Origin of the sequence: Salinimicrobium sp. 3283s (assembly GCF_039602225.1) — a bacterium.
In the GTDB taxonomy this organism is placed as follows: Bacteria; Bacteroidota; Bacteroidia; order Flavobacteriales; family Flavobacteriaceae; genus Salinimicrobium; species Salinimicrobium profundisediminis.
This window is the reverse complement of the sequence record NZ_CP143631.1, coordinates 2248662-2306332: the sequence shown is the minus strand read 5'-3', so window position 1 is coordinate 2306332 and position 57671 is coordinate 2248662. Positions and strand designations below refer to the sequence as shown.

At 41.0% G+C, this 57671-nt stretch carries 55 protein-coding genes (2 of these 55 cut by a window edge); 23 read left to right on the top strand and 32 right to left on the bottom strand.

The features are described 5' to 3' along the window. The 19 genes from rpsH to rpsL all read right to left on the bottom strand — a co-directional run. A protein-coding gene (rpsH, locus tag VS868_RS10220) for a 30S ribosomal protein S8 (protein WP_266070247.1) crosses the window boundary here: on the bottom strand, positions 1 to 215 show its 5' portion. 184 nt of this gene lie to the left of the window's left edge; 215 of the gene's 399 nt are visible here — the first part of the coding sequence; it begins with the start codon at positions 213 to 215; the stop codon falls past the left edge of the window. A 64-nt stretch (positions 216 to 279) separates the two neighbouring features. Further along, the gene (gene rpsN / locus VS868_RS10215; RefSeq protein ID WP_266070246.1) at positions 280 to 549 is read right to left on the bottom strand and encodes a 30S ribosomal protein S14; all 270 of its coding nucleotides are present in this window, start codon (positions 547 to 549) and stop codon (positions 280 to 282) included. A 2-nt stretch (positions 550 to 551) separates the two neighbouring features. Next, positions 552 to 1103 (bottom strand): 50S ribosomal protein L5, encoded by a 552-nt coding sequence (rplE, locus tag VS868_RS10210; RefSeq protein ID WP_266070245.1) that lies wholly within the window; start codon positions 1101 to 1103, stop codon positions 552 to 554. 2 nt (positions 1104 to 1105) lie between these two features. Then, the gene (gene rplX, locus VS868_RS10205) at positions 1106 to 1417 is read right to left on the bottom strand and encodes a 50S ribosomal protein L24 (protein ID WP_266070244.1); all 312 of its coding nucleotides are present in this window, start codon (positions 1415 to 1417) and stop codon (positions 1106 to 1108) included. Positions 1418 to 1429: 12 nt separating this feature from the next. Continuing rightward, on the bottom strand, positions 1430 to 1798 hold the full coding sequence (rplN, locus tag VS868_RS10200; protein ID WP_265162654.1) for a 50S ribosomal protein L14: 369 nt from the start codon (positions 1796 to 1798) through the stop codon (positions 1430 to 1432). A gap of 2 nt (positions 1799 to 1800) precedes the next feature. Then, positions 1801 to 2058: a 30S ribosomal protein S17 gene (gene rpsQ, locus VS868_RS10195; protein WP_093113468.1), complete on the bottom strand. Its 258-nt coding sequence runs from the start codon at positions 2056 to 2058 to the stop codon at positions 1801 to 1803. A gap of 17 nt (positions 2059 to 2075) precedes the next feature. Then, a complete protein-coding gene (gene rpmC / locus VS868_RS10190; protein ID WP_097056535.1) occupies positions 2076 to 2267 on the bottom strand; it encodes a 50S ribosomal protein L29 in 192 nt (63 codons plus the stop codon). Between the two features lie 11 nt (positions 2268 to 2278). Then, positions 2279 to 2698 (bottom strand): 50S ribosomal protein L16, encoded by a 420-nt coding sequence (gene rplP, locus VS868_RS10185; RefSeq protein WP_266070243.1) that lies wholly within the window; start codon positions 2696 to 2698, stop codon positions 2279 to 2281. A 19-nt stretch (positions 2699 to 2717) separates the two neighbouring features. Continuing rightward, a complete protein-coding gene (gene rpsC, locus VS868_RS10180) occupies positions 2718 to 3440 on the bottom strand; it encodes a 30S ribosomal protein S3 (RefSeq protein ID WP_266070242.1) in 723 nt (240 codons plus the stop codon). Between the two features lie 8 nt (positions 3441 to 3448). Further along, complete coding sequence (gene rplV, locus VS868_RS10175) at positions 3449 to 3856, bottom strand: 50S ribosomal protein L22 (RefSeq protein WP_266070241.1); 408 nt, start codon at positions 3854 to 3856, stop codon at positions 3449 to 3451. A gap of 8 nt (positions 3857 to 3864) precedes the next feature. After that, positions 3865 to 4143 carry a 30S ribosomal protein S19 gene (gene rpsS / locus VS868_RS10170; protein WP_029035468.1) on the bottom strand — a complete coding sequence of 93 codons (279 nt, stop codon included), beginning with the start codon at positions 4141 to 4143 and terminating at the stop codon, positions 3865 to 3867. 6 nt (positions 4144 to 4149) lie between these two features. Then, on the bottom strand, positions 4150 to 4977 hold the full coding sequence (gene rplB, locus VS868_RS10165) for a 50S ribosomal protein L2 (protein ID WP_266070240.1): 828 nt from the start codon (positions 4975 to 4977) through the stop codon (positions 4150 to 4152). A gap of 9 nt (positions 4978 to 4986) precedes the next feature. Beyond that, positions 4987 to 5277 carry a 50S ribosomal protein L23 gene (gene rplW / locus VS868_RS10160; RefSeq protein ID WP_029037130.1) on the bottom strand — a complete coding sequence of 97 codons (291 nt, stop codon included), beginning with the start codon at positions 5275 to 5277 and terminating at the stop codon, positions 4987 to 4989. A gap of 5 nt (positions 5278 to 5282) precedes the next feature. Next, entirely contained in the window at positions 5283 to 5912 is a 630-nt protein-coding gene (gene rplD / locus VS868_RS10155; RefSeq protein ID WP_345597224.1) for a 50S ribosomal protein L4, read from the bottom strand. After that, a complete protein-coding gene (rplC, locus tag VS868_RS10150) occupies positions 5912 to 6523 on the bottom strand; it encodes a 50S ribosomal protein L3 (RefSeq protein ID WP_266070238.1) in 612 nt (203 codons plus the stop codon). Before rplC ends, rplD begins: the two co-directional genes overlap by 1 nt. A 157-nt stretch (positions 6524 to 6680) precedes the next feature. Continuing rightward, on the bottom strand, positions 6681 to 6986 hold the full coding sequence (rpsJ, locus tag VS868_RS10145; RefSeq protein ID WP_010181931.1) for a 30S ribosomal protein S10: 306 nt from the start codon (positions 6984 to 6986) through the stop codon (positions 6681 to 6683). A gap of 12 nt (positions 6987 to 6998) precedes the next feature. Further along, positions 6999 to 9110 carry an elongation factor G gene (fusA, locus tag VS868_RS10140; RefSeq protein WP_345597221.1) on the bottom strand — a complete coding sequence of 704 codons (2112 nt, stop codon included), beginning with the start codon at positions 9108 to 9110 and terminating at the stop codon, positions 6999 to 7001. 3 nt (positions 9111 to 9113) lie between these two features. Continuing rightward, positions 9114 to 9590 (bottom strand): 30S ribosomal protein S7, encoded by a 477-nt coding sequence (gene rpsG / locus VS868_RS10135; protein ID WP_266070236.1) that lies wholly within the window; start codon positions 9588 to 9590, stop codon positions 9114 to 9116. 45 nt (positions 9591 to 9635) lie between these two features. Next, positions 9636 to 10010: a 30S ribosomal protein S12 gene (gene rpsL / locus VS868_RS10130; RefSeq protein ID WP_029037125.1), complete on the bottom strand. Its 375-nt coding sequence runs from the start codon at positions 10008 to 10010 to the stop codon at positions 9636 to 9638. Positions 10011 to 10469: 459 nt separating this feature from the next. Here rpsL and VS868_RS10125 point away from each other — a divergent pair, with 459 nt between their 5' ends. From VS868_RS10125 to rlmB, 8 genes are all read left to right on the top strand, one after another. Next, complete coding sequence (locus VS868_RS10125) at positions 10470 to 13688, top strand: SusC/RagA family TonB-linked outer membrane protein (protein WP_345597216.1); 3219 nt, start codon at positions 10470 to 10472, stop codon at positions 13686 to 13688. Between the two features lie 10 nt (positions 13689 to 13698). After that, positions 13699 to 15129, top strand: a complete 1431-nt coding sequence (locus tag VS868_RS10120; protein WP_345597214.1) for a SusD/RagB family nutrient-binding outer membrane lipoprotein — start codon at positions 13699 to 13701, stop codon at positions 15127 to 15129. 30 nt (positions 15130 to 15159) lie between these two features. After that, the gene (locus VS868_RS10115; protein WP_345597212.1) at positions 15160 to 16296 is read left to right on the top strand and encodes a hypothetical protein; all 1137 of its coding nucleotides are present in this window, start codon (positions 15160 to 15162) and stop codon (positions 16294 to 16296) included. 316 nt (positions 16297 to 16612) lie between these two features. Next, positions 16613 to 17338, top strand: coding sequence for a hypothetical protein (locus tag VS868_RS10110; protein WP_345597210.1), 726 nt, complete (start codon positions 16613 to 16615; stop codon positions 17336 to 17338). A gap of 1 nt (position 17339) precedes the next feature. Further along, the gene (locus tag VS868_RS10105) at positions 17340 to 20102 is read left to right on the top strand and encodes a TonB-dependent receptor (protein ID WP_345597208.1); all 2763 of its coding nucleotides are present in this window, start codon (positions 17340 to 17342) and stop codon (positions 20100 to 20102) included. A gap of 12 nt (positions 20103 to 20114) precedes the next feature. Next, positions 20115 to 21311 carry a DUF4249 domain-containing protein gene (locus VS868_RS10100; RefSeq protein ID WP_345597206.1) on the top strand — a complete coding sequence of 399 codons (1197 nt, stop codon included), beginning with the start codon at positions 20115 to 20117 and terminating at the stop codon, positions 21309 to 21311. 7 nt (positions 21312 to 21318) lie between these two features. Beyond that, positions 21319 to 23061, top strand: coding sequence for a hypothetical protein (locus VS868_RS10095; RefSeq protein WP_345597204.1), 1743 nt, complete (start codon positions 21319 to 21321; stop codon positions 23059 to 23061). A gap of 52 nt (positions 23062 to 23113) precedes the next feature. Next, entirely contained in the window at positions 23114 to 23851 is a 738-nt protein-coding gene (gene rlmB, locus VS868_RS10090; protein ID WP_266070228.1) for a 23S rRNA (guanosine(2251)-2'-O)-methyltransferase RlmB, read from the top strand. 7 nt (positions 23852 to 23858) lie between these two features. Here the strand turns inward: rlmB and VS868_RS10085 are convergent, their stop codons facing one another. Continuing rightward, positions 23859 to 24608, bottom strand: a complete 750-nt coding sequence (locus VS868_RS10085) for a rhomboid family intramembrane serine protease (RefSeq protein WP_266070227.1) — start codon at positions 24606 to 24608, stop codon at positions 23859 to 23861. Positions 24609 to 24782: 174 nt separating this feature from the next. On the opposite strand from VS868_RS10085, the gene VS868_RS10080 reads away from it, so the two are divergent. Then, positions 24783 to 26060, top strand: coding sequence for a replication-associated recombination protein A (locus VS868_RS10080; RefSeq protein WP_345597197.1), 1278 nt, complete (start codon positions 24783 to 24785; stop codon positions 26058 to 26060). Here the strand turns inward: VS868_RS10080 and VS868_RS10075 are convergent. The 7 genes from VS868_RS10075 to VS868_RS10045 all read right to left on the bottom strand — a co-directional run bounded on the left by VS868_RS10075 (position 26054) and on the right by VS868_RS10045 (position 33027). Then, entirely contained in the window at positions 26054 to 26971 is a 918-nt protein-coding gene (locus tag VS868_RS10075) for a hypothetical protein (protein WP_266070225.1), read from the bottom strand. The two genes, VS868_RS10080 and VS868_RS10075, sit on opposite strands and share 7 nt — an antisense overlap. Next, positions 26968 to 28359 carry a DUF5723 family protein gene (locus tag VS868_RS10070; RefSeq protein WP_266070224.1) on the bottom strand — a complete coding sequence of 464 codons (1392 nt, stop codon included), beginning with the start codon at positions 28357 to 28359 and terminating at the stop codon, positions 26968 to 26970. The genes VS868_RS10075 and VS868_RS10070 overlap by 4 nt, the downstream gene beginning before the upstream one ends. Continuing rightward, complete coding sequence (locus VS868_RS10065; RefSeq protein ID WP_266070223.1) at positions 28359 to 28865, bottom strand: hypothetical protein; 507 nt, start codon at positions 28863 to 28865, stop codon at positions 28359 to 28361. The genes VS868_RS10070 and VS868_RS10065 overlap by 1 nt, the downstream gene beginning before the upstream one ends. A 77-nt stretch (positions 28866 to 28942) precedes the next feature. Continuing rightward, positions 28943 to 29632 carry a YjjG family noncanonical pyrimidine nucleotidase gene (locus VS868_RS10060; RefSeq protein WP_266070221.1) on the bottom strand — a complete coding sequence of 230 codons (690 nt, stop codon included), beginning with the start codon at positions 29630 to 29632 and terminating at the stop codon, positions 28943 to 28945. Further along, positions 29619 to 30908, bottom strand: coding sequence for a polysaccharide deacetylase family protein (locus VS868_RS10055; RefSeq protein WP_345597192.1), 1290 nt, complete (start codon positions 30906 to 30908; stop codon positions 29619 to 29621). Before VS868_RS10055 ends, VS868_RS10060 begins: the two co-directional genes overlap by 14 nt. Before the next feature lie 9 nt (positions 30909 to 30917). Continuing rightward, the gene (gene radC / locus VS868_RS10050; protein WP_345597189.1) at positions 30918 to 31619 is read right to left on the bottom strand and encodes a DNA repair protein RadC; all 702 of its coding nucleotides are present in this window, start codon (positions 31617 to 31619) and stop codon (positions 30918 to 30920) included. 52 nt (positions 31620 to 31671) lie between these two features. After that, positions 31672 to 33027: a Mur ligase family protein gene (locus VS868_RS10045; RefSeq protein WP_345597187.1), complete on the bottom strand. Its 1356-nt coding sequence runs from the start codon at positions 33025 to 33027 to the stop codon at positions 31672 to 31674. A gap of 377 nt (positions 33028 to 33404) precedes the next feature. On the opposite strand from VS868_RS10045, the gene VS868_RS10040 reads away from it, so the two are divergent. From VS868_RS10040 to VS868_RS10030, 3 genes are read left to right on the top strand one after another with little or no spacing between them, the layout of a single operon-like run. After that, complete coding sequence (locus VS868_RS10040; protein WP_345597185.1) at positions 33405 to 37889, top strand: gliding motility-associated C-terminal domain-containing protein; 4485 nt, start codon at positions 33405 to 33407, stop codon at positions 37887 to 37889. Positions 37890 to 37909: 20 nt separating this feature from the next. Beyond that, complete coding sequence (locus tag VS868_RS10035; RefSeq protein ID WP_266070216.1) at positions 37910 to 38854, top strand: type IX secretion system membrane protein PorP/SprF; 945 nt, start codon at positions 37910 to 37912, stop codon at positions 38852 to 38854. Positions 38855 to 38866: 12 nt separating this feature from the next. Continuing rightward, positions 38867 to 40555 carry an OmpA family protein gene (locus VS868_RS10030; protein ID WP_345597182.1) on the top strand — a complete coding sequence of 563 codons (1689 nt, stop codon included), beginning with the start codon at positions 38867 to 38869 and terminating at the stop codon, positions 40553 to 40555. Positions 40556 to 40739: 184 nt separating this feature from the next. Here the strand turns inward: VS868_RS10030 and VS868_RS10025 are convergent, their stop codons facing one another. The 3 genes from VS868_RS10025 to VS868_RS10015 are packed head-to-tail and all read right to left on the bottom strand — an operon-like array spanning position 40740 to position 43471. Beyond that, complete coding sequence (locus tag VS868_RS10025; RefSeq protein WP_345597180.1) at positions 40740 to 41261, bottom strand: DUF4136 domain-containing protein; 522 nt, start codon at positions 41259 to 41261, stop codon at positions 40740 to 40742. Positions 41262 to 41320: 59 nt separating this feature from the next. Beyond that, on the bottom strand, positions 41321 to 42331 hold the full coding sequence (gene obgE, locus VS868_RS10020) for a GTPase ObgE (RefSeq protein WP_266070212.1): 1011 nt from the start codon (positions 42329 to 42331) through the stop codon (positions 41321 to 41323). A gap of 30 nt (positions 42332 to 42361) precedes the next feature. Then, positions 42362 to 43471: an adenylate kinase gene (locus VS868_RS10015; protein ID WP_345597177.1), complete on the bottom strand. Its 1110-nt coding sequence runs from the start codon at positions 43469 to 43471 to the stop codon at positions 42362 to 42364. Between the two features lie 129 nt (positions 43472 to 43600). On the opposite strand from VS868_RS10015, the gene VS868_RS10010 reads away from it, so the two are divergent. From VS868_RS10010 to VS868_RS09990, 5 genes are all read left to right on the top strand, one after another. Beyond that, positions 43601 to 44758 (top strand): 5-(carboxyamino)imidazole ribonucleotide synthase, encoded by a 1158-nt coding sequence (locus VS868_RS10010; RefSeq protein ID WP_345597175.1) that lies wholly within the window; start codon positions 43601 to 43603, stop codon positions 44756 to 44758. A 51-nt stretch (positions 44759 to 44809) separates the two neighbouring features. Beyond that, positions 44810 to 45295, top strand: a complete 486-nt coding sequence (purE, locus tag VS868_RS10005; protein WP_345597173.1) for a 5-(carboxyamino)imidazole ribonucleotide mutase — start codon at positions 44810 to 44812, stop codon at positions 45293 to 45295. A 205-nt stretch (positions 45296 to 45500) separates the two neighbouring features. Beyond that, positions 45501 to 47534 carry a M3 family metallopeptidase gene (locus VS868_RS10000; RefSeq protein WP_345597171.1) on the top strand — a complete coding sequence of 678 codons (2034 nt, stop codon included), beginning with the start codon at positions 45501 to 45503 and terminating at the stop codon, positions 47532 to 47534. A 93-nt stretch (positions 47535 to 47627) separates the two neighbouring features. Beyond that, positions 47628 to 48179, top strand: a complete 552-nt coding sequence (locus tag VS868_RS09995) for a sigma-70 family RNA polymerase sigma factor (RefSeq protein WP_345597169.1) — start codon at positions 47628 to 47630, stop codon at positions 48177 to 48179. Between the two features lies 1 nt (position 48180). Further along, positions 48181 to 48441 carry a hypothetical protein gene (locus VS868_RS09990; RefSeq protein WP_266070205.1) on the top strand — a complete coding sequence of 87 codons (261 nt, stop codon included), beginning with the start codon at positions 48181 to 48183 and terminating at the stop codon, positions 48439 to 48441. On the opposite strand, the gene VS868_RS09985 is transcribed toward VS868_RS09990, so the two are convergent. After that, positions 48427 to 49239, bottom strand: a complete 813-nt coding sequence (locus tag VS868_RS09985) for a hypothetical protein (RefSeq protein WP_266070204.1) — start codon at positions 49237 to 49239, stop codon at positions 48427 to 48429. The two genes, VS868_RS09990 and VS868_RS09985, sit on opposite strands and share 15 nt — an antisense overlap. A gap of 115 nt (positions 49240 to 49354) precedes the next feature. On the opposite strand from VS868_RS09985, the gene gcvP reads away from it, so the two are divergent. The 4 genes from gcvP (at position 49355) to VS868_RS09965 (ending at position 54994) form a co-directional block, all read left to right on the top strand. Continuing rightward, a complete protein-coding gene (gene gcvP / locus VS868_RS09980) occupies positions 49355 to 52204 on the top strand; it encodes an aminomethyl-transferring glycine dehydrogenase (protein ID WP_345597166.1) in 2850 nt (949 codons plus the stop codon). A 224-nt stretch (positions 52205 to 52428) separates the two neighbouring features. Further along, the gene (locus VS868_RS09975) at positions 52429 to 53487 is read left to right on the top strand and encodes a ketoacyl-ACP synthase III (RefSeq protein WP_266070202.1); all 1059 of its coding nucleotides are present in this window, start codon (positions 52429 to 52431) and stop codon (positions 53485 to 53487) included. Then, a complete protein-coding gene (locus tag VS868_RS09970) occupies positions 53488 to 54009 on the top strand; it encodes a methyltransferase (protein ID WP_345597163.1) in 522 nt (173 codons plus the stop codon). A gap of 136 nt (positions 54010 to 54145) precedes the next feature. Further along, the gene (locus tag VS868_RS09965; protein ID WP_345597161.1) at positions 54146 to 54994 is read left to right on the top strand and encodes a glycosyltransferase family 2 protein; all 849 of its coding nucleotides are present in this window, start codon (positions 54146 to 54148) and stop codon (positions 54992 to 54994) included. On the opposite strand, the gene pafA is transcribed toward VS868_RS09965, so the two are convergent. Continuing rightward, positions 54995 to 56659, bottom strand: a complete 1665-nt coding sequence (gene pafA / locus VS868_RS09960) for an alkaline phosphatase PafA (protein WP_345597159.1) — start codon at positions 56657 to 56659, stop codon at positions 54995 to 54997. It lies immediately after the preceding gene. Positions 56660 to 56770: 111 nt separating this feature from the next. On the opposite strand from pafA, the gene VS868_RS09955 reads away from it, so the two are divergent. Then, positions 56771 to 57508: an ABC transporter permease gene (locus VS868_RS09955; protein ID WP_266070198.1), complete on the top strand. Its 738-nt coding sequence runs from the start codon at positions 56771 to 56773 to the stop codon at positions 57506 to 57508. Continuing rightward, on the top strand, positions 57508 to 57671 hold the start of the coding sequence (locus VS868_RS09950; protein ID WP_266070197.1) for an ATP-binding cassette domain-containing protein. Its footprint extends 601 nt past the window's final position; the window shows 164 of its 765 coding nt (coding positions 1-164); the start codon lies at positions 57508 to 57510; the stop codon falls past the right edge of the window. The genes VS868_RS09955 and VS868_RS09950 overlap by 1 nt, the downstream gene beginning before the upstream one ends.

Genomic DNA, 57671 nt, shown 5'->3' with positions numbered 1-57671 from the left:
GGCTCTTTAGTAACCTTATCATATTTAAGCGCAATCTTAATGCTACCCTGAGCAGTAGATTCGTCAAATTTGTAGCTAAGGATGTACCCCTGATCAAAAAGTATTTTGGTGATCTCCTTTTTAAGATTAGAAGCAGGGATCTCCACCACTCTGTGGTTTGCAGCAACTGCGTTTCTAATTCTTGTTAAATAATCTGCAATAGGATCTGTATTCATCTATTTTAATTTGCGAAAGTGGTTTTCCTCCGGTATGGAAAGAACCTTCTTTCAATTTATAATCTTACCAACTAGCCTTTTTGACTCCGGGAATTAATCCGTTGTTCGCCATTTCTCTGAAAGTTACCCTTGAAATTCCGAACTGTCTCATATACCCTCTAGGTCTTCCTGTCAACTTACAACGATTATGTAGTCGCACGGGAGATGAGTTCTTTGGAAGTTTTTGTAGTGCTTCATAATCGCCAGCCTCTTTAAGAGCCTTACGTTTTTCAGCATACTTATCTACCAATTCCTGTCTCTTCACCTCACGGGCTTTCATTGATTCTTTAGCCATAATTAATTCTTTTTAAAAGGTAATCCCAGTTCAGTTAACAATGATTTCGCTTCCTTATCAGTATTGGCACTGGTCACAAAGGTAATATCCATACCATTGATCCTGTTAACCTTATCGATATCGATCTCAGGGAAAATAATCTGCTCGGTTACCCCAAGGTTATAATTTCCTCTTCCGTCAAATCCGGTTGCGTTAATACCATTAAAATCACGAACACGTGGAAGTGCAGAAGTGATCAAACGATCTAAAAATTCATACATTCTCTCCCCACGCAAAGTAACTTTGGCACCAATAGGCATCCCTTTACGTAATTTAAATGAAGCAACGTCTTTTTTAGAAATGGTCGCAACAGCTTTTTGACCTGTAATAGCTGTTAATTCATCTACCGCATGGTCAATAAGTTTCTTATCTGCAACAGCAGCACCAACGCCACGGCTCACAACTATCTTTTGTAGTTTTGGAACCTCCATTACGTTGGAGTAGCTGAATTCTTCTGTAAGAGTGGAGATCACTCTCTCTTTATACTCTTGTTTAAGTCTTGGTACGTACGCCATAACTATATTACTTCATTAGATTTTTTGGAAAACCTTACTTTCTTATCGTTCTCCTCTCTATATCCAACCCTGGTAGTTTCACCATTTTTGTCGATCAAAGAAAGATTAGAAATATGAATAGGTGCTTCCTTCTTTTTAATTCCACCCTGAGGATTGGATGCGCTAGGCTTCTCATGCTTAGAAACCATATTCACACCTTCCACAATGGCTTTATTCTTATCCAGAAATACTTGCTGCACTTTACCTTCCTGACCTTTATGATCTCCAGCAGTTACACGAACGTTATCTCCGGTTTTTATTTTAAGCTTTTTCATCTTATTTCTGTATTAAAGCACTTCTGGTGCTAATGATACGATCTTCATGAATTGCTTATCACGAAGTTCACGTGCTACAGGTCCAAAAACACGTGTACCCCTCATTTCCCCAGCTGGGTTGAGAAGAACACATGCGTTATCGTCGAAACGGATGTAAGATCCGTCTGGTCTGCGCACTTCTTTTTTGGTACGAACAACAACTGCTGTTGAAACTGCACCCTTCTTTACATTTCCGTTAGGTGTAGCTTCTTTAACACTGACAACGACCTTGTCTCCAACAGAAGCGTATCTTCTATTTGTACCGCCCAATACACGAATAACTAAAACTTCTTTAGCTCCGGTATTGTCTGCAACTCTTAATCTAGACTCTTGTTGTACCATAATTACTTCGCTCTTTCAATTATTTCTACTAATCTCCAGCATTTCGATTTACTCAAAGGACGTGTTTCCATGATCCTTACAGTATCTCCAATGTTGCAGTCGTTTGTTTCGTCGTGCGCCACATATTTCTTCGTTTTCAAAACGAACTTTCCATACATGGGGTGCTTTACTTTTTTAGTTTCAGAAACCACAATAGATTTCATCATCTTATTACTGGTAACAACACCTATACGTTCTTTTCTTAAGTTTCTTTTTTCCATTTTCAGCAGAATAACACTTATTGTTGTTCTCTTTTAGTTAACTCTGTAGCAATACGCGCTATAGATCTTCTTACAGTTCTCAACTGTATTGGGTTCTCTAATGGCGATACTGCGTGAGCCATTTTAAGATCGGAATATGCTTTCCGTGACTTACCAAGTTCTTCCTGTAATTCTGCTACAGACAATTCTCTAACTTCTGATTGTTTCATAACGTGTCTTATTAAGCTTGATAATCTCTAGCTACGATGAACTTAGTTTTTACAGGAAGTTTTTGAGCCGCCAGGCGAAGAGCCTCTTTAGCAACATCAAAAGGCACACCTCCTACTTCAAAAAGTATTCTTCCGGGTTTTACAACTGCAGCCCAGTATTCAACGGCACCTTTACCTTTACCCATACGTACTTCAAGAGGCTTTTTTGTAATAGGCTTATCTGGAAAAATTTTAATCCAAAGTGATCCTTCCCTCTTCATATAACGAGTAGCAGCAATACGCGCAGCTTCTATTTGTCGTGCAGTCAAAAAATTAGAATCTAATGACTTTATTCCAAAAGTTCCGTTTGAAAGTCTGTGCCCTCTTTGAGACACACCCTTCATACGGCCCTTCTGCATTTTGCGATATTTTGTTCTTTTAGGCTGTAACATTTTTCTTTACTTTAAAAAATTACTTTCTACGACGCGATTTTGGTGCACCGCTTCGTCCGGTTCCGGTTTTTCCTCCTTGTTTTTTGGCCATGCCAACAAGTGGAGAAAGTTCTCTTTTACCGTATACCTCACCTTTCATGATCCATACTTTAACACCCAATCTACCATAAGTAGTATGAGCTTCAACTAAAGCATAATCAATATCGGCTCTAAATGTTGACAATGGAATTCTTCCATCCTTGTAGGATTCTGAACGAGCCATTTCTGCCCCATTCAAACGCCCTGAGATCTCAATCTTAATCCCTTCAGCATTCATCCTCATTGCAGCCGCAATAGCCATTTTAATTGCACGACGGTAAGAGATACGATTCTCAATTTGCCTTGCAACACTAGAACCCACTAAATGAGCATCAAGTTCTGGCCTTTTAATTTCAAAGATGTTGATTTGAACTTCCTTGTCGGTAATCTTCTTAAGCTCTTCCTTAAGCTTGTCTACCTCCTGACCTCCTTTACCAATAATGATACCAGGACGGGCTGTGGTGATAGTAACGGTTACAAGCTTTAGAGTACGCTCAATGATTACTCTGGATACACTCGCTTTTGAAAGACGAGCATGGATATATTTTCTAATCTTATCGTCTTCGGCTAATTTATCGCCGTAGTCATTTCCTCCGTACCAGTTGGATTCCCATCCTCTAATGATACCAAGACGATTCCCGATTGGATTTGTTTTCTGTCCCATACTCTTAACTAGCTTTGTGTATTATTGTTTGCTCCAAGAACCAAAGTAACATGGTTGGAACGTTTTCTAATTCTATGTGCGCGACCCTGTGGTGCAGGACGTAGTCTCTTCAACATACTTCCTCCGTCAACGCGAATCTCTTTTACAAACAATTCTGCATCTTCAATACTCGCATCTTCATTCTTAGCTTGCCAGTTGGCAAGTGCAGACAAAAGCAACTTTTCAAGACTCTTAGACGCGTCTTTAGAATTGAATTTCAAAATTTGAAGCGCTCTTTCTACTTTTTCACCACGAACAAGGTCTGCAACCAGACGCATTTTTCTTGGCGAAGTAGGGCAGTTATTTAGTTTAGCAAAAGCTATTTGCTTCTTAGCTTCTTTAGTTTGCTCTGCTCTTTCTCTTTTACGAACTCCCATAGCTTCAATTATCTTTTACCTTTATTCTTAGCACCAGCATGACCTCTAAAAGATCTTGTTGGTGAAAATTCACCTAATTTATGACCTACCATGTTCTCAGTGATGTACACAGGAACAAACTGACGCCCGTTGTGCACAGCAATAGTTTGCCCAACAAAATCTGGAGTGATCATTGAAGCCCTTGACCAGGTCTTAATAACCGCTTTCTTTCCAGACTCGGTATTCTGCGCAACTTTCTGTTCTAATTTATAGTGAACGTAAGGTCCTTTTTTTAATGAACGTGCCATATCTTATTATTTCTTTCTACGTTCTACAATATACTTATTACTCGCTTTCGTTTTAGAACGGGTTCTGTAACCTTTTGCAGGTAATCCCTTTCTAGAACGTGGGTGACCTCCTGAAGCACGACCTTCACCACCACCCATTGGGTGATCAACCGGGTTCATAACAACAGGTCTGGTTCTTGGTCTTCTACCTAACCATCTATGTCTACCAGCCTTACCAGAGACTAACAACTGATGATCACTGTTTGAAACAGCACCAATAGTTGCAACACAACTGGCAAGCACCCGTCTGATCTCTCCAGAAGGCAACTTGATAGTAGCATATTTTCCTTCTCTTGCCATTAACTGAGCAAAAGCACCTGCACTACGAGCCATTACAGCTCCCTGCCCTGGCCTAAGCTCAATACAAGAAATAATAGTACCCAAAGGAACGATAGACAAAGGCATAGCATTACCAATTTCGGGTGCTACATCCTGCATTCCAGATACTATGTTCTGGCCAACCTGAAGTCCATTCTGAGCAATAATATATCGTTTCTCACCATCCTGATAATTCAATAGTGCGATAAAAGCTGTTCTGTTTGGATCATACTCAATAGAAGCAACTGTTGCAGGGATACCCTGCTTGTCTCTTTTAAAGTCTATAATCCTGTAACGCTTTTTATGACCACCACCTATATAGCGCATGGTCATTTTTCCCTGACTGTTTCTACCACCAGATCTTTTGTTCGGAGCCAATAAACTTTTCTCCGGCTTATCAGTAGTGATCGCGTCAAATCCGTTCACTACTCTAAAACGCTGACCAGGGGTAATTGGTTTTAATTTTCTAACTGACATTCTTTAATCTTAAAGATTACTATATAAATCAATAGTTTCACCTTCCGCCACCTGTACTAGTGCTTTTTTATAAGCACTGGTTTTACCAGTAACAACACCCGTTTTTGTATAACGGGTTTTTCTGTCTGGGCGGACGTTAATTGTACGAACTTTAGTAACTGAAACACCATAAGCAGACTCAACTGCGTCTTTAATTTCAATCTTATTCGCCTTATTATCAACTACAAAAGCGTACTTATTGTTAAGCTCGCTATCTGCTGTAGCCTTCTCTGTAATAATAGGTTTTATTAAGATACTCATAATGCTTATTTACTTAGATTCGACTCAATTCCTTCTAGAGACCCCTCTAAAAACACTAAGTTGTTAGCGTTTAAAATTTTGTAAGTACTTAATTCTGAAGAACTTACAACCTCATAGGTCTTTAAATTGCGTGACGACAAATATACGTTTTTATTCGAGTCACCCAACACTATCAAAGATTTTTTACCTTCCAGTCCTAAAGCCTTCAACACATCGATGAAGTTTTTAGTTTTTGGAGTATCAAATGAAAAATCTTCAACTACCATAATGGAGTTATCATTTGCCTTCATAGACAGGGCAGATTTTCTAGCCAGTCTTTTTAGGGTTTTATTCAACTTAAATGAATAACTTCTTGGTCTTGGACCAAAAACTCTACCTCCACCTTTAAAAATAGGAGACTTGATACTTCCCGCACGGGCAGTACCTGTTCCTTTTTGTTTCTTAATCTTACGCGTAGAACCAGCAATCTCTGCACGTTCCTTAGCTTTGTGAGTTCCCTGGCGTTGATTGGCCAGATACTGCTTCACATCAAGATAAACAGCATGGTTGTTAGGCTCTACTGCAAAAACAGCATCAGAAAGGTTTGCCTTTCTTCCTGTTTCTTTTCCTTTTATATCTAAAACTGCTACTTCCATTACTTCTGAATGATTACGTAAGAGTTCTTATGTCCCGGTATAGCTCCACTTACTACAAGTAGGTTCTTATCGGCTATTACTTTTAGAACTCTCAGGTTTTCTACTTTTACTTTTTCGCCACCCATTCTTCCGGCCATTCTCATACCTTTGAAAACTCTCGCAGGATAAGAAGCAGCACCAATAGAACCAGGAGCTCTTAATCTGTTGTGCTGACCATGAGTAGCCTGTCCAACCCCACCAAAACCGTGACGTTTAACAACACCTTGAAAACCTTTTCCTTTAGAAACACCGGAAACGTCTACAAATTCGCCTTCAGCAAAATGCTCTACAGTGATTGCATCACCTAGTTTATACTCTCCTTCAAATCCCTTGAATTCAACGACTTTGCGCATTGCTGCGGCTCCGGCTTTTTTAGCGTGCCCTTCGGCAGCTTTATTAGCAGTCTTTTTGTCATCGAAACCAAGTTGAAGAGCTTCATACCCGTCAACCTCTTTGGTTCTGACTTGGGTAATTACGCATGGTCCTGCTTCAATAACGGTACAAGGAATGTTCTTCCCGTTCTCGTCAAAAATGCTGGTCATGCCAATCTTTTTTCCTATTAACCCAGACATAATTAATTATTAGTTATTAATTTATATTTATTTAAAAATATTCAGGATTGAAAAACACTTCCAATCCTGAATGTATTTTTCACCGTTTTTCCCTCGCTTACAGCTCGGGACATGTTGCGTACAATTGTTGAGACAAAGCATGCTTTGTCTCATACGATCACACTTTAATCTCAACCTCTACTCCACTTGGCAATTCAAGCTTCATAAGAGCATCGATCGTTTTTGAAGAAGAACTGTAAATATCCAGTAACCTCTTATATGAGCTTAACTGAAACTGCTCTCTAGACTTTTTGTTAACGTGCGGAGAACGCAATACAGTAAATATCTTCTTGTGAGTTGGCAACGGAATAGGACCAGTTACCACAGCTCCCGTACTTTTTACGGTTTTTACAATCTTCTCGGCAGATTTGTCTACCAGGTTGTGATCGTAAGATTTTAGTTTTATTCTGATTTTTTGACTCATTTTCCTGATAAATTAATCGTTAGCGGTTCCCTTTTCTGCCTTCATGATCGATTCTGAAATATTAGAAGGAGTCTCGGCATAGTGAGAAAATTCCATAGTAGAAGTTGCACGTCCTGAAGATAAGGTACGCAAGGTAGTAACATATCCAAACATTTCAGATAATGGTACTTCAGCTTTAATAACTTTTGCACCAGACCGGTCAGACATATTATTTACCTGTCCACGACGTCTGTTTAAATCCCCTACTATATCACCCATATTCTCTTCTGGGGTAACCACTTCAACTTTCATGATTGGCTCAAGGATTACAGCTCCTGCTTTTTTAGCAGCAACTTTATATCCCATTTTTGCAGCCAATTCAAAAGAAAGCTGATCTGAATCTACAGGGTGGAAAGATCCATCCTTAAGAACTACTTTTAAAGTATCCATTGTGAAACCTGCCATAGGCCCGGTTTTCATAGCTTCCTTGAATCCTTTTTCAACTGATGGAATGAATTCTTTTGGAATACGCCCACCTTTGATCTCGTCAACAAACTGAAGCCCAGGACCTTTAAAGTCTTCATCTGCAGGCCCTAATGTGAATACAATATCACCAAATTTACCACGACCACCAGATTGTTTTTTGTAAACCTCTCTATGATCTGCATCTTTAGTAACAGTTTCTTTATACTCAACACGTGGCTGACCTTCATTCACCTCAACCTTAAATTCTCTTTTCAAACGATCTACAAGAATTTCAAGGTGAAGCTCACCCATTCCTGAAATAATAGTTTGTCCAGAAACTTCATCAGTCTTAACCTGGAAAGTTGGATCTTCTTCAGCTAATTTCGCCAAAGCCATACCCATTTTATCAACATCTGCCTTGGTTTTAGGCTCAACAGAAATACCAATTACAGGATCAGGGAAAGACATTGATTCAAGCACGATAGGGTGCTTCTCATCAGTCAAAGTATCTCCTGTTTTAATATCTTTAAATCCAACAGCCGCACCAATATCACCAGCTTCAATTCTGTCAATTGGCTGTTGTTTATTAGCATGCATCTGATAGATACGTGAAATACGTTCTTTTTTTCCGGAACGGTTATTCTGAACATATGAACCAGCATCTAATGCTCCCGAATAAACTCTAAAGAAAGCTAAACGACCAACAAAGGGATCTGTAGCAATTTTAAAAGCTAAAGCTGAAAAAGGAGAATCAACATGAGGCTTACGGCTCTCTTCTTTCTCTGTATCAGGATTAACTCCAACAATAGCTTCCACATCTACTGGAGACGGAAGGTAACGCATCACTGCATCCAACATAGCCTGAACTCCTTTATTCTTAAAAGAAGAACCACACATCATTGGAATGATAGACATATCTATGGTTGCAGCCCTTAGAGCAGCAATGATCTCATCTTCAGTAATTGAATCTTCATCTTCGAAGAATTTCTCCATAAGAGCCTCATCATACTCGGCAACTGCCTCTACAAGCTGAGCTCTATACTTATTCACATCATCCATTAATTCCGCAGGGATATCAATGGTCTCATAAGTCATTCCGTAGTCTTCTTCATTCCAGATGATAGCCTTTTTAGCAATAAGGTCAACGACTCCTTTAAAGTCTACCTCATCACCAATTGGCACTTGAAGAGGCACCGGGTTTCCACCTAGCATCTCTCTAACCTGATTACATACATTGAAAAAGTCTGCACCCTGACGGTCCATCTTATTCACAAAACCAAGTCTTGGAACACGGTATTTATCGGCTTGCCTCCAAACAGTTTCAGATTGAGGCTCAACACCATCAACCGCACTGAAAAGAGCAACCATACCATCAAGAACACGAAGTGAACGCTCCACCTCTACGGTAAAGTCAACGTGCCCCGGAGTATCAATAATATTTACAGTGTATTCCTGATCACGATACATCCACTTACAATGCGTAGCTGCAGAAGTAATAGTAATACCACGCTCCTGCTCCTGCTCCATCCAGTCCATAGTAGCCGCACCATCGTGCACCTCACCAATCTTATGACTTATTCCGGTGTAGAAAAGAATACGCTCTGTAGTTGTGGTCTTACCGGCATCAATGTGCGCAGCAATACCAATATTTCTTGTATATTTTAAATCTCTTTGTGCCATTTTTTAGAATCTAAAGTGAGAGAATGCTTTGTTAGCTTCAGCCATCTTGTGAGTATCCACTCTTTTCTTAACAGCCGCACCTTCTTCTTTAGCTGCAGCAAGAATCTCAGACGCAAGTCTTTGGGCCATTGATTTCTCGTTACGCTTCCTCGAATAAGAGATCAACCACTTCATAGCAGTTGAAACCTTACGATCTGGTCTAATTTGCATTGGAATTTGAAAGGTTGCACCACCAACTCTACGGCTACGCACTTCAACGTGAGGCATAACATTAGAGAGAGCATCTTTCCATAGCTCAAGTGCAGTTTTTTCTTCATCCTGTTTTTTCTCTTCTACGATAGCAATAGCATCATAGAAAACCTTAAAGGCAACAGATTTTTTACCATCCCACATCATCATGTTAACAAAACGCGTTACTAACTGATCATTAAACTTTGGATCTGGTAAAAGCGGCCTTTTTTTCGCCTGTCTTTTTCTCATTTCTTCTTTGTAATAAGTTAATTGTTACTTGCCCTGGAAATAAAATTATTTCTTAGGCTTTTTAGCACCATACTTTGAACGCCTCTGGGTTCTTCCTGCAACACCGGCAGTATCCAGAGCACCACGTACAATATGATACCTAACTCCAGGCAAATCTTTAACTCTTCCGCCTCTAACCAATACTATCGAGTGCTCCTGGAGGTTGTGACCTTCACCAGGGATGTAAGCGTTCACCTCTTTACCATTAGTTAACCTAACCCTTGCTACTTTACGCATAGCAGAGTTTGGTTTCTTAGGTGTAGTGGTGTAAACACGAGTACATACTCCCCGTCTTTGAGGGCACGAGTCCAAAGCAGCCGATTTACTCTTCTTGGTAATTGTGGCTCTTCCTTTTCGTACTAATTGTGAAATTGTTGGCATAATTTCTTTTACACTAATTATTTATTTGATATTACCCTTTTCTAAAAAGGTCTGCAAAGGTAGAAATAAAACCCAATAATTCAAATCTTAAGCAATTAATTTTCAGAGGCATTATCAGCAACAAAAAAACTCGTTTGTTTTTTGCCATTTTTGACACCCCAGAAATATTTTCAGCTTTTATCTAAAAAAAATCTTATCCCAGATATCCCTCCAGGATAAAAAATTTTTTATGAATTTGTTTGACCCTTCAAATGATATTGATCATGCTTTTATATATAGCACACACCACCCTGAAAATGAATGCACTACATTAAATGCACAAAAGAGCTTGAAAACGTTAATGAAAGCTTAAATATTGAGGTGTTTTTAAGATTAAACTAAACTTTTAAAGAGAAAAAGTTGTCAGGATGACAATTTATCTTCAAATTTGGCACTGGCTAATTCAAACAAATCATTAAAATGAAAACAAAATTAAGTGGAATGCTAACGCTATTATTGGCGTTAGTAGTGCAAATAACTTTTGCACAACAAGACCTCACAGTATCGGGTACTGTGACCGATGGTAATGGGATGCCTCTCCCTGGGGTGAACGTAGTTGTGAAAGGTACTACCAAAGGGGTGCAGACAGATTTCGACGGTAATTACTCTCTTGAGGTAAGCCAGGGAGAAGTCCTGGTATTTTCTTACCTGGGAATGCAAACAGTCGAGTATCCTGTTACCAATGTAGACACAATAGATGTGATCTTAAAACCCGATGCTGCTCAACTTGAAGAAGTTGTAGTAACCGCTCTCGGAATTTCGCGTGAAAAAAGATCTCTAGGTTATGCTACCGAAGAAGTTAGCGGAGCCGAAGTAAACACGGCTAAAGAAGGTAACTTCATTAACTCTTTATCTGGTAAAGTATCCGGTTTGGATATTAAGAAGAGTAGTACCCTTGGTGGTTCTTCAAACGTGATCATTCGTGGTTACACTTCATTGACTGGTAACAACCAGCCTCTATTTGTAGTTGACGGAGTGCCAATTAGTAACGAGAACTCCAACACCGATGATCAAGCCAGAGGTAGAGGAGGGTACGATTACGGTAACGCAGCCATGGATATCAATCCAGATGATGTTGAATCTGTAAACGTACTTAAAGGTGCTGCAGCATCTGCATTATACGGGTCTCGTGCTGCAAACGGGGTGATCATTATCACTACAAAATCAGGACAAAAAAACGATGATATTGGAGTTACCATTTCCAGTGGAGTAACATTTTCTGAAATGGATGATGATACTTTCGTTGAATACCAAAAAGAATACGGTGCCGGATATGGTCGATACTATGAAACAGGCTATTTTGACAGCTGGGATGTAGATGGAGACGGAACAGATGATCTTGTAGTTCCTTTCACAGAAGATGCCTCCTTTGGTGGTAGATTTGATCCAAGCCTAATGGTTTTTCAATGGGATGCACTTTATCCTGAATCTCCAAATTACCTACAGGCTACTCCATGGACAGCTGCCGAAAACGGACCTGAATCAATTTTCAGAACAGGTGTTTCTTACAACCACAGCATTTCATTAGACGGAGGTACAGATCGTAGCACTTATAGATTAGGCTACACGCTTTATGACCAGGAGGGTATCCTTCCAAACAGTAACATTAAGAGAAACACAGTAGATGTAAAAGCTACTCACGATTTCACCGAAAAACTTACTGCAGGAGTAACCGCAACTTATACCAACACTGATGGTAAAGGACGTTACGGAACAGGTTATAGTGGAACAAACATTTTCCAGTCTATGCGCCAGTGGAACCAGGCAAACGTAGACTTTGAAGCTCAAAAAGATGCATATTTCTCTACTGGAAGAAACATCACCTGGAACTATGCAAATGCAGAAGGCGGTAACCTAAGCCCTATCTATACAGATAACCCATACTGGCAGTTATATGAAAATTATCAAACAGATGTTAGAGACAGACTATATGGTAATTTCAACATAAACTACGAATTCACTGACTGGTTTACTGCTACAGGAAGAGTATCTATAGATACCTATAACGACTTACGGGAAGAAAGAAGAAACGTTGGAAGTAATGGAGTTTCACACTACCGTAGATATGACGCCAGCTACACTGAGCTAAACTACGACTTACTATTAAACTTTGATTATGACCTTACAGAAGACCTTAACCTTTCTGGTTTATTAGGTGCTACGGCAAGAAGACAAACTTTCCGTCAATTGAGAGCAAGCACTACTGGTGGGTTGGTAATTCCTGATCTGTTCGCTTTGTCAAATTCACAGAACCTTTTAGAGCCACCAACGGAATCTTTTGAAGAATTACATACCAATGGTTACTTCGCCAGTGCATCATTTGGTTATAGAAACTTACTTTTCCTTGATGCAACTGCAAGGGTTGACGAATCTTCTTCTTTACCTGAAGATGACAACTCATACTTCTATCCTTCTGTTTCTACAAGTGTTGTATTCTCAGAATTCCTTAACAACGACTGGTTATCATTTGGTAAACTTCGTGCCAACTACGCCGAGGTAGGTAACTATGCACCACCATTATCAGTTCAGAATGTTTATGACAACCCTACAAACTTCAGGACTCCGCTTTATTCAGTAAGTAGTACTGCTAATAACCCAGATCTTAAAAACGAAACCACTACAAGTTGGGAAGTTGGTTTAGAAATGGAATTCTTTAATAGACGTGTAGGTTTTGATGTGGCTGCTTACCAGTCAAATTCTCAGGATCAACTAATGCCTGTTACTATTACAGCTGCAACAGGTTATACTTCGAGATGGGTAAATGCCGGAGAAATTGAAAACAAAGGTTTTGAAGCAAGCTTACACGTAAGCCCAATTAGAACCGACGATTTTGAATGGAGAATTAATGGTAACTGGTTTACTAACGAAAGTGAAGTGCTATCCTTGTACGGAGGTAACCAAAACCTTGAATTGGCATCTCTTCAGGGAGGTATTTCGATTAATGCTACAGTAGGAGAGCCTTATGGTACAATCTGGGGAACTAACTACACTTACCTGGAAGACGGAAGCGGTCCTGTTATTAATCCTAACAATGGTCGTTTTGTAGTAGATGGAACTCCACAACCTATTGGAGATATAAATCCAGACTGGAAAGCCGGTATCAGCAATACCTTCTCATATAAAGATATTGCCTTCAGCTTCCTTATCGATATCCAGGAAGGTGGAAGTGTTTTCTCTCTTGATACATGGTACGGTTATGCAACTGGAGTACCTGCAAATACTGTAGGAACTAATGATTTGGGTAACCCAATGAGAAACCCAATCTCACAGGGTGGTGGTATTGTTCTTGAAGGAGTAAATCCCGACGGCACTCCAAATACCACAAGAACTGATATGAGCAGCTATGCAAACGCCATAGGTTACGGTTATGCACCAAATGCTTTCCACGTCTATGACGCCAGCTACGTAAAACTAAGAGAAGCTACGCTATCTTATTCTTTGCCAAACTCTATTGCCGATAAAATTTCTATGACAGATGTTACATTTTCTGCAGTAGGAAGAAACCTTTGGATTATCGACAAGAACATTCCTTACTCAGATCCTGAAGCAGGATTAAGTTCTGGAAATATTCAGGGATACCAGTCTGGAGCAATTCCAACTGCCAGAGAGTACGGTTTTAACGTAAGACTACAATTCTAAAAAAAATATCATGAAGAAACTATTTTTAATCATATTACTGGCTACAGGGGTTGTAGCATGTTCTGATGACTTATCAGAAGTGAATGTCGATACAAAAGCCCCTACAGAAGTACCGGCCGATGTATTGTTCTCTAATGCTACCAAAAATTTGATTGACCAAATGGTCAGCACAAATGTTAACAGGGGCATTTTTAAACTGGTGGCTCAATATTGGACCGAGACTACCTATACCGATGAAGCGAACTATAACCTGGTTGAAAGAGATATAAACGGTTCTCAATGGATCATCTTGTATCGCAATGTTTTAAAAGACCTTGAAGAGGCTAAAATGATTTTGACTGAAAACCCTGATTCTTCTCTTTCTGAAGCTCAAATTCAAAATCAATTAGCTATGATTGAAGTACTACAGGTCTTCACATGGCATGTTTTGGTTGACACTTTTGGTGACATTCCTTACACAGAAGCTCTGGATCTTGAAAACAGCACTCCTGTATATGATGACGATGCTGCTATTTACGCAGATATCGTAACTCGGTTAGATGCTGCTATTACCCAGCTTACCGATGGAGCCGGTGGATTTGGTGATGCTGATTACCTTTATAATGGAGATGCCGGACAATGGGCTAAATTTGCTAACTCTTTGAAACTACGTCTAGCTTTAAGATACGCTAATGTAGATGATACCAAAGCTGCTAAGATGGCAACAGAAGCCATTCAGGCAGGAGTATTTGAGTCTCATGCAGACAATGCATCAATGGATTATGAAGCATCAGCTCCAAATACCAACCCTATCTGGGAAGATCTTGTACAGTCAGGTCGTGCCGATTTCGTTGCAGCAAACACTATTGTGGATAGAATGAATGAACTTGATGACCCACGAAGAAACGATTATTTCGCTCAGAACCTTGGAGAAGGGGTCTATGATGGTGGTACATACGGTGCCAATGGAAACACTCAGGGAAATAGTACTATCTATAGTGAAAGGTTTGAAGACCCAACTTTAGAGGGTGTTATCTTAGACTATACTGAAGTTGAATTCCTTATTGCTGAAGCTGCTGCCAGAGGTTATATTACAGCCGACGCTGAAGATCATTACAACGAGGCTATTACTTCTTCTATTCTTTACTGGGACGGAACTGAAGCTGAAGCCAATGCTTACATTGCACAACCAGAAGTTGCCTATAGCCAGGCTAACTGGATAGAAAAAATTGGTGTTCAAAAATGGATTGCTCTTTATAACCGTGGTTTTGAAGCCTGGTCTTCCTGGAGAAAACTCGATTTCCCGAAATTGCCTAACGCAGCACAATCTGGCCTTCCTGTACCTTTAAGATTTACTTATCCTGTAAGTGAAGCTACTTTAAACGGTGCAAATTGGGAAGCAGCTTCCAGCGCTATAGGTGGAGATGAACAACAAACTCCTGTATTCTGGGATCAGAACTAAAAGAAAACTAAAAAACAAAATCTTAAGATAATGAAACAACAATTAAAATATTTAAGTCTCTGTTTCCTTGCAGTAGGTTTATGGTCTTGCGATGACGATGAAGCTCTGATCGATACACGAGAAGTTGGGGCCAATGCAGTTCTGGTAGATCGCAACATCAGCGTTCTTGACCAAAATGAAGATGTAACCATTGAACTTTTCACCAATAACGTTGAATTCGAAAGTATCACAATTGAGGATGGAGATGGCAATGTGTTAACCACAGCTAATATCGGAGACGGAACTGCTACTTTTAGCACTTCTGAGCTTGGAGATTTCAAATTCGGTGACGATAATGATGAAGTTACTGGAACCTATGACCTTAGAATTGTTTCTATGCTATCTAGTGGTGAGGTACTAGATGATCCTGCTTCTATTAACGTTGATCACGCAATTGAACTTAGTGAAGTTGATGAGATCACTTACTTAGATCCTACTTCAGACGAAGATGAAACTGTTTTAGGTTACTCTGTTTCTACATTTAATGCCCCTATAGATGATTTCATGCTTGAGTGGAAGAAAAATGAAGCAGGGACATATGTTGAAGCAGATGACATCACTTTAAGTCCTGAAGAAGGAGAAATTGATCTAGCCAAGTTAGATTATGAAGCTTATGATCTTGCGCCGGGAGACACCCTTTACTACAGGTTTACTGCTACTAGCGGAAGCTTCCAGGATCAGGTAGTAACTAGCGTAGTCGTAGTGCCTCAAATGTTTAATAGCAGTGAGTCTGCAACCATTTCTAACGATGCTACTGCAAGCCAGTTTAGCTTTACTACTGGAGAGAATTATGCTGAAGGAAGTAGTGAAGGAGAAATTACATTCACAGAAGTTGAAGGATTTGAAGTAGTGAATGATGCTCTAATCAGCTTTGTAGAAGTGACAGAAGAAGACTTCTTCTCAACCGTAGACCTTATGGATGCCCGTGAAGCTTTTGAAGACGGTACTCCTGTGACTTCCGTACCTAATGTTGAAGCGGGAGATGTATATGTTTATAAAACCACTCGCACCGTTGAAGGTGAAGAAGTAGTTGTGTACGGTATAATCAAAGTTGGTGACGTAACAGTTGTTAACGGAACTGCTGTAAGCTTTGAAATTGAATACAAGGAAGGTACTATTGTAGAGTAACAATAAAATTTCTTGAAAAGAAAAAGGCTGTCCAATTGGGCAGCCTTTTTTAATATTAAGAGGGAATTAAATCTTACCTCAATAGGTGGACGATTAACTTCTTACCTGATTTAATGAAAGTTGAAAAGATCCAATATATAAGTAACTCCTATAAAATTCCATTTAGATCGTCTATCTTATAAATCTGGAGTTTCAGCAAAAAGTTTCCATAAAGAGCATTACAAAACAAAAAAATGTAGGAAAAAATGAAAAACACTTCTCATTATGTTATAAAAATGCTAATTTCCCCTCTTATACTTCACCAGCCTTTCTTTAAATGAAAAAAAACTTTAGACAGTTTCTATCTCTGCTTCTCCTCTATCCTGCTACAAGCTTTTCTCAAACAGCAGTAGAGCCTGTTTATGAACTCTTCGATTCTGTAATCCACATTCAAAATACAGATCTCGCAAATGGTATAGAATACGTGGAGCAGCATATAATACGTAGTGATGATCACAAGTATTTTCAAACCATGGAATACTTAAATGGTAATGTGATATATGACGGCCAACCCTACTCCAACCTTGATTTACAATACAACATCTTTGATGATCTTCTGCTAACACGGATTCCTACAGCCGGAGGTGCTACACTCATCCAATTGCACAAAGAAAATGTACAGGCTTTTAATATTGATGGGCATAGCTTTATTGCCCTGAAAGGAACTTCAGATGAAAAACCTCAGTTCTATGAAATTCTACTGGAAGGCAATGATATTCTCTTGCTAAAGAAGCATCGCAAGAAAATAAAAAAACATTTAGATCAAAATTTTACCTACTTCGAGTTCAAAGAAGATACCCCCGAATATTTTGTTTCGATCAATGGGAATCCCGAAGAAATTGACTCCCAAAGATCCGTTCGTAAACTGTTCCCTAACAAGGAAGAGCAAATTCAAAATTTTTACAGATCTAATTCCTCTCTAAAAAGGGAAAATCCCGACAAATTTTTGACTCTCCTGTTTCAAAGCCTCATTCTATCAACTTCAGAATTAAACCTTAACTAATTTGAAGAATTTTGTTACCCTGCTAATACTTTTTTCTCTGCAGCACCTCACGGCTCAGGAAGAATCTCCTAAAGTTTCTCTTTCTTTAGAACAAACTACCTTAGAACAGGTTTTTGGCGAAATAGAACAGCAAACAGGCTTCCACTTTTTTTATGTAGAAGAATGGGTAAAAGGCACACAGGTAACAGCCAACTACAACCAAACCCCTGTATCTGAAGTCTTAAAAAAGGTACTTGAGCAAACTCTTCTCAATTACTACTTTCTAGACAACAACAGAGTGGTCATCACAAAAAGCAATATTATATATAATCAATTACCTCAGGGGTTCTTCCCAGACACGACACAAATAGCTCCTGAAAGACCAAAAGAGATTAAAGAATATAATCCTGTTTTCTACACTCAAAGCAACAGCCCCAAAGCAACAAGCAAGACAATATTTATAGGTAAAGAAACTCAGACTTCAGGCACCGGAACTTTCAACTTAAGTGGGCAGGCAACAAACCAGGAAACTGGAGAACCTATCTCCAACCTTTCTATCATTGTTCAGGGAACAACTATAGGTACAGTTACCGATATCAATGGAAATTATAACCTGAGATTGCCAGCAGGAGAACACCTTTTAGAGACAAGATCTTTGGGAAATGAAGACGTGGTGACCCGGCTGGTCATCTTTAGCGACGGCACTTACAACTTAAGCCTTAAGGAAGATTATGAACTATTGGGAGAAGTATTGGTAGATTCTAACCAGGCCGAGAACGTAGAAGATGCCATTGGGGGCACAGAAGATATTGACATAAGTGAAATCAAAAATATACCCCTGGTCCTGGGAGAAAGGGATGTTATGAAAGTAGCAGTTACTCTTCCGGGAATTTCCACCACGGGTGAGGGATCTGCAGGGTTTAACGTAAGGGGCGGGAAAACCGACCAAAACCTCATTTTGATAGATGATGCAGTGCTTTACAATCCTGCTCATTTCTTCGGAATTTTCTCTGCCGTAAATCCTTTTACCACTGGAGACATGACCATTTATAAAGGAAATATCCCGGCGCGGTTTGGTGGCAGGCTTTCTTCAGTTTTTGATATCACCTCCAAAGATGCAAATACCCAGAAATTTGCAGGAGAAGTTTCGGTGGGGCCGGTAACCAGCAATGTTGCTCTTGAAATTCCGGTGATTAAAGAGAAATCGGGGTTACTCATTGGCGGAAGAAGCACCTATTCCGACTGGATTTTAAAAAACCTGGACGAAGAATCCCTAAAAGACAGCAAAGCTTCCTTTTACGATGTCATTGCAAAGTATAACCACAAATTTAATGACAGGACCAGCTTAAAGACCACCGGCTACCTCAGCCGTGACAACTACAGCATTACTTCTGATTCTCTCTTTAACTATCAGAACCTGCTGTTCTCCATGAAACTCAATCATAAGTTTAATGAAAAAAATGACGGTAGCCTTATCCTCACCAACAGCCATTATAACTTTGATATAGATTACGAAAGCGAATTCAACAATAACTTTACTTCAGGTTATAAGATCAATGAAACTGAAGTAAAATTGAACATGAGGTACCTTCATAGTGCTGCTCATAAATTTGATTATGGAATTTCAACCAAGCTCTATAATGTGCACCCCGGTAAAATAGAGCCTCTGGGAAGCGAATCTATTATTCAACCCCTTGAGATTGCTAAGGAAAAAGGCCTGGAGTCTGCTATCTATCTTGCCGATAATTTTACAGTTAATGACAAACTGCTTCTTAGCGGCGGCCTTCGCTATTCTCATTATGCCGCACTTGGTGAAAAGAACCAGAAAATTTATGAAGAAGGCCTTCCAAAATCTGAAGCTACTGTAATTGATACCGTTCACTACGGAAAAAATGAAGTTATGGAAACCTACGGCGGACCCGAAGTACGCCTCTCGGCACGTTATTTCCTGCTTCCCGATCTTTCCTTAAAGCTTAGTTACAACAATGCTTACCAGTATATTCACACCCTTTCTAACAACACCACGGTCTCCCCTACCGATACTTACAAACTCACCGATAAAAATATAAAGCCTCAACGTGCCCACCAATATTCTTTAGGGCTTTACAAGAACTTCAACAACAATATGTATGAAGTGAGTGTAGAAGGTTATTACAAAGAATCAAGTAATATCCTTGATTACAAAGTGGGAGCGCAACTTTTTCTGAATGAAAATATTGAAACTGAAGTTTTACAGGGAGAAGGCCGCTCTTTTGGAGCCGAATTTCTTCTGAAAAAAACCGAAGGCCGATTGAACGGATGGCTGGGCTACACCTACTCCAAATCTGAACTAAAACTCGACGGAGCTTTTAATGAACAGCAGGTGAATAACGGCGAATTTTTTCCCGCCAATTACGATAAACCTCATGACCTAAGCATAGTAGCCAATTATAAACTAACCCATCGGTTCAGTTTCTCAGCTAATTTTGTATATCAAACCGGGCGCCCCGTCACCTTCCCCACCGGGAAATACTATCAAAATGGAATTGAATATGTGCTTTACAGCGACCGAAACAAATTCAGGATTCCAGATTACTACCGCCTTGACCTCAGTTTTAACGTAGAAGGAAATCACAAGATCAAGAAATTTGCACACAGTTTCTGGAATATTTCAGTTTACAACGTATTGGGAAGAAACAATCCGTATTCAGTATTTTTTGTGACTGAAGAAGGAGAAGTAAAAGCTTATAAAAGCTCTATTTTTTCAATTCCTGTACCTACCATCACCTATAATTTCAGATTTTAAAGCGGAGAGAATATGAAATGTATCAACACTAAATCTGTCATTCGCCTGTTTCTTTTGTTCATTTTTTCAATGATCACTAACAGCTGTGTGGAACCCTATGAATTTGAAACAGAAACTTATGAGAACCTTCTGGTTGTAGAAGCTTTAATTACCGATGAAGTCAAAACCCAGGAAGTCAGGCTCACACGCACCTACGAACTCGAAAAGCAAATGCCAGCTGCAGAAACAAATGCAACTGTTACCGTAACCGATGACACCGGTGCCCAATTTCAGTTCTACGAATCAGATACACCGGGAACTTATCTTTCCAGCACCAAATTTGCTGCCGGGCCACAACGCACTTACCAGCTTCAAATCGATACCCGGGACGGAAGCTCTTATATTTCAGATCCCGCCACTTTGATCCCGGGAGCTAAAATCGATAATCTTTATGCCGAACGCAGTTTCTACCAGGGAGAAGATGGAGTTGCACTAATGGTAGACAGTGAATATACTTCTTCGGCCTCAAGGTATGCGTTATACGAGTATGAAGAAACCTATAAAATTGTCTCTCCATATACGGTGCGCAATACCATAAAGTTTGAGGGAAACGACTGGAGTGTGGTTCCAAATACCCGTCAGGAAACGGTATGTTACAACACGGTGCCGTCTAAAGAAATAATTATCTCTAACACAAGTTCCCTTAGCGAGAATGATCTCAAATCTTTCGTAGTGCGATTCATAGACCAAGAAAACCCTGTACTGGCCCAGCGTTACAGCATTTTGGTAAAACAATATTCTTTAACTCCCGAAGCCTTTTCTTATTATTCTACCCTTAAGAAAATCTCGGGTTCAGGAAGTGTTTTGAGCCCAACGCAGCCGGGTTTTGTAAGTGGTAATATTCGGGCTGCTAATGAAGATGAGAAAGTTATAGGCTTCTTTACCCTCTCCTCTACCTCTTCAAAAAGGGTGTTTTTTAACTATCATGATTTCTTTGAATTTGATGAACGCCGACCACAATTTCCCGAATCTTGTTTAATATTTAGGCCGGGAGAGAACTATGACACCCCAATTGGTATGATCAAAGGTGGTACAGTTCGATATTACAGCATGGCCGGGGCACCTGTTCCGGGGGAATTAGGCGAAGGCCCCATGAGAGTTATTGCCACCGAATGTGTAGACTGCACCGTTTATGGCACCAACCAGGCACCCGATTTTTGGACTGAATAAAATGAATATGAAATACCTTTTTTTCACACTTACCTGTTTCTTACTCCCGCTGCATTTTTTTGCACAGGCAGTAGATAGTTCAGCCGGTGCAGCACTGCTCGAAAAAGTTCCGCAGGAAAAGATTTTTGTCCACTACAATTCCTCCTTGCTTTTTCCGGGGGAATACCTGTATTATAAGCTCTACAATCTTGAAAAGGATACGGAGGAATTCAGCGGAGTAAGCAAAGTGGCTTATGTAGAATTAATAAGTGAAGATGGAAATAGCATTTTCAAGCACAAACTCCTGCTGAAAAACGGACAGGCGCAGGGAGATTTCTTTATCCCGACCACGGTACCATCCGGAAATTACAAATTATTGAGCTATTCCAACTGGATGAGGAATCACGACACTTATTTCGCAGGTGATGTGGCCATAGTTAATCCATATCGCGGCGATTCTTCGGCCATTTTATCAACTTCTGAAGAAATCCCGTCCATATCTCCAAATCCTGACTCAGGAAAAAATTCAGTTAAGAGTGAAAATAGCCCTGTAAAAATCATTCTGGAAAATGACATTTTTGGCAGGAGAGAGAAAGTTGCAGTAGATTTAGAAGGGGTTCCGGGAGATTATTCGCTTTCCGTTAGAAAAACAGATAGTATTTCTATTCCGAAGAAATTTACTTCTGAAAATTTTGACCTTTCTTTTCCTGCTACACGTCAAAAAATAGATTCCGTCTTTCTTCCTGAAGCAAGAGGCAATCTCATCTCCGGCCGAATTGTGGCAAAAACGCCAGAAGCAGCCCGCAATTTATCAGGAAAGAAACTGGCTTTCTCCCTTCCGGGTGAAGATTACATGCTCAAGATCGCAACTACAAACAAGCAGGGGAAATTCTATCTCAATTTAGATGAAGCCTACGACACCCCCGAAGCTTTAATGCAAATTTTAGGAGATGAAACCGAAAATTATGAGATCAAACTTGATCCTTTACCTCAAATCTCCAATCCTGATTTGAAGTTCGCCGATTTTAAGATTACCCCTGCCATGAAAGATTATATTCTTGACCGCAGCGTACAGGTTCAGATTGAAAATGCATATTACAGCGTTAAACCCGACACTTTAAAAGTTATAACTGAAAAAGAACTTTTTTACACTCAAGAGCCTACCGTCTACAATCTGGATGACTACACCCGGTTTCCCACTATAAAAGAAACAATGGTTGAAATTGTCATGTTTGCCCACCTGGCCAGGAGCAAAGACGGCTCTCAATTCGTGATAAACCAGACAGACGGCGCAACGAATTTTTATCTTCCGGCGCTGCTTATCGTAGACGGCGCTATGGTACAAGATCACGACCTCTTGATCAACTACCCGGCAAAATACGTGAAGAGCATAAAGATTTTGAGGGATAACTTCTTTTTAGGCTCTCATATTTTCGCCGGAATTGTTGATGTTGAAACGATCGAGGGAAATTTTTCTGAAACTTTAAACCAGGATTACATTAAAAGAGTAGCAATGAAACTTCCTGAAGCCGGCAAGAACTATTTTAAACAGTCTTATGCCACTTCTTCAGATAATCCACTGTCAAGGATTCCAGATCTAAGAACACAACTTCTGTGGGTGCCTTCAGTAGAAATAGATTCTTCCGAAGAAAATATGGATTTCTTCACTTCTGATGTTCCCGGAACTTTTGAAATTCATCTTGAAGGGTTCACAAATTCAGGAAAACCTGTGTCTGTAAAAAGAACTTTTACAGTGCAGGCTGAAGAATAAAGTAATTTTCAAGAGTTTTCCGCAGCCATTCATTTATCTCTATCTTTGCACCATGAAAGATACAACCACCATTTTTGGAATACGTGCCGTAATTGAAGCCATTCAGAATAATGAGACCATAGACAAGATCTTTGTTCAAAAAGGTCTTAGCGGCCAGTTATTTCAGGAATTACAGCAAAAAACTAAATCTGGCGAATACAACATTTCTTACGTCCCTGTAGAAAAGTTGAACCGACTGGTAAAAGGAAATCACCAGGGTGTTGTGGCAAAGATCTCGCCCGTTCAATTTGCCGATCTTGCTTCTGAAGTTGAAAAGGCGCTTCAACAGGAAACCGCCCCGCTCTTTCTTTTACTTGATCAGGTAGATGATGTTCGGAATTTTGGTGCGATCATTAGAACTGCCGAATGTTGTGGTGTAAACGCAATTATCATTCAGAAAAAAGGGGGCGCTCCCGTAACTGCCGATACGGTGAAGACTTCTGCCGGGGCGATCTTTAAAATTCCGCTTATCAAGGTAGATCATATCAAAGATGCCATTTTCTACATGCAGGGCTCGGGCATTAAAGTGGTAGCAGCCACAGAAAAGACCGACAAGCTGCTTTATTCCGTAGATTTTAAAGAGCCCACGGCAATGGTAATGGGAAATGAAGGCAAAGGAATTTCTGAATCTGTGCTCAAGCTGGTTGACGACAAAGCCAAACTCCCCATGCAGGGCAGTATTGGCAGCTTAAATGTTTCTGTAGCCTGTGGTGCTTTTCTTTATGAAGTGATGCGACAGAGACTGGATTAGCAAAATATTACTCTTCCTTTGGCCTGTCCTTTTCCTCTCGTTTATAATGGTAAACATATAGCGGCTCGTCCTCTCCATCGGGGTTTTCAATGAAGTTCCCGTTTTCGTCAAAATGCCGCATAAAAGGGTCTTCTTCTTCCCTATAAGTTTCTTTTTCCCATTCATATTTTGGGGCACGGGCAACATTCTGCCTGTAAATGAGTGCAAAGATCAATCCTGAAAGAAGCCCCGCCAGGTGACCTTCCCACGAAATTTTAGGATCAATTGGTGTGATGTACCATAAAAGTCCGCCGTAAAGAAAAACCACGATCAGGGAAAGAGCTACCAGTCTGAAGTATCTCGAGAAAATACCTTTAAAGAATAAAAATCCCGCCAGCACATAGATCATTCCTGAAGCCCCTATATGAAAAGCGGGCCTCCCAATAAGCCATGTAAGGAACCCCGACAGCAGGAGCCCAAAAAAGAGGATTTTCCAGCTTAATTTCCGGTAAAAGTAAAAGAGGGAAAGCGTAAGAACGAACAGCGGAACCGTATTGTGAAACAAATGCTTTATCCCACTGTGTATAAAAGGGGAAAAAATTATACCTCTAAGCCCCTCAAGGGTTCGCGGGTAAATTCCAAAGCTCGTGAAGTCCCACCCAAAGCGTATTTCCATCCAAAATACTATCCAAATAGCCAGTACAAAGATCAGGGGATAGCCCACCACCCCCGTAGTGAAAACAAATGGTTCAGAATTTGCTGATTTTTGTACTCTCATACCTTTGGCTTTGCAAAAAGTTAACCAATTAAAACTGCTGTTCAAATACCTTTCAAAAATGACATTTTTAACACACATTTTTTTGAAAAGAACCTCATGCTGCCAGTTCGTCACTAAGAAAACTTATACCGCCTGCATTTTCTGCAAGAGTACTCAATTTACTATTTTTACCTCATGAATAAACCTTTAGCCGAAAGATTACGTCCCCTAACATTAGATGATTACTTATCGCAGCAACACCTGGTGGGGCCTGATGCCGCTCTTCGCAAACAAATTAAGAGGGACATCATACCCAGCATTATTTTTTGGGGGCCTCCGGGAGTGGGTAAAACCACCCTGGCAAATATTATAGCTACCGAATCTGGCCGCCCGTTCTTTACCCTTAGTGCCATTAGCAGCGGCGTTAAAGATGTAAGGGAAGTTATAGAAAAAGCAAAAAAAAGCGACGGCCTCTTCACCACAAAAAATCCTATTCTCTTTATAGATGAAATTCACAGGTTTAGTAAATCTCAGCAGGATTCGCTTTTAGGTGCAGTAGAAAAAGGCTGGATCACCCTCATTGGAGCAACAACCGAGAACCCAAGTTTTGAAGTTATTCCCGCTTTACTCTCACGAAGCCAGGTTTACGTACTCAACTCTTTCTCAAAAGACGATCTTATTGCTTTGCTGAAAAGAGCGATATCTGAAGACGAAGTCATCTCCAAAAAACAGATTGAATTACAGGAAACAGAGGCGCTACTAAGACTTAGCGGCGGTGATGCCCGAAAGTTGCTCAACATTTTTGAACTCGTGGTTACTTCTGAAGAAAAAGACAAAGTAGTGATCACCAACGATATGGTGATGAACAAAGTTCAGCAAAACACGGTGCTTTATGACAAGACCGGGGAGCAGCACTATGATATAATTTCGGCTTTTATCAAATCGATAAGGGGTAGTGATCCCAATGCAGCTGTGTACTGGCTGGCCCGAATGATAGAAGGTGGCGAGGATGTGAAATTCATTGCCCGCCGCTTACTCATTTTGGCTTCCGAAGATATTGGCAATGCGAACCCCACGGCTTTGATCCTCGCAAATAACACTTTTCAGGCTGTTTCTACCATTGGCCACCCCGAATCCAGGATCATTTTAAGCCAGTGCTGTATTTACCTGGCCACTTCCCCAAAATCGAACGCTTCTTACATGGCTATCAACGAGGCCCAGGCGATGGTAAAAAAGACCGGGAATCTTCCTGTGCCTTTGGCCATACGAAATGCGCCCACCAAGCTCATGAAAGATTTAGGATATGGAGAAGATTATAAATACGCCCATAATTATGAAAATAATTTTGCCGCAGCCGAATTTCTTCCGAAGGAAATAAGCAATCATGCGTTCTTTCGTCCCGGGAATAATCAGCGGGAGCAGGCACAAAGGGATTTTCTGCAAAAACGCTGGAAAGGCAAATACGGTTATTGACCTTTCTGAGAATATTTTACGCTGATGAGTTGCTGGGAATTAGGATCAAGATATTCAACGACCAGGTTTCCATGGGTGTCAAAAAAGGCATTTCCGGAGATGTTTTTTGAAGAATAAAGGTAATTCTCTCCCCCACCCGATTTGAGTAAAGTTCCAAATTTACCTGGTTCTCCTTCCCTGTAAAGGTCATAACCAGCCGGTGTTTTCACCAGTTTATAGGTGATTGCACCATTTACAAACTGCAAATTCTCATTCTTCTGAACTACTTCAGGAAGTGCCGAAGATTCTTCTGTAGCTTCTTCTATTTCTTCGGAAGTTACCACAGGATCAACAACAACTTCAGAAGCCTGTTCCTGAGTATTATTAACAGCCGGTACAGGATCTATAATTACTTCGGAAGCTTCTTCCTGAATATCTTTGGCCGCGGGTACAGGATCTATTACAACTTCAGCAGGATTTTTTTCCGCAGAAGTTTCCGCAACAGCAAACCCGCTTTTTATAAGTTCTGCCCCTTCAAAAGAAGTAAAAGCTTCCCTTAAAGCTTCATGATAGGATTTTTTATAGTTCTTCTCCCTGCTCGATCCTGTTTTTGAAGTGAACACCACCTCATCATTACAGTTTTCTAAAGTGACGTAAAGCCTGGAACGAAATAGGCTCGATTCATTATGAACATTGACTTTAAGCACATCACAAAGTCCCATATTAGCCGGGATCTTCTCTTCGTAAAGTGCGTCAAAACCATATTTTTCTAACAAGAAAGCGGTAAGTGCGTTTACCTGATACTGGTTTGGATGCTTCAGGAATTCAAATTCCTGTGGTACCAGCACATATTTGTACTTATTGACATCCTGCCCAAAAGTGTTACTTGTTATTCCGAATAAAAAGACAAAAAAGAAAAAAATGGTTCTCATTCCCTGCTAAACATTAGTTGGACCCCAAGCTGCACCGAAGCATTCTGCGCCTTGGCGAGATTGGTATAATCCAGAAGATTATCTGCAGCAAGATAAACATTAAAATTGGAAAGTCTGGCAGAAAACAGGAGCCCGATATTTGAAAACGAATAGGAATCGGCTGTATAAGTAATTTTTCCTCTAAAGTTATTATTAAAGGTTTTATCGTAGTAAAGGGTGGTGGCAAAGTTGAGCCCCCGGGGCCGTTTTACAGCGAAAAACTGGGCTCCAAGATGGTTAAAATATCTTCTCCTGCCCATTGGCCTGTAGCAGTTACAGGGTTCGGCATTTTCAGAAAACCCGAAATCTACCGAGGCATTGAACTTTACAGGTCGCCATGTGGTGTAAGAATTGGTCAAGGTTTCATCTTTCAGGTTTTTATCCAGATTGTCTTCCCACTCGTCCCAATACTCACGCGTACCCGGAAAAAGCAGCTCAATCCCATCGGTTTGGTAATCTCCGTAATACCTGTAATTTTCTACATTTTTAGTTTGTCGCATAAAGCCAATATCCAGCAGGCTCGCGGTTACCCTGTATTGATCTGAAGGATACCAGGTGAAGCCGGCATCGAGGCCCAACCCAATATTACCTCCCAAAAATGCCTTTTTTAAGAAGCTTGCCATAAGTTGCCTATTGGTAGCATCAGAATCTGTAAGTTCGTCCCACCCGGCTGTGTTTATCAAGATATCGACCTGCGACATATAATGCCGGTAAAGGTTGGGGCCTTCAGGGGAAAGTTCGGTTCTAAAAATGCCGGTATTATCTACACTGTGGGCATTAAAAATTCCGGAATAAATTTTTCCGCGGAAACCGTAGTTTAAATCTTCAGAATAATAATTGGTAAAACCCAGGTGAAAAACGTTGAGCACCTCGGCAGTGAAAGCAGCATCCGAAAAATCGAAATTTCGCCCGATGTAATTTTTATTCCCTTCATAAGCCAGCACCGCAGGATCTTTGGGAAAGTACACAAAGGCATCAAATTCCTGGTAAATCCCGGCTGTATAATACCTTCTTCGCTGGTCACGCCAACCAATAGAAAAGATCTCAAGTTGCTGGTTGACTGTAAAAAAATCATTTTTGGAAAGCTTGTGCAACGTTTTTCTAATTCTGTCATTAATGGAACCTCCATCCTCCCTGAAAATGTCATACATATTCACGCCTGAAGACCCTGCAGACAAATGGATCTGTGACAAAAGCGGAAGGCCAAGATGCATATCAAAATTGGTTTCGGCTCCTGGATTTAGTAAAAGGGTTTGAGGCAAATCGTCAAAATTGTACAGCAGCTGTTTGTTTTGGGCCAATATTCCCTGAGAAAGCGTTAATATGAAGAGGAAGAAAAATACTCTCATTATTTGAATTCAAAGTAGAAAAACCCTTTTGAAGCGAGCTGCAAAGATCCTGCAACCGCCGACGGGTCATGTCTTGTTACTTCAACAGACACTTTTATACTTCTTCTTATTCTATTTATCTGGGCTTCATTAATAATTTCGGTGTAATCTACTACTGACGGTGTTTCTATACTTCCACGGGGAATTGAAACCAGGACAGTATGCTGCACCCCGTTTGCAGGGGAAAGAAATCTTATAATTGCAGTTAAGTGACTCTCAAAGGTGTTGGTGAACCTGAAGTTGAAATCGGCCCGCACCAGGTCATTTTGTATGTAGTCATCATCTAGAAAATCGAGCCTGGTTTCGTCTTTTGCTGTTACCCCGCTGCTAGAGACAACGTTGAATTCTTCATCAACAAGATCAAAGAAAATAAGATCGACGGCGGCTTCGGGTGAGAGCACAATCTCATCAGTCTGGTCAAGATCAACATCCTTAACACAGGAAGTACAGACTGTGAGGAGTGCCAAAAAGGCCATTTTTGAAAAGCAATTTCTCCAGGACATCTTCATACAGTTCTAAATCTAACGAAATTTACTTCTGCTTATTACAAATAGCGGGTTAATTCCTTCATTTCCATCACCTGATGATGATCTGTAGCATATTCAGTTTTATAGTAATTATATAGTATAGCCTGCATTCCGAAGTCTTTGGCACCTAAAATATCAGCTTCAAGATTATCACCTATCATGATACTTTCTTCCACTTTTGCTTCCGCCTTTCCTAGAGCGACTTCAAAGATTTTTGGATTGGGTTTTTTCACTCCCACATCTTCAGAAGTAGTAATGGAAGAAAAATATTTGAGGATGCCTGAACTTTCCAGTTTTTTATACTGAACTTCCTTAAACCCATTGGTGATGATGTGCAGTTTATATAGCGGGCGCAGGTAATCGAGCACTTCAACCGTGCCGGCAAGCAGGTAATTATGTTTCGGCAAATGCTCAATATAATCTATACTTAGCTGTTTTATCTGAGAATCTGTAACATTTACATTCATACCTTTAAAAGAGTCACGCAGCCGGCCATAGCGAAGATCTTCTTGTGTGACCTTGTCATCTCTATACAGCTTCCAGTAATTGGCATTTATGGGCGCATATATTGCAAGAAACTCCTCGAGCCTCACTTTTATCTGGTGCTTTTCAAAAATTGAATTAAAGGCAAGCCCCGAGTTGCGGTCAAAATCCCATAAGGTATGATCGAGATCAAAAAATATGTGACGAATGTTACTGAATTTCATTAAGCATCTTTAAAATTGAAAAATTCCTTCTTGCATTGGCATATTCGGAAAAATCTTTATTCGTAAATACGGAAATTAATTTTCCTTCAACCATAGAGATTTGTCGTTTTATTTCGAGAACCTTATACTCTATTTCATTTTCTTTTAATTTTCCGAAAGCTTCAGAATTAATGGCGTATGGATTCACCAGTAATGGCGTGGTGATTTCAAAATTGAGATCGTAGAACAAAAAAGGAGTACAGGTGCCTGCCCGTAAGCCTACAGCCTCGGGATAGCCCATGGAGAAATCTTTTTGAAATTCAAGTTCTACCATGTGGTTATAGGTATCGGGCAACAACAAATTATAATGATTGTTGATCGCACTCTCTACCGGCCTCTTAATAATATCTTCCATTCGCTTTTTTTCTTCTTTTAAAACCGCGAATTTTTGATTTGCATAATATCCCGGCTGCAGGCCAACTTCGGCATAATCGGCTACCGATTTAATGAGGCTTTGCAGCTCCAACCGATTGTGGTTGATATTCCTGTCGTAAGTAGAAAAATCGCTTACCTGAAACATGAACTTCATGGGCACCCGGTATTTTTTTAAAAACTGGATGACCTTTGTATAAATATCGTAAGGATCTTTTTTCATTTTGGTCATTACCTGCAACCGGTGCAACACGTACTTGGGCTTAAACCTAATTAGATCCAGCAACAATCCCAAAACCACTCTTACAATTCCCTTTTTTTTATAGCAGTAAGCTTCAGTGACAGCGACGATAGTTTGAGTGGTGAACTGTCTCTTCGGAAATTTTTGATTCGGAAATTTATCACTTAGAACCTGCCGAAACTTTTGCGCCCAAATATCAATGACCGGTTTTTCAAGAAAACCTTCCTGAAAAGCCAGACTTTCACTCGCCTGAAATCTACCTTCTTTGTCTTTTACATGCGGTAGATATTCTTCGTACCGGCTAAGCAGGTAAAAAGAAGCCGCAAAAATGTCAAAAGGGATCGAGCTGGTTTCTCCCACCGCAAAAAAACAGGGTACCCCATCCCATTCCTGAACCTTTACTTCAAGATCGTTCATTCCCTGCTCCAGCAAAAGATCTACATTCTGAATAAAGACCTCATTTGCCAGACTCTGCTTTCCGTAGGAGAGCTTCATGCCTTCATGGGCCACAAATTCTTCAATCTTTGATGTGAAGCCAACAGGCAAACCTAAAATTTGAGTACATACGTGTTTAAATACATAAGTAATTCTAGGTGTAATTTTTTGGGTGTATACCAGCAGCATAAATATGTATTACAACAAACCTTCATCAGCAAAGCTGAAATAGGATTTTTCGGTTATTATTAAATGATCCAGAACTTTTATATCAAGCGATTCCCCGGCTGTCTTAAATTTTTGGGTAAGTTGTTTATCTGCCGTACTTGGGTTAAGGTTGCCTGAGGGATGGTTATGCACCAGTATTGTCGCCGTGGCACCTAAATTCAGGGCCTGTTTGTAGGCCAAACGCACATCTACCAAAGTTCCCGTTATGCCACCTTTGCTTAGGGGCAACTCCTGAATGACTTTATTGGAATTATTGAGGTAGAGAATCCAGAATTCTTCATGAGGCAACTCCCCTCTCTTTGGCTGCATAAGCTCAAAAACTGAAGCACTTGAAGATATCCTTTTCTTTTCGAGAGCTTCAGAAGACCTCCGTCTTCTACCCAACTCCAGTGCAGCCACTATGGTTAAAGCTTTAGCTTCACCAATACCTTTTACTTCCATGAGCTGTTTTACTGAAAACCTTCCCAGTTCATTTAGATTATCTTCAGCTTTGAACAGAACTTTTTTACAGACTTCAACTGCCGATTCGTTTCTACTCCCCGAGCCAATGAGAATTGCCAGCAACTCGGCATCACTTAAAAACTCCCTGCCCTTTTGAAGGAGTTTCTCCCTGGGCCTGTCTCCCTCTGCCCAGTGTTTAATTGTAAAGGCTTTTGATTTCTGAGAATCCATTGGCTCAATTTCTCTAAAGATAACAAAATGAAGCTATTCCAAAAATGCCATTTTAGGATACCCAGTTCTTGATCTCATCAAAATTTAAACCTCCGTAATTACCACTACTCATTAACAAAAGCACTTTATGATCATACTGCTGTTCTTGCAAGTAATTTTTAAACTCCAGTGCATTAGTGTAAACCGTTAGATCTGTTCGGGAAAAAGCTTCAAAAATTTGTTCTTTAGAAATGGGCTCCAACTTCTTATTTTCTACCGCTTCGGGGGAAAAGAAAACCACAGCTTCATCGGCTGAATTCAGAGAAGATTCGTACTGTTTAAGAAAATTGGCATTTAGACTGCTGTAGGTGTGTAGTTCAAGACATGCAACCACCTTTCTGTCCGGATACTGTTCCTTCACAGCTTTAGTAGTTGCCATCACCTTTGAAGGACTATGTGCAAAATCTTTAAATACGACAGTGTTTTTGGTTTCTACTATCTTTTCCAACCTTTTTGAAGCGCCTTTAAAAGAAGCAATAGCTTCATAAAAGTCTTCTTCGTCTATACCCATGTGTTGACAAATCCATTTTGCACCTGCTAAATTTTGAAGGTTGTGTTCCCCAAAAACGGCAACAGGCATATCACCTTCGGGCGTATGCAAAAGTGTATTTTCATTCTCCACGTGATAATCTGGCGTTCTGTAAGAATGCTTTCTAATGGTATTTGTAGATTCTTCCACCAGTTTCTTCAGGTGTTGATCATCCTCATTGTATACCAGGATACCTCCTTTAACTATAGAATCTATGAAGATTTTGAATTGCTCCAGATACTCATCAAAAGTTGGAAATACGTTGATATGATCCCAGGCAATTCCGCTAAGTAAAGCGATGTTAGGTTTATAAAGATGAAACTTTGGACGCCTATCTATAGGAGAGGATAAGTACTCATCTCCCTCAAGCACGATAAAATCATTTTCCTGGGTTAAGTGTACCATATTCTCAAATCCTTCCAATTGAGCACCTACCATAAAATCCACATTCTTGTGATGGTAGTTCATCACATGTAGAATCATTGAGGTTATTGTAGTTTTACCATGAGAACCGCCAATAACCACTCTTGTCTTTTCTTTAGATTGTTCGAATAAAAATTCGGGATAAGAGTATATAGGAAGTTCCAGTTCTTTTGCTCTTGCCAATTCGGGATTATCTTCCCGGGCATGCATCCCGAGGATAACAGCATCGAGGTCTTTAGTGATTTTTTCGGGGAACCACCCAAATTGCTTTGGCAGCAGGCCTTTGTTGTTGAGTCGGGTTTTGGAAGGTTCATATATGACATCATCACTACCTGTGATTTTATATCCTTTTTCGTGAAGAGCAAGGGCAAGGTTATGCATGGCACTTCCCCCAATTGCTATAAAATGTAGCCGCATTATAAATTTTTGAGTAAATATAAAAGAATAGGAAGAAAGACTGCTTGTGAAGTATTGCAAAAAAAATCTCTGAAAATCTGTAACGAAAAGTGAATTCTTATGTCCAACTGTGAGTTGACTTATATGGACGAAAAACACTTTTAACTTATTAGATGTAAAAAAACTCCTAAAAAAATTTTATTAACGAAAAAGTCGTACTTTTAACCTCCCCTACCTCAGCATTATATAATAGTTTCGGCTACATTCTTTTTAAGCTTTTCCCTTAACAGGAGTTTAAGTTTTAAAATGAATGTTTCCTTTATATTTGAACCATAAACCTAAATGCAATTGATTAAATTTAACACTTAAAGCCTATGCAAATTTTTACTTTGGGTAAAATGAGAGTACCATTATTCTTTTTTGCCCTATTTTTATTTAGCGGAACCTTGTCTTCTTATGGGCAAGAAGAATGTCCCGAGCTAAGTGATTCAAATCCTGCGGATTTTTGTTACTTAGATGACATTAATGATCTTTCAGAAAGAACTGGCGCAACAAATGATGTAGTTTGGTATCGTGATTCTGCATTGACGCAACGGATTCCTTCTAATGAATTTTTAGAAGATGATACAACTTACTACGCAGGAAATGCTGACGGGAATTGCCTTAGCCCTACCCCTGTGACAGTTACAGTAGGTACAATTCCAGCTCCAGACTCTTCTTACGGATCGGTTTTTTCTCCGTATTTAGCTTCAGAGAATGATGCCCGTACAATAGAAGATCTAATCGAGATCATTTCTCCTAATGCTGGAGGTGAAATTATTGTTTACCAAACTGAATTCGGAACAGCAACCTATGCCAATTCAGATGAATTAGTTGATGGAAATTCTTACTTTGTGGGTCAAACATCGCCGAATAGTTCATGCAACTATTCATATAGATTAGCAATTAGATATAGCCCAGATGTTGCACCTGCCCCTATAGCAGAAGATCAAGAATTGTGTCAAGGAGCTACTGTAAGCGATTTGCAAGCTACTGGAACCAGCGAGGATACCCAAGCATTTAGATGGTACAGTACTGCTACAAGCAATCCGGCCTTGGCAGATAATGAGTTATTAGTACCAGGTACTTATTACGTTAGTCAAATTGTTAATGATGAAGGAAATCCTTCCCCTCCGGTAGAGAGCCAAGCCCGAACTGCTGTTAATGTAGAGCTCCAAAGCATAGAAGCTGGAGAGCAAGTAGGAGACGGCATCTATTGCCAGTCGGACATTGACAGTCGTCTTGCGACTACTGCTCCACAACAATTGGTTAGAGAACTCTTTACAGAGCAACTTGAAGCTGGCGTACCAACTGATGGAACTTTTGCAGATTCAAGTATCAACGAAGTTATTTCCCAATATCAAAATGGAGTTAGAAATTTTTCAACAACTTATACCGTTTCAACTGAACTAGGATGTGAAGATAGCGTAGTGTTATCTTTTACAATTGAGGAAGATTTTTATGCTGGCGAAGACAATACCACTACCGTTTTATGTAGTTCGGAATTGCCACCAACTCTTGATGAAGAAACTACTGAAAACTTTCTTCGCAGTTTACTTAGTGAAGATGCTGATGCAAATGGTACTTTCTCTGCACAAACTATCGCTGAGATAACAGCTGCTTTCAATAGCGGAGACGGAACAGGAACTTTCAGCACTATATATAGTGGAGGCACAGGTGAATGTGCAGACTCAGCAGAAATTTCTGTAACAGTTCTTGAAAGCGGAAATGCAGGTGATGATGCTGATCTGACTTTTTGTCAATCAGAGGTAGAATCTCTAGTTAATGACTTTTTTACTAATCCGACTCAGGATCCTAATGTCTTTTTTGCGCAATGGATTGGAGACAGGGATACTAATGGTACCTTTAGTGGAGATCCTTTAGCATCAATCATTTCCCAGTATCAAAATGAAAGCTGGCCAATAGAGGTTTCAACCACATATACTATTGGAGAAGGAACAGAATGTGAAAATACTGCAGTAATTTCCCTAACAGTGATTGAAAGTGAAACTGTTGAGGACAACACAGCTACCATCTGTAATGCTGATGTACCTGTATTGTTTCAGCAGATCCCTGAAGATGTACGTGCATATTATATAGACTTGGCTGGTGGTGTCGAAGGAGGAATCTTCGAACCTTCAATTAATGAACTAATAGCACAGTATCGTCAAAATAACATAGGTGACTTTACTACTACATATACAGTGGAAGAAGGAACTGCTTGTGAAAATTCAGCTGTTTTAACTGTAACAATCTCCAATGAGTTACTAGCTAATGCAGGTGACGACAGAACCCTCACTTTCTGTACAACAGAAGACCCCCAAGATCTCGCTGATTTCATATCAACTGGAGCAATGGAAGACGGAACCTTTTCAGGTGACCTTAGCCAAACTTTTGATCCTGCAACAGTAGGAGCAGGTACTTATAATGTAGTCTATACCGTGGACGATTCCTCGGCCTGTGTTATTACAGGGGATCAGGACACTGCTGATTTTACCATTACTATAACTGAAGGAAACATAGTTACAGACAATTCAGCTACTATTTGTATATCAGATGTCCCTCTACTCTTTCGGCAAATTCCTAGAGATGTGCGAGCTTACTATGTTGCCTTAGCAGGTGGCACTGAAGGTGGTACTTTTGAACCTTCAATTGAGGAACTGATTAACCAGTACAGAGAAAATAATGTAGGAGATTTTAGAACCGTATATACTGTTAATGAAGGTACAGCCTGCGAAGATACTGCAGAATTAATTGTTACAGTTATTGATGAGCAACCTGCAAACGCAGGAGACCTCCAAAACCAGGTCGTCTGTTCTACTGATGGTATGATCGATCTTAGTGACTACTTAGCAGGATCTGGAGCTACTATGGGAGGAACTTTCTCAGGAACCGGTGTATCTAACGGAATGTTTGATCCTTCAACAGGAATCGACACCTATACGATCACTTATTCAGTAGATGATACCGCTAATTGTGTGACTCAAGGAACCGAAGACTCTGAAACTTTTACAATCCAGGTATTAGAAGGAATCGAGATCGAAGAAAATATTATTTCTGAAACCTTATGTATAACAGATGTACCAACCGATTTTGATGCTGCCGACCTTGAAACATATTACCTGGGACTTTTAGGCGATTTACCAGTAACAGGTACTTTTAGCCCTTCTTTGGATGCATTATTTGCAGATTTTCAGGCTAACCCAATTGGAACTTTCTCTACTACTTATTCAGTAGGAAGTGAAGTATGTGGAGATTCCGTAGAAGTCTCTGTTACCATAAATCCTTTAGAGGATGCAGAAGCTGGAGACATCCAAAATCAAGTGGTTTGCTTCACAGAGGGGTTGATCGATCTTAGCGATTACTTAGCTGGATCTGGCGCAACAACGGGAGGAACTTTCTCAGGAACCGGTGTATCTAACGGAATGTTTGATCCTTCAACAGGAATTGACACCTATACGATCACTTATTCAGTAGATGATACTGCTGACTGTGTAACTCCAGGAACTCAGGATTCTGAAACTTTTACCATTCAGGTGGTAGAGGGTGTTGATGCCGGTGCTGATAACTCTACTATTCTATGTAATTCTGAAGTAAGAAACTTGTCCTCTTCAGAAGTTAGAGCTCTCTACTTGGGCCTTCTTGAGGACGGAATAGACAGAACTGGAAGTTTTAGCCCAACAATTCAGCAACTTATTGATCAATACCGTTTCCAAAGCAAATTTGGAGACTTCACTACTACTTACACAGTAGGAACCGGGCAGTGTACAGATTCTGCCGTACTTACTGTTACTGTTCTTGAAAACCCTTACGCCGGACAAAATGCTACTGTAAATCTTGAAGAAGATGCAACAGAAACAGTAGACCTTTTTGCCGAACTTGGAGGAACACCTGAAACTGGTGGAACCTGGACTTTTGATGGTGACGAAGTTGATGCAACTTTTGATCCTGCAACCGATGCAGAAGGCGTATATACTTATACTGTAACTAGCGACAACGGATGTTCTGCTTCAGCTACAGTGACTGTAATTGTTGGAACTCAAGAACCAGAATGTAACGGAGAAAACACTCCAGCCGCCCCAACAGTGACTCCATTTGATGGTTGCGCTGCCAGCAATGCGACTGTAGCCGATCTTGAAATTTCTGGTGAAGCCGACGCAGTGTTTACTGTTTATTCTGATGAAACACTTCAAACAGAGGTAGATGCTACACAAGTGCTTACTGCAAAAACATACTATGTTACACAAACAAACACTACTGGTTGTGTATCTGATGCTACTGCCGTAACTGTAACTTTAAATGATGTAGACGCACCATCTTTGGTAACTGAACCAGAACAACTATGCGCCGGTCAGGATTTGACAGTAGGTGATCTTGAAGGTAGCGTTATTGCTAACGGAGATCTTGTATGGTACACTACCGCTACAGGTTCAGAAACTGTATCTCCATCCACTCCGCTGCAAAACGGCACAACTTTATTCGCCGCTGCCGTTGATGCAACTACTGGATGCGAAAGTTCTACAAGAACTCCTGTACAGGTAAATCTATCCAATTGCGAGATTGTTATTCCTGAAATATTCTCTCCAAACGGTGATGCCATTAATGACAGGTTTGTAATTCAGAACATTTCTTCGGAATATCCAAATCACATGATGGAGATCTACAATAGATGGGGTGAGCCTGTATATAAAGGCCAGGTTGGAAAATCTCAGGGATGGGATGGCACTTCTTCGGAAGGATCATTCGGAAGCGGAGTACTTCCAGTAGGAGTTTACTTCTATATCCTAAACTATAACGACGGACAGACCGCTCCTATTCAAGGTAGAGTGTACTTAAGCAGATAATTTTGAAATATTCGAAACAAATGAGAAATTCTTTTATAAAAATTTTTACAGTTGTTTGCATTGCCCTTTTTTCACTAAAGGGTAATGCACAACAAGATCCCATGTATACCCAGTATATGTATAACATGAGCGTGATAAATCCTGCTTATGCATTAGATGACCTGGGAATGCTAAACGTTGGTGGCGTTTACAGAAACCAATGGGCCGGAATGGACGGAGCTCCTGAAACTGCCAATTTCTTTGCCCACACCGGGCTTAGCGAAAGGATTGAAGCAGGTATCTCCATAGTCCACGACGAGATTGGAGATATTGTTAAAGAAAACAACCTTTATGCCGATGTGGCTTATGTCCTTCCGGTATCAGAAACTTCAAAATTATCTTTTGGGGTGAAAGCAGGGGTTACTTTCTTTGACGCAAACCTCACTGCTCTTGAAACCGGGAATAACGAACAGGTTGATCCTGCCGCTCAAAACGTTAGTGAAGCATTTCCAAACTTTGGTGTTGGTGCTTACTGGTTTGGTGATAAATACTATGTAGGTCTATCGGCTCCAAACCTTTTCACATCAAAACACCTTGAAAACGAAACAGGACTGGCTCGTTTGGGAGAGGAAAATATCCATTACTTCCTTACCGGGGGGTATGTATTCGACCTTAACCAAAACCTAAAGCTTAAACCGGCCTTTATGGCCCGTGCAGTAGAAGGAGCTCCTCTTTCTGTTGACATTACAGCAAACGTGCTTCTTTACAACCGTTTTGAAGCAGGTGTAGCTTACCGTTTTGATGAAACAGTAAGTGGATTGGTGAACTTTAGAGTTACTCCTGAACTTAGAATAGGTTACGCCTACGACTATACAACAGGAAACCTAAGTGACTTTAATGATGGCACACATGAAATCATGGTACTTTTTGACCTTGACCTCCTTGGCCTTTCAAAAGGTTACAACGTATCCCCAAGATTCTTCTAAAACCTAAGAAACATGAAAAAACTTTATACCACACTTTTAGCTGTCCTTATTGGATTCTCGGCCGTGGCCCAGAGTTCTCAGATAAAGAAAGCTAACCGTTTATTTAACCAGAGAGCCTATATGGACGCTTCTGAAGAATTCCGGTTAGTTCAGGATAAGGATCAGGAAGTCCTTCAGAAATTAGGAGACTCCTATTTCTATACAAACAGAATGGGTAATGCGGCCGAAACTTACCGCAGCCTTTTTCTGAAGTACAACGACGGTAGCGTTGCACCCGAATATTCTTTCAGGTTTGCGCATTCACTACGTGCTACAGGACAGGACGAAGAAGCCGACAAATACTTTAGCCAGTACTACAACAGTACGGTAGATTTTGAAGAGTGGACTGCAAAGCTTGATACTGCTGTATCTCATACCTACACTACAAACCAGGTAATGCAGAATGCAGCTTCTTCAGACTTCGGAATTACCTTTATGGGTGACCGTATCGTTTTTGCTTCTACCCGCAATCAGGATCGTCCTATTTACGCATGGAACAAGAAACCTTATCTTGACCTTTACGTAGCCGATATTGATGATGAAGGTAACCTTAGCAACATCGCGTTGTTCAACGACAAGATTAATACCGACACTCACGAAAGTTCAGCTGCTTTTTCTACCGATGGAAAAACCATGTACTTTGACCGTACTAACTCAAGAAGGGTTAAGGTTGACTGGGCCGAAGTACCTGTAGCTACAATTAGAATCTACCGTGCCGAGCTTGTTGATGGCGAGTGGACAAACATTGAAGCTTTGCCTTTCACCAGCGACCAGTATTCTGTAGAGCACCCAACTTTAAGTGAAGACGGTTCTACCCTGTATTTCGCAAGTGATATGCCAGGATCTATGGGATCATTTGACATCTACAGCGTAGCTGTTAATGAAGACGGAACATTTGGAGAACCAGTAAACCTGGGGCCAAATGTAAACACTGCTCACCGCGAGCAGTTCCCTTACATTGCTAATGACGGAACACTTTATTTCACTTCTGATGGTCATATGGGTTACGGAAACCTTGATGTATTTAAAAGTGAACAAACAAATGGAACTTTTGGAGAGGCTCAAAACCTTGGAAATTCTCTAAACAGTGAATTTGATGACTTTGCTTTTGTACTTAAAGAAGGAGAAGAAAAAGGATATCTTGCTTCCAACAGAAGAGGGTCTGATAACCTTTACGCTTTCACCAGAGAAGATTACACACCTCCAATCCTTCCAAAAGATGAAATGGAGATCAATCCTGAAACCGGAAGAAGACAAATCGCAGGAGTTGGAAACATCTACTTTGATTTCGATAAAGCAACCATCAAACCTGAGTCTGAACCTACTCTTAACCGCGTAGCTGAGATCATGGAGAACTATCCAATGCTTAAAATCGAAATTGGATCTCATGCCGATGCCCGTGGATCTGATAAATACAACATGGATCTTTCTCAGCGTCGTGCTGAATCTACTCTCGAGTATCTAGTGTCTCAGGGAATAAGCCGTGATAGGTTAGTGCCAAAAGGATATGGTGAAGAAGTACCATTGAATGACTGTACAAGACCTAATATGTGTACTGCTGCTGAATATGCCCGCAATAGACGAAGTGAATTCACTGAAATTACAGGAAGTACTCCTTACCTGCAAGATCAGCCTGAAGCAGCCGATGACGACCAAAACTAGGCTACAATTAACTAACCAGCCAAAAAGAAGGGCCCCGAGAAATCGGGGCCTTTTTTATTCTGAAAGGATATATACAAAACTTTCTATTGAATAAATATCTATAGAATTAGAAAATATATTTATTCCAAATGCTTCATGGCATTAACCCGAAGAAATTTTACTCCCAAAAAAAATGAGTCCAAAATCACCTTTTTGGAGGGTAACCTTCTAAAGCTTCTTCCACTATTTTATCAAACTGTTTTTGTCTTTGTACAGGGCTCCAGTTGGGATTAAATTTGCTGTTAACAACAGCTTGCCAAACCAGTTCGTCCCGTTCAACGTCTATAAGATCAAAAGTAAGCTGAAGGAAACTCTCAGGGCCTCCTAATGGTATACCCCCGCTCACTCCTACCCCCACCTTCCCACCGGTACCACCTATTCCCACCCCAAGACGGTTACGGCTGGGCTCCTGGTATTGTTCGGTATAGACGTTTAGGAATAGATCGGGAGTTGTCGAAGCAAATAAATCCCTCTCCTGTAAAGCCCTTTCCATGCTATTTAGCAGCCGGTCTTCATCTAACTCACTTAGACCCGAAAGCACTTCCGGATAGATGCTTATACTATTGTAAGTGGAAAAGTTTGTCTGCTCATCGTAGTCAAAAGCCGCCCGTGGTCCTCCACAGCCGCTCATAATGAAGCATAAACAACATATTTTTAATAGTCTCATACTGGTGTTTTCCTTAAAATTAAAGAAAACACCACTGAAAACTAAGACATTAACAGGAATTAAACAGACTCCTCTTTATTCAGCATTTCCCAAAGCTTATCTTTAAGCTGGGTCAAACCTTGCTGCGCTACAGATGATATGAAGATATACGGCGCATTGAGTTCGCGGTCAAGTTGCGTGGTCATTTCAGCCTTTAATTCGGCATCAAGCATATCGCTTTTTGAAATGGCTACCAAACGGTCTTTATCAAGAAGTTCAGGATTGTAGCGTCTTAGCTCATCTACCAGGATCTCGTACTGCTCCTTTATATCCTTTGCATCGGCAGGAATTAAAAACAAAAGGGTTGAGTTACGCTCAATATGCCTTAAGAACCTGTGCCCAATACCCTTTCCTTCAGCTGCCCCTTCAATAATTCCGGGAATATCGGCCACCACAAAGGTTTTAAAGTCACGATATTCAACAATTCCCAAATTGGGCTTTAGCGTAGTAAACTCGTAATCGGCTATTTTTGGCTTGGCTGCTGTGATCACCGAAAGTAAAGTGGACTTTCCGGCGTTGGGAAAACCTACAAGACCAACATCAGCAAGGATCTTTAGCTCAAGGGTTATATCCTCTTCCTCACCGGGAATTCCAGGCTGCGCATATCGCGGGGTTTGATTGGTTGAAGATTTAAAATGCCAGTTACCCAGTCCTCCTTTTCCGCCTTCAGCAACAATGATCTCCTGCCCATCTTCCGTTATCTCGTGAAGAATATTTTGGGTTTCGGTATCACGAATAACCGTTCCTAGCGGCACTTCAATGATCTCATCCTGCCCATCGGCACCGGTGCTTCGCTGTTTACTTCCGTGTTCGCCGTGCCCGGCTTTAACGTGCCTCTTAAATTTGAGGTGAAAAAGCGTCCAAAGGTTTTTGTTCCCTCTTAGGATCACATGGCCTCCACGGCCTCCATCCCCTCCATCGGGCCCGCCTTTTGCAACGTACTTTTCACGGTGCAGGTGAGCCGATCCTTTACCTCCATTACCCGAGGATACGTGTATCTTAACGTAATCAACAAAATTCCCTTCAGTCATCCTTTATCATCTTTACACCTGTGGTATTTCTTATACCAGCTGGTCAATAGCTTCTTTTAAACGCGCAGTGATCTCCTGAATTGAGCCTACTCCGTTTATGCCAAAATATTTATCCTGCTTCAAATAGAATTGTTTCAGGATCGCAGTTTCTTCGTAATAAACTTTTATCCTTTTGCGAATAACAAGTTCATTAGCGTCATCTGGTCGTCCCGAAGTTTTCCCCCGCTCAAGCAAACGCTCCACCAGGATCTCGTCATCTACTTCCAAAGCGATCATGGCACTAACCTGGGTTCCCTCTTCCTGAAGAAATTCTTCAAGAGCTTCGGCCTGTGCAACCGTACGTGGAAATCCGTCGAAAATGAAGCCATTCCCTTCGGTTGACTGTCTTACTTCAGCCTTCAGCATATCTATGGTAATGCTATCGGGCACCAGTTGGCCTTTATCCATATAGGCTTTTGCAAGCTTACCAAGTTCAGTTTCATTTTTAATGTTGTACCTAAAGACATCGCCTGTAGAAATGTGTTTAAGGTTGTAATGATCTTTAAGGACAGCTGCCTGGGTTCCTTTACCTGCACCAGGAGGCCCAAACAAAACAATGTTTGTCATTTTACTGTTTTTAAGTTTATAGACCTGGGTGAGATTCCTGCCCAGCCCATCATAATCAAGACCATATCCTACTATAAAATCATTCGGAATTTCCATCCCCACGTAATCTATGGGAAGGCTTTTCTTGTAGGATGCCGGCTTGTAAAATAAAGTTGCAATTTTATATAGGTTCACTTCTTCGCTCTTAAGAATCCAGTCGAGGCTCTCAAGAGTATTTCCAGTGTCCACAATATCCTCTATCACCACTACATTACGACCTTTCAAAGAACTGGTAAGCCCCATTAAAAACTCTACATTACCTGTGGTTCCCGTACCTTCATAAGAACTTAGCTTCACAAAGTTCACTTCACAGTCGCCCTTAAATCTCTTAATAACTTCGGCCGCAAAAAGAAAAGCCCCGTTTAAAACCCCCAGAAAAACTGGTGTTTTATTTTCAAAATCGGCATTTATCTGCGCAGCCACTTTTTCTATACCGACGTTGATTTCGGCTTCAGAAATAAAAGGAGTAAATTTTAGATCGTGTAGTTGTACCAAAACAAAAATATTTTTGGGAAGCAAAGATACATATTCCAATCAACTCATGATGCCAAACCCTGCGCATTTATAACTGAATCTTGCGGCATTTCAGATTTTTAAAATTATTTTTGCTAAAACACCTCATTAATGATCAATTATTTTTCTTCAGATTTCACCCTCGGAATACTTGGTGGAGGCCAGCTTGGAAAAATGCTCCTTTACGAAACCCGAAAGTTTGACATTCGCACCATTGTACTCGATCCTAATGCCGAAGCGCCCTGCAGGATTGCCTGTGATGAATTTACCCGCGGCGATCTCATGGATTTTGACACTGTAGTGAACTTCGGAAGAAAAGCAGATGTGCTCACCTTTGAGATTGAAGCAGTCAATGTAGAAGCTCTTGAAAAATTAGAGTCTGAAGGAATAAAAGTCTATCCTTCATCCAATACCTTGAAGAAGATTCAGGACAAAGGAGTACAAAAGGATTTCTTTACCAGCTACGAAATCCCTACTGCCCGTTACCAAAAATACCCCTCAAAAATGGCATTTTTGGAAGGTCTTCAAAAAGGGGAAATCTCCCTGCCTCTTGTGTGGAAAAGTACAACGGGAGGTTATGATGGCAAAGGTGTTGCCGTGGTCAAGAACCTCCAAACAGCCGAAGATTTACCCGAAACTGCCTGTATTGCTGAAGACCTCATCCCTTTTAAGAACGAACTTGCAGTAATTGTGGCCCGTAACCCATCGGGAGAGGTAAAGACTTACCCTGTGGTTGAGATGGAATTTCATCCCGAAGCCAACCAGGTAGAATATGTGATTTGCCCGGCCCGGATTGATGCCACGGTAGCCGAAAAAGCGAGAAAAGTTGCCGAAAAAGTTTCGAGGGCCTATGAACACATTGGTTTACTGGCGGTTGAAATGTTCCAGACAGAAGAAGACGGGATCCTGGTTAACGAAGTTGCGCCCCGGCCTCACAACAGCGGCCACTACAGCATAGAAGCAGCATTCACCAACCAGTTTGAGCAGCATTTGAGAGCCATTCTAGATCTTCCTTTGGGAGATACCGAAAGTAAGGCCGGCGGCGTAATGGTGAACCTGGTAGGCGAAGAAGGTTTTTCGGGAAATGTGGTTTACGAGAACATCTCCGAAATCATGAAACTAAAAGGGGTCACTCCTCATATCTACGGAAAAAAAATTACCCGCCCTTTCAGAAAAATGGGTCATGTTACCATAGTAAATGCCGATCTTTCTAAAGCTAGACAAATTGCTGAAGAGGTCAAAAATAAAATTAGAGTAATTAGCGAATAACAAAACAGACCTCACAGGTTTTTGAAACCTGTGAGGTCTAAAATTTATTATATGAGCAAAGTAGGAATTATTATGGGCAGCACCAGCGATATGCCGGTAATGCAGGAAGCAATAGATATATTAAAATCCTTTGATGTAGAAGTTGAAGTAGATATAGTTTCTGCTCACCGTACCCCCGACAAACTTTTCGATTATGGGAAAAATGCTCATACCCGCGGCATAAATGTAATTATTGCAGGTGCCGGTGGTGCTGCACACCTTCCGGGAATGATTGCATCTCTTTCCCCCCTGCCGGTTATTGGGGTGCCGGTAAAATCGAGTAATTCTATTGATGGCTGGGATTCTGTATTGTCTATTCTCCAAATGCCGGGAGGAGTTCCGGTAGCCACTGTAGCCCTCAACGGAGCCAAAAATGCAGGTATCCTGGCAGCACAAATTCTTGGCAGCTCAAACCAGGACGTGCTTCAAAAAATCGTAGATTACAAAGAAGACCTTAAAAAGAAAGTTATTGAGGGCGCAAAAAGCATTAAAAAATAAAAGCCACGCTTTCACGTGGCTTTAAAGTAGCATTCGTTGTTTTAATAGTATTTATTAACCATTCTAAATATATTAATCAAAAACCTAAAAGCTACTGACTTTAGTAATTTGGGAAATGTGAAGTAAAGAATAATTTTAGAATTTTCCGAACTTTTCCAAAAAATTTCGTTAAAACGCATTCTATTAAGCCAATTATTCAAGCTATATGACAGAAAGAAATCCACTCCTGGAAAAATTCGATACCGCTCCTTTTATGAAAATAAAAACCGGGCACTACAAACCGGCCATAGAAGAAGCTATCAGGCGGGCGCAACAGGATATTGAGCAAATCACTGCTTCAAGTGCAGCCCCTACTTTTGAAAACACCGTAGAAGCCCTTGAGTTTGCAGGAGAAGAACTTGACAGAATTACCAGCATCTTCTTCAATATTAACTCAGCCGAGACAAATGAAGAAATTCAGAAACTGGCCCAGGAAATATCCCCGGTATTAACCGACTTCAAAAATGACATTATCCAGGATCCGGTACTTTTTCAAAAAGTAAAAGCGGTTTATGAAAACAAAGACAGCCTCAACCTCAGCATTGAACAAAGTACCCTGCTGGACAAGAAGTACAAGATGTTTAAACGCAACGGTGCGAACCTTGATGCCGGGCAAAAGCAGGAGCTACGAGAACTGGATAAAAAACTGGCTTCTTTAAGCCTCAACTTTGGAGAAAACGTGCTGGCCGAAACTAACAGGTACGAACTCCATATCACTCGCGAAGAAGATCTTGAAGGCCTGCCCAAAGGTGCCCGTACCGCAGCAAAGATGCTGGCAAAAGAAAAGAACAAAGAAGGATGGATCTTTAACCTTCATTACCCCAGCTACATCCCGTTTATGAAATATGCCAAAAGCAGAGCGCTGCGCAAAGAACTTGCCATTGCTTTTGGAGCTAAGGGTTTTCACGGAGACGAACTTGACAATAGGGAGAATGTGCTGCAAATTGTAAAACTGCGGCATAAAAAGGCGAATCTTTTGGGTTATCCAACCTATGCGCATTTCAAACTGGAAGAACGCATGGCCGAAACTCCAGAAAAAGTAAATTCCTTCATGGAAGAACTTTTGGAAAAAGCCAAACCGGCAGCCGAAAAGGAATTTCATGAACTTGAGAGTTTTGCGCAGGACCTTGACCAGATCGACCGACTCGAAAAATGGGATGCGGCCTATTATTCAGAAAAACTGAAGCAAAAACTTTTTGACCTCGACGATGAACAGCTCAAGCCTTATTTTGAGCTCAACAACGTCATCAAAGGTGTCTTTATCGTAGCCGAAAAACTTTATGGTCTCAATTTCCAACAGGTCTTTGAGGCAGAAACCTATCATCCTGAGGTGCAAACCTACCTCGTTACTGACGAAGAAGGTAAGGAAATTGCCCTTTTTTACGCCGATTTCCATCCGCGGGAAGGCAAGCGTGGTGGCGCATGGATGACATCTTACAAATCTCAATATCGCCAAAAAGGTAAAAATGAGCGCCCACATATTTCTATAGTCTGCAATTTCACAAAACCTACAGATGAAGAGCCATCTCTGCTCACGTTCAACGAGGTTACTACCCTCTTCCATGAATTTGGTCACGCCCTTCACGGCATGTTGGCCGATACAATTTATCCAAGTATTTCGGGCACTAACGTTTTCTGGGATTTTGTCGAACTTCCAAGCCAGGTACTCGAAAACTGGTGCTATGAGAAAGATGCGTTGAAACTTTTCGCCACCCATTACGAGACCGGCGAAGTGATCCCCGATGATCTTATTCAAAAGATCAAAGATTCGGCTACCTTCCATGAAGGCATGGCCACTTTAAGACAGCTTAGTTTTGGAATTCTTGACATGAGCTGGCACAGCAAAGATCCTTCAGGCATTGATGATGTTAAAGCCCATGAAGAAAAAGCCTTTGAGACTACACAGCTTTATCCTGAAGTGAAAGAGAACTGCATGAGCACTTCGTTTTCACATATCTTCCAGGGAGGCTATGCTGCCGGTTACTATTCCTATAAATGGGCAGAAGTACTGGACGCCGATGCTTTTGAATTCTTTACTGAAAATGGCATTTTTGACAGGGAAACTGCCAATAAATTTAGGAAAACCATACTTTCACAGGGAGGCACCGAGCATCCGTTGACCTTGTACAAACGCTTCCGGGGAAAAGAAGCTGCTCCTGAAGCCTTGTTGCGCAGAGCAGGATTGATTCCGAAGAAATAAGACAACATTTACTACAAGTTAAGCAGAAGGTTTGGCGAATGCACAAAAGCATTAACCAAATCTTTTGCTATTTTTGAGAGAGACCGGCCAACTATGGAAGCAAACAGCATTAATCCAGAAAAATGGGTAGACAGGTATGCAGATTACCTGTTCAACTACACCATTGTGCGCGTAAATGACCGGGAAATGGCTAACGATCTTGTTTCTGAAACCTTCCTGGCCGGGCTCAACTCCATGAAAAATTTTAAGGGAGAAGCTTCGGAAAGAACCTGGTTAATTTCAATTTTAAAACGAAAGATCATTGACCATTACCGCCGGAACAATTCCCAAAAAGGACAGGCCGAAGTTAAAATGCAATTCCGCGACAGCGACAATGAAGGTGACTGGCTGGAAGAGAGGGTAGCCGACCTTTCTCACATGACAGCCGAAGACGAGATGGAAAACCACGAACTGGGGCTTGCCATTCTGGATTGTGTTGACCAGCTCAATGAAAAACAGGCAGCCATTTTTAAAATGAAGACCATTGATGGTGTAGATACCGAAACCATTTGTAATGAATTTGAAATTAGTCCGTCTAACCTTTGGGTGATTATTCACAGGGCCAGAACTTCTCTGGCTAAATGCCTGGAGAAAAATTGGTTTTAGCATGAAGAGATTACATTTTATGAAACTTAGCTGCGCCGAAGCAGAAAAAGTTTGCACAAAGGCCGAATATAAAGAGGCCGGTTTTATAGAAAAGTTAAGACTGAAGCTCCACCTCTACTTTTGCCGAACCTGTAATGATTACTTCCACAATAACCAGAAACTAAGTGCTCTTCTGAAAAAAGCTGATATTAAAACCTGCTCTTCACAGGAAAAGGAAGTTTTCAGAAATAAGATCAAAAACGGAACTTCAAAAGACTTTTAACATTAAAAGAATCACCAGCCATAAGATGGGAATTGCTTCCACCCAAAAAGCGGTAAAGTAGCGGCTTCGGTGTTCTTTACTGGCCATTACAAAAAAGGCAGTTAGAAGACACATTACAACCAAAGCATTAAAAGAGGCCTGTGACCCTGAAGTTTTTAAAAGTTCTGTCACAATTACCACCCCCAGTAGCAGCAGGCCCACGATTTTAGTCCTGGTAACCCCTATTCGCTGCGGAAGGGTTCCCAACTGCTCCAGGTCGTACTTTAAGTCCCTTATCTCGAACGGCAGGATCCAGACCAGCACCAACAAAAACCGCTGAAACATTTCGAGAAACAGGTCTCCAAAAATGGCATTTTTGACACCTATTCCGGGAAGCACTACGGTCACCCCGGCCCACACAATACCAATAATGAATATCTTAATGCCCGAGATGCTTCTCAAATTTCTTCTTTTGCTGAAGACAGGCAGGGCATAAAGCGCAGTTAGGGATCCAAAAAAGGCACTTAGCAGCAGGATTTTGAAATCAATAAAAAAAGAAGAAATGAGCAACCCGGTAAAGCAAAAAAGAGAAAATATCTGAATGTTTTTGAGTCCGCGGGTGAGTGTTCGGTGATGCAGGCCGGCTACTGCGGCATACTTCACAAAATTGTATCCTGTTACCACTGCAAAAAAGATAAAAACCAGCAGGCCAGGGTCAATTTGCCCTCCAAAATGCAGCACAGTTACAAGGCAAAGCGAAACCACCGCTAAAGCCACGTGAATACTGCTATTAATATAGAAATCAAATATTTTTTTCACAACTGTAAAGGCAACAGGCCAGAGCTTAAAAACTTTACCAATCTTGCTGTTTTAAATCACTAAAAATTAGGTTGAAAATGCTTATTTTCGCCCTTCAAAACACAACTTTTACTTGATGAATACTTTTTCTTTTGCTACACGTCATATAGGCCCGCGGGAACATGATCTAAAGGATATGTTGGAGACTATTGGAGTTGACTCGATAGATCAACTAATTTACGAAACCCTGCCCGATGATATTCGCCTAAAAAAAGATCTTGAGCTTGCTCCTGCCATGAGCGAGCATGAATATATTGCCCACAGCATCTCGCTGGCTGCCAAAAATAAGGTTTTCAGGACATATATTGGGTTGGGTTACCACCAATCTATTACACCGCCGGTGATTCAGCGGAATATCCTGGAAAACCCGGGATGGTATACCGCTTACACTCCTTACCAGGCCGAGATTGCCCAGGGAAGACTGGAAGCACTTTTGAACTTCCAGACTGTAATAGCCGATCTTACCGGAATGGAACTGGCCAACGCCTCCCTGCTCGATGAAGGTACTGCCGCTGCCGAAGCCATGTCTTTGCTATATGAAGTGCGGGAAAGAGATCAAAAGAAGAACAACGTCAATAAATTCTTTGTTTCAGAAGTTGTACTTCCGCAAACTATAGATCTTCTTAAAACCCGTGCAATTCCGCTGGGAATTGAACTGGTTATTGGAGATCATGAAGAATTTGATTTTTCCGAAGAATTTTTTGGAGCTTTTCTCCAGTATCCCGGAAGAATGGGCCAGGTTTACGATTATTCACAATTCGTTGCCAAAGCCAAAGAACACAATATAAAAACCGCAGTTGCTGCCGACATTCTAAGCCTTGTGAAGCTACGTGCGCCGGGAGAATTTGGAGTAGACGTGGTAGTGGGAACCACCCAACGCTTCGGAATTCCGTTAGGTTACGGCGGGCCTCATGCTGCCTATTTTGCCACTAAAGAAGAATACAAAAGAAGCATTCCCGGCCGAATTATTGGAGTGACCAAAGATACCGATGGCAACTTTGCCCTTCGTATGGCACTTCAAACCCGGGAGCAACATATTAAAAGAGACAGAGCGACCTCAAATATTTGTACCGCACAGGTACTTTTAGCTGTAATGGCAGGTATGTATGCTGTTTACCACGGCCCACGCGGATTAAAATTCATTGCCAATAGGGTTCACAGCCTGGCCGCAACTGTTGCTGAAAATGTTGAGAAATTAGGTTTTTCCCAGCTGAATTCTACATTTTTCGATACTGTACTTATTAAAGCTGAAGCAGCAAAAGTAAAGGAGATTGCAGAACGAAATGAGGTGAATTTCTACTACCCGTCTTCAGACGTAGTGGCAATTTCCCTGAATGAATCTACAAACCTTGATGATGTAAATACTATTCTTGAAATTTTTGCTGAAGCCGCCGGTAAAGAAGCCATTAAAGCTACTGAGCTTTCAGAAAACAATTACATTCCTGCTTCAGTAGAACGCAAAACGGAATTTCTTAAAAATGAAGTTTTCAACTCTTATCATTCAGAAACAGAGTTGATGCGATACATCAAAAAATTAGAGCGTAAGGATCTTTCCCTTAATCACTCCATGATCTCGCTGGGTTCATGCACCATGAAGCTCAATGCCGCTGCCGAAATGCTCCCAATAAGCTATCCGCAGTGGGGAAATCTGCATCCTTTTGTTCCTGTAGAGCAGGCAGAAGGTTATCAAATTGTTCTGAAAAAACTGGAAGAACAACTCACAGAAATTACAGGATTTGCCGGCACTTCCCTACAGCCAAACTCGGGCGCACAGGGAGAATATGCCGGACTCATGGTGATTCGTAAGTACCACAAATCACGCGGGGAATCTCACAGGAATATTTGTCTTATTCCATCATCAGCTCACGGTACCAATCCTGCTTCAGCAGTTATGGCCGGAATGAAAGTGGTAGTTACCAAGTCTACCGAATCGGGCAATATTGACATAGAAGATCTTAAGGAAAAAGCCCTTAAACACAAAGATAACCTGGCGGCACTCATGGTGACTTATCCTTCAACTCACGGAGTATTTGAGTCGGCCATTATGGAGGTTATCGATATTATCCACCAGTATGGCGGGCAGGTTTATATGGATGGTGCAAATATGAATGCACAGGTAGGCCTAACCAGTCCAGGAGCAATTGGCGCCGATGTTTGCCACCTCAACCTTCACAAAACCTTTGCTATTCCGCATGGCGGTGGCGGCCCGGGTGTTGGCCCCATATGTGTTGCAAAACAACTTGTGCCGTTCTTACCAGGGAATCCGGTAGTAAAGACAGGTGGTGATGATGCTATTACCGCAATTTCATCAGCTCCATGGGGATCTGCGCTGGTTTGCCTTATCTCTTATGGCTATATCAAAATGCTGGGTGCAGAAGGCCTTAAAAAGGTGACGCAATTTGCCATTTTAAACGCCAACTACATCAAATCTCGTATAGAAGAACACTACAAAACCCTTTACAGTGGTGAACGCGGAAGGGCTGCCCACGAAATGATCGTGGATTGCCGCCCATTTAAAGCCAAAGGAATTGAAGTGACCGATATTGCAAAAAGGCTTATTGATTACGGCTTCCACGCCCCAACAGTGTCATTCCCTGTTGCCGGAACTTTGATGATAGAACCTACCGAAAGTGAAAGTAAAGCTGAACTTGACAGGTTTTGTGACGCACTTATCTCTATACGTAAAGAAATTGACGAAGCTACAGAAGATGAACCTAACAATGTACTGAAGAATTCCCCTCACACGCTGGCAATGTTGACTACCGACGAGTGGAATTTCCCATACACAAGGCAAAAAGCAGCTTTTCCTATAGATTACCTGGCCGAAAACAAATTCTGGCCCTCCATTCGAAGAGTTGATGAAGCCTTTGGAGACAGGAATCTCATTTGCACCTGTGCGCCCATAGAAGAATATATGGAAGATTAAAAAGAGAAACACCGGAGGCACATCACCTCCGGTTTTTTTAGCTTTGCTTTCATTAACAATTCGTTAACAAAAAAGCAGAAAATTTCGCTATTTTTAATCATAGTAGAAGTTTTTACCAAATCCTTTACAGATGCCGCAAAAGTGTATTTTAATGTAAAAAATATAGGGAAAGCGGCATAACATTTATTAATTTTGAGACTTGTCAACTTTATAACTGACACAGAATGAGCATAAAAATCACAGGGGTGGGAAGTTACATCCCAGGCAGAGTTGAAAAAAATTCAGACTTTCAAAAACATGAATTTTTGTATGAGGATGGTTCCACCTTTTCCCAACCCAATGCAGTTATCATTGAAAAATTTAAAGCTATAACCGGTATTGCCGAAAGGCGGTACGCGCATAATGAGCTTAACAATTCTGACATTGCTTATCTCGCTGCCAACAGTGCAATAGAAGATGCCGGGATTGATCCTGAAGAACTCGATTACCTAATCGTTGCCCATAACTATGGCGATGTACTTCACAATGACTTACAGAGCGACACCGTTCCCAGTCTTGCCACCAGGGTAAAACATAAACTGCGCATTAAGAATCCAAAATGCGTTGCTTATGATATACTTTTTGGCTGTCCGGGATGGGTTGAAGCAGTAATCCAGGCAAAAGCTTTCATACAAAGCGGCATGGCAAAAAAATGCCTTGTTATTGGTTCGGAAACTCTGTCGCGGGTAATAGACAAGCACGACCGGGACTCCATGATCTACTCAGATGGAGCAGGAGCTACCGTGATTGAAGCCAGCGAAGAAGAAGGAGGGATCCTGGCCCATGAAAGTGCCACTTACTCGTTTGAAGAAGCTAATTTCATTTTCTTCGGAAAATCAAATAATGCTAAGGCTACAGATGACCGCCGATACATTAAAATGCACGGCCGTAAGATCTACGAATTTGCATTGAGCCATGTTCCTAATGCCATGAAGAGCTGCCTTGAGAAAAGTGGCAAAAAGATAGAAGATATTAAGAAGATCCTCATTCACCAGGCCAATGAGAAAATGGATGAAGCCATTGTAAAACGTTTTTACAGGCTTTACGGGCAACAGGTGCCAGAGGGTATAATGCCAATGAGTATTGATAAACTTGGCAACAGTAGTGTTGCTACCGTACCTACCCTGCTCGACCTTATCCTGAAGAAAAAGATGGACGGCCAGACCCTCGAAAAAGGAGATGTGATCATTTTAGCCAGCGTGGGTGCCGGGATGAATATTAATGCCATTGTGTACCAGTTCTAGATGTACGAAAAGAGTTTCCCGAACAAGCGATATAAAGAAACCCTTGAATTCTTGACCCATGTTGCTCCTGCTCCCGCCAGTATTCTGGACCTGGGCGTGAGAAATCCTTTTAGTGAGCTCATGGAAGCACAGGGCTACCAGGTCACCAATACTACAGGAGAAGACCTGGATTTGGACACCACAAGTGTAAAAAACTCTAATGCAGAAATTGTCACTGCCTTTGAGATCTTTGAGCATCTTGTGGCCCCGTTTAATGTACTTAGGGACATACGCGCTAAAAAACTGGTTACTACCATTCCGTTAAGCCTGTGGTTCTCTCCCGCCTATCGCAGTAAAACCGATAAATGGGACAGGCACTACCACGAGTTTGAAGACTGGCAGTTTGACTGGCTGCTGGAAAAAGCCGGCTGGGAAATAAAGGAACGGCACAAATGGACAAACCCTGTAAAGAAAATTGGAGTAAGGCCGCTACTTAGAAAGTTCACGCCCCGCTACTACGCCGTGTACGCCGAGAAAAAATAACCCGTCAAAAATGGCATTTTTGACACCCTTTTTTTTTGTTGAAGCAACACACAATGTAATTACAGTTATACTCTAATCTCTCCTGCTTCGGAAACAGAGGCTCAGAAATTGTACTTTTACTGAAAGTTTTGAACCAGTGAAATTCTACATCGTCATCCCTGCACATAATGAGGCAGCATTTATAGGGCAAACCCTGAAGTCGCTTTCTGAACAAACCCTGCAGCCCAAAAAGCTGGTAGTGGTTGACGACCAATCTTCGGACGCTACAGCACAGGTAGTGAAAGATTATGCTGATAAATTCCCTTTCATTTCCCTTGTGAGCACCACTTCTTCCGAAGCACATTTGCCAGGAAGCAAGGTGGTAAACGCCTTTAACCACGGATTAAACCAGCTGGATCAAAACTACGACGTCATCTGTAAATTTGATGCCGATTTGATCTTTCCAGAAGACTACCTCGAAACCATTAGCAGGCATTTTAAGGAAGATCCAAAAGTGGGAATGGCAGGAGGGTTTTGCCACCTTGAAAAAGACGGAAAATGGCAGCTGGAAAATTTAACCGGAAAAGACCATATTCGGGGAGCCTTAAAAGCTTACCGAAAAGCCTGTTTTGAAGACATTAGCGGACTTAAACCTTCTATGGGTTGGGATACCGTGGATGAATTACTGGCACAGTTTCACGGCTGGAAGATCAAAACCGATGCCTCTCTGGCTGTCAAACACCTTCGCCCCACCGGATTCACCTATAACAAAGCCGCAAAATGGAAACAGGGAGAAGCTTTTTACAAGCTGCGCTACGGCTGGGTTATTACTTCGATTGCTTCGGTGAAGCTCGCGCTTAAAAAAGGAAATGCCGCACTTGCATTAGATTACCTGGAAGGCTATAGAAGGGCTAAGGCTTCAAAAATGCCATTTTTGGTAGATAAAAAAGAAGGAGCCTTCATAAGAAGGCTCCGGTATAAAAAAATGCTGTCAAAAATCTTCTAGCTACCTGGCAAAGACCATATATAACGGCCGCCCTGTAGCCCCATTAGGAAACGGGATCCCCAATAGCGCCGAAATTGTTGGTGCAATATCTACTATTTCGGTTCTTTCGAGACTGTTGCCCGCTTTGATACCTTTTCCGAAGAAAATAAGCGGAGCATGGGTATCATAGTTATTACCCGAACCATGGGTTGAGCCGGTACGGGAATAAGAAATCACCGAAGGTTCAAGAATTATCGCCACATCACCACTCCTTTTTTGATTGAATCCGTTATCAACAGCCGATGCAATTTTTTCTGAAAAACTGGCTGATTGTAACTGACTTCTGGTGAACACCATGCTGATATTTTCATACTGAAGCAGAAAATGCATGATCTCCTGCTGAAGTTTTTCAGAAGAAATGTCCATTTTCAAGACCTCATCGTAGTTGAAGAAGATTTGATTATTCGAAATGTTCTCTACAAGGTTATCTTTCTGAAATTTACTGCTGAGGAAATTATTGAGCTCTTTTTTAAGCTTGTCCCACTCAAAATAGCCTGATGGAATCCCGACGGTTTCCAGGTAAGCAGGTACTTGAACTCCCCCATGATCGGAAGTAAGGAACAAAGTGTAGTTCCCCTCTCCTACTTTTTGATCGAGCGCCTTCAGCAGTTTTCCAAGATCACGATCAAGCCTAACGTAAGTATCCTGCACCTCTTTTGAATTCACGCCGAAGTTATGCCCCACATAATCTGTTGAAGAGAAGCTTACCGTTAAGAAATCGGTGTCGGCATCCTGCCCCAATTGTTCCCCATCAAGAGCTGCAATAGCAAAGTCGGCAGTAAGGCTGTTTCCGTAAGGAGTAGCTTTTAAAATATCATAACCTCCATTTTGCTCTTTTAGAGACTTTAGGTCGTAAGGAAATCCGGTATCTGCTTTTCCTTTAAAGCCGCCTTCAAAATCGTTGATATCAATACCGCTTTCAACGTAAGTATTAATGTCAGCCAAAGTAGTCCAGGGCTTTAAATAGCTGTCTGCTTTTCCTGAAGCATTAAATTTCTGCACCCATTGAGGTAACTGCTTAGTATAGAAAGAGCTGGTGATCCACCTGCCTTCATCCTGACCATGAAACCAGTACGCTGCATTGGCTGTATGGCCTGCCGGAAGAACGGCACCTCTGTCTTTTAAGGCTATACCTATGGTTTTCCCTCTCATTTGTGTATGCAGCCTGTTTTCATCGGCCACCGTGGTAGTGATCAATCGGTGGGGTGAAACTTTACCGGCTTTGTTTTCAGTTCCCACGGGATCTATTGTGGGATCTTCTACACAATACACATATTCTTTATCAAACTTATCATACCAGTTATTCCCAATAATTCCGTGGGTTTGAGGAGATGTACCAGTATAAACCGAAGCATGTCCCGGCGCTGTATATGTAGGAATATAATTGAAATGGTTGTTCCTTAGGTTAAAACCTTCAGAAACAAGCCTTTTAAAACCATCATCACCAAAGTGGTTCCAGAACCTGGTGATATAGTCATATCGCATTTGGTCTACCACCACTCCCACTACGAGCTTTGGGGTGGCATGAAGGTCTTTTTCAGGATCAAAAGATCGTTGAGGGGCTTCCTGTGCACTAACTGTCGAGAAACAGAAGGACAACAGGACAATCTGAATAAAATATCTCATTATATAAATTTTAGTGTTGTAAAAATACAAAGTTTAAGGAGTATAAAGATTAAGTTAAGCTTAAATACATTCTTTCAAAAATTAGTATTTTAGCCAGAACAAAAGCTTACAATGAGATACCTGCAGTCTATTGGGGAATATTTTTTAATGTTGAAGGGTGTGTTTGGAAGAATGACCAAACGCTCGGTTTTAAAAGAACTGATCTTTAAGGAAATAGACGTGGTTATCATAGGGTCTCTTGGAATTGTTTCATTCCTATCCTTTTTTATAGGTGCAGTTGTTGCTTTACAAACGGCACTCAACCTGAACAACCCGTTAATCCCTAAAAGTTTAATTGCTTTTGCAGCAAGACAGTCTATCATCCTGGAATTTGCCCCTACTTTCATTTCTATCATTATGGCAGGAAAAGTGGGATCTTTCATCACTTCCAGTATAGGTTCAATGCGGGTTACCGAGCAAATAGATGCACTCGAGGTAATGGGGATCAATTCCCTCAACTACCTGGTCTTCCCAAAGATTATTGCTATGCTCACGTACCCATTTCTCATTGCTATTTCGATGTTCCTGGGAATTATGGGAGCTTACACGGCAGCAGTGATGGGAGGATTTGTACCAGCTGATGTTTTTTTACAGGGATTACAGGAAGAATTTGATCCATACCATCTATTTTACGCGTTTTTCAAAACCTTCCTTTTTGCTTTTATACTGGCCACAGTACCTTCTTACCATGGCTATTACATGAAAGGAGGTTCTTTGGAAGTGGGACAGGCAAGTACCACCTCTTTTGTATGGACCAGTGTTGTTATTATTATTACGAATTACATAGTAACTCAATTACTACTTAGCTAATGATCGAAGTAAAAGGTTTAAAGAAAAGTTTTGATGACGAGCATATCCTTAAGGGTATTGATTTCGTATTTGAAACCGGTAAGACAAACCTGATCATAGGGCAATCGGGTTCAGGTAAAAGTGTTTTGATGAAAAGTATGCTTGGGCTCTTCACTCCAGATGA

Coding starts and splice junctions, on each gene's coding strand:
- VS868_RS09955 (WP_266070198.1), top strand. CDS start 56,771: ATGAGATACCTGCAGTCTATTGGGGAATATTTTTTAATGTTGAAGGGT.
- VS868_RS09995 (WP_345597169.1), top strand. CDS start 47,628: ATGGAAGCAAACAGCATTAATCCAGAAAAATGGGTAGACAGGTATGCA.
- rplW (WP_029037130.1), bottom strand. CDS start 5,277: ATGAGTATCTTAATAAAACCTATTATTACAGAGAAGGCTACAGCAGAT.
- VS868_RS10035 (WP_266070216.1), top strand. CDS start 37,910: ATGAGAAATTCTTTTATAAAAATTTTTACAGTTGTTTGCATTGCCCTT.
- rlmB (WP_266070228.1), top strand. CDS start 23,114: ATGAAAGATACAACCACCATTTTTGGAATACGTGCCGTAATTGAAGCC.
- VS868_RS10120 (WP_345597214.1), top strand. CDS start 13,699: ATGAAGAAACTATTTTTAATCATATTACTGGCTACAGGGGTTGTAGCA.
- radC (WP_345597189.1), bottom strand. CDS start 31,619: ATGGATTCTCAGAAATCAAAAGCCTTTACAATTAAACACTGGGCAGAG.
- VS868_RS10100 (WP_345597206.1), top strand. CDS start 20,115: ATGAAATGTATCAACACTAAATCTGTCATTCGCCTGTTTCTTTTGTTC.
- VS868_RS10095 (WP_345597204.1), top strand. CDS start 21,319: ATGAAATACCTTTTTTTCACACTTACCTGTTTCTTACTCCCGCTGCAT.
- VS868_RS09975 (WP_266070202.1), top strand. CDS start 52,429: ATGAGCATAAAAATCACAGGGGTGGGAAGTTACATCCCAGGCAGAGTT.
- rplB (WP_266070240.1), bottom strand. CDS start 4,977: ATGTCAGTTAGAAAATTAAAACCAATTACCCCTGGTCAGCGTTTTAGA.
- rpsL (WP_029037125.1), bottom strand. CDS start 10,010: ATGCCAACAATTTCACAATTAGTACGAAAAGGAAGAGCCACAATTACC.
- rplC (WP_266070238.1), bottom strand. CDS start 6,523: ATGTCTGGGTTAATAGGAAAAAAGATTGGCATGACCAGCATTTTTGAC.
- VS868_RS10025 (WP_345597180.1), bottom strand. CDS start 41,261: ATGAGACTATTAAAAATATGTTGTTTATGCTTCATTATGAGCGGCTGT.
- VS868_RS09990 (WP_266070205.1), top strand. CDS start 48,181: ATGAAGAGATTACATTTTATGAAACTTAGCTGCGCCGAAGCAGAAAAA.
- VS868_RS10080 (WP_345597197.1), top strand. CDS start 24,783: ATGAATAAACCTTTAGCCGAAAGATTACGTCCCCTAACATTAGATGAT.
- rpsN (WP_266070246.1), bottom strand. CDS start 549: ATGGCTAAAGAATCAATGAAAGCCCGTGAGGTGAAGAGACAGGAATTG.
- VS868_RS10055 (WP_345597192.1), bottom strand. CDS start 30,908: ATGCTGCTGGTATACACCCAAAAAATTACACCTAGAATTACTTATGTA.
- rplN (WP_265162654.1), bottom strand. CDS start 1,798: ATGGTACAACAAGAGTCTAGATTAAGAGTTGCAGACAATACCGGAGCT.
- rpsQ (WP_093113468.1), bottom strand. CDS start 2,058: ATGGAAAAAAGAAACTTAAGAAAAGAACGTATAGGTGTTGTTACCAGT.
- rplV (WP_266070241.1), bottom strand. CDS start 3,856: ATGGGAGTTCGTAAAAGAGAAAGAGCAGAGCAAACTAAAGAAGCTAAG.
- pafA (WP_345597159.1), bottom strand. CDS start 56,659: ATGAGATATTTTATTCAGATTGTCCTGTTGTCCTTCTGTTTCTCGACA.
- rpsS (WP_029035468.1), bottom strand. CDS start 4,143: ATGGCACGTTCATTAAAAAAAGGACCTTACGTTCACTATAAATTAGAA.
- VS868_RS10030 (WP_345597182.1), top strand. CDS start 38,867: ATGAAAAAACTTTATACCACACTTTTAGCTGTCCTTATTGGATTCTCG.
- obgE (WP_266070212.1), bottom strand. CDS start 42,331: ATGACTGAAGGGAATTTTGTTGATTACGTTAAGATACACGTATCCTCG.
- VS868_RS10060 (WP_266070221.1), bottom strand. CDS start 29,632: ATGAAATTCAGTAACATTCGTCACATATTTTTTGATCTCGATCATACC.
- VS868_RS10040 (WP_345597185.1), top strand. CDS start 33,405: ATGAGAGTACCATTATTCTTTTTTGCCCTATTTTTATTTAGCGGAACC.
- rplX (WP_266070244.1), bottom strand. CDS start 1,417: ATGAAAAAGCTTAAAATAAAAACCGGAGATAACGTTCGTGTAACTGCT.
- rpsC (WP_266070242.1), bottom strand. CDS start 3,440: ATGGGACAGAAAACAAATCCAATCGGGAATCGTCTTGGTATCATTAGA.
- rplP (WP_266070243.1), bottom strand. CDS start 2,698: ATGTTACAGCCTAAAAGAACAAAATATCGCAAAATGCAGAAGGGCCGT.
- rpmC (WP_097056535.1), bottom strand. CDS start 2,267: ATGAAACAATCAGAAGTTAGAGAATTGTCTGTAGCAGAATTACAGGAA.
- VS868_RS10125 (WP_345597216.1), top strand. CDS start 10,470: ATGAAAACAAAATTAAGTGGAATGCTAACGCTATTATTGGCGTTAGTA.
- VS868_RS10110 (WP_345597210.1), top strand. CDS start 16,613: ATGAAAAAAAACTTTAGACAGTTTCTATCTCTGCTTCTCCTCTATCCT.
- VS868_RS10010 (WP_345597175.1), top strand. CDS start 43,601: ATGATCAATTATTTTTCTTCAGATTTCACCCTCGGAATACTTGGTGGA.
- fusA (WP_345597221.1), bottom strand. CDS start 9,110: ATGGCACAAAGAGATTTAAAATATACAAGAAATATTGGTATTGCTGCG.
- VS868_RS10075 (WP_266070225.1), bottom strand. CDS start 26,971: ATGAGAACCATTTTTTTCTTTTTTGTCTTTTTATTCGGAATAACAAGT.
- VS868_RS10045 (WP_345597187.1), bottom strand. CDS start 33,027: ATGCGGCTACATTTTATAGCAATTGGGGGAAGTGCCATGCATAACCTT.
- rpsG (WP_266070236.1), bottom strand. CDS start 9,590: ATGAGAAAAAGACAGGCGAAAAAAAGGCCGCTTTTACCAGATCCAAAG.
- rplE (WP_266070245.1), bottom strand. CDS start 1,103: ATGGCGTACGTACCAAGACTTAAACAAGAGTATAAAGAGAGAGTGATC.
- VS868_RS10000 (WP_345597171.1), top strand. CDS start 45,501: ATGACAGAAAGAAATCCACTCCTGGAAAAATTCGATACCGCTCCTTTT.
- purE (WP_345597173.1), top strand. CDS start 44,810: ATGAGCAAAGTAGGAATTATTATGGGCAGCACCAGCGATATGCCGGTA.
- rpsJ (WP_010181931.1), bottom strand. CDS start 6,986: ATGAGTCAAAAAATCAGAATAAAACTAAAATCTTACGATCACAACCTG.
- gcvP (WP_345597166.1), top strand. CDS start 49,355: ATGAATACTTTTTCTTTTGCTACACGTCATATAGGCCCGCGGGAACAT.
- VS868_RS09970 (WP_345597163.1), top strand. CDS start 53,488: ATGTACGAAAAGAGTTTCCCGAACAAGCGATATAAAGAAACCCTTGAA.
- VS868_RS10115 (WP_345597212.1), top strand. CDS start 15,160: ATGAAACAACAATTAAAATATTTAAGTCTCTGTTTCCTTGCAGTAGGT.
- VS868_RS10070 (WP_266070224.1), bottom strand. CDS start 28,359: ATGAGAGTATTTTTCTTCCTCTTCATATTAACGCTTTCTCAGGGAATA.
- rplD (WP_345597224.1), bottom strand. CDS start 5,912: ATGGAAGTAGCAGTTTTAGATATAAAAGGAAAAGAAACAGGAAGAAAG.
- VS868_RS10085 (WP_266070227.1), bottom strand. CDS start 24,608: ATGAGAGTACAAAAATCAGCAAATTCTGAACCATTTGTTTTCACTACG.